Source organism: Colwellia ponticola (genome assembly GCF_005885605.1).
In the GTDB taxonomy this organism is placed as follows: domain Bacteria; phylum Pseudomonadota; class Gammaproteobacteria; order Enterobacterales; family Alteromonadaceae; genus Colwellia; species Colwellia ponticola.
Genome location: NZ_SZVP01000003.1, coordinates 1 through 57671, shown reverse-complemented (window position 1 = coordinate 57671; position 57671 = coordinate 1). Strand labels below are relative to the sequence as shown.

The 57671-nt window shown below is 39.1% G+C and carries 45 protein-coding genes (1 of these 45 running past the window's edge); 26 read left to right on the top strand and 19 right to left on the bottom strand.

Annotated elements, in window-relative coordinates; all coding sequences use genetic code 11:
* On the bottom strand, positions 1-245 hold the 5' portion of the coding sequence (locus FCS21_RS05010) for a lipocalin family protein (protein ID WP_371287214.1). Its footprint begins 217 nt before the window's first position; the window shows 245 of its 462 coding nt (coding positions 1-245); its start codon is at positions 243-245; the stop codon falls past the left edge of the window.
* 257 nt (positions 246-502) lie between these two features.
* Here FCS21_RS05010 and FCS21_RS05005 point away from each other — a divergent pair, with 257 nt between their 5' ends.
* Both FCS21_RS05005 and FCS21_RS05000 read left to right on the top strand, forming a co-directional pair.
* Positions 503-1483, top strand: coding sequence for a transposase (locus FCS21_RS05005; protein ID WP_138621056.1), 981 nt, complete (start codon positions 503-505; stop codon positions 1481-1483).
* Between the two features lie 798 nt (positions 1484-2281).
* A complete protein-coding gene (locus FCS21_RS05000) occupies positions 2282-3646 on the top strand; it encodes an L-cystine transporter (RefSeq protein ID WP_138621054.1) in 1365 nt (454 codons plus the stop codon).
* A gap of 305 nt (positions 3647-3951) precedes the next feature.
* Here FCS21_RS05000 and FCS21_RS04995 read toward each other — a convergent pair whose 3' ends face one another.
* Positions 3952-5592, bottom strand: a complete 1641-nt coding sequence (locus tag FCS21_RS04995) for a methyl-accepting chemotaxis protein (protein ID WP_171035635.1) — start codon at positions 5590-5592, stop codon at positions 3952-3954.
* A gap of 403 nt (positions 5593-5995) precedes the next feature.
* The gene (locus FCS21_RS04990; RefSeq protein WP_138621050.1) at positions 5996-7045 is read right to left on the bottom strand and encodes an acyltransferase; all 1050 of its coding nucleotides are present in this window, start codon (positions 7043-7045) and stop codon (positions 5996-5998) included.
* A gap of 429 nt (positions 7046-7474) precedes the next feature.
* Between FCS21_RS04990 and FCS21_RS04985 the strand changes: the two genes are divergently transcribed.
* The 5 genes from FCS21_RS04985 to FCS21_RS04965 all read left to right on the top strand — a co-directional run bounded on the left by FCS21_RS04985 (position 7475) and on the right by FCS21_RS04965 (position 12143).
* On the top strand, positions 7475-8884 hold the full coding sequence (locus FCS21_RS04985; RefSeq protein WP_246047026.1) for an NfeD family protein: 1410 nt from the start codon (positions 7475-7477) through the stop codon (positions 8882-8884).
* Positions 8885-8888: 4 nt separating this feature from the next.
* On the top strand, positions 8889-9671 hold the full coding sequence (locus FCS21_RS04980; RefSeq protein ID WP_138621048.1) for a slipin family protein: 783 nt from the start codon (positions 8889-8891) through the stop codon (positions 9669-9671).
* A gap of 129 nt (positions 9672-9800) precedes the next feature.
* Positions 9801-10256 carry a cytochrome C gene (locus FCS21_RS04975; RefSeq protein ID WP_138621451.1) on the top strand — a complete coding sequence of 152 codons (456 nt, stop codon included), beginning with the start codon at positions 9801-9803 and terminating at the stop codon, positions 10254-10256.
* Positions 10257-10273: 17 nt separating this feature from the next.
* Positions 10274-11662 carry an MBL fold metallo-hydrolase RNA specificity domain-containing protein gene (locus FCS21_RS04970; RefSeq protein WP_138621046.1) on the top strand — a complete coding sequence of 463 codons (1389 nt, stop codon included), beginning with the start codon at positions 10274-10276 and terminating at the stop codon, positions 11660-11662.
* A gap of 28 nt (positions 11663-11690) precedes the next feature.
* Positions 11691-12143: a universal stress protein gene (locus FCS21_RS04965; protein ID WP_171035634.1), complete on the top strand. Its 453-nt coding sequence runs from the start codon at positions 11691-11693 to the stop codon at positions 12141-12143.
* Positions 12144-12359: 216 nt separating this feature from the next.
* Here FCS21_RS04965 and FCS21_RS04960 read toward each other — a convergent pair whose 3' ends face one another.
* The gene (locus FCS21_RS04960) at positions 12360-14219 is read right to left on the bottom strand and encodes a DUF885 domain-containing protein (protein ID WP_138621042.1); all 1860 of its coding nucleotides are present in this window, start codon (positions 14217-14219) and stop codon (positions 12360-12362) included.
* Positions 14220-14453: 234 nt separating this feature from the next.
* Here FCS21_RS04960 and FCS21_RS04955 point away from each other — a divergent pair, with 234 nt between their 5' ends.
* The gene (locus FCS21_RS04955; RefSeq protein WP_138621040.1) at positions 14454-14921 is read left to right on the top strand and encodes a GNAT family N-acetyltransferase; all 468 of its coding nucleotides are present in this window, start codon (positions 14454-14456) and stop codon (positions 14919-14921) included.
* A 70-nt stretch (positions 14922-14991) separates the two neighbouring features.
* On the opposite strand, the gene FCS21_RS04950 is transcribed toward FCS21_RS04955, so the two are convergent.
* The 11 genes from FCS21_RS04950 to rsxA all read right to left on the bottom strand — a co-directional run bounded on the left by FCS21_RS04950 (position 14992) and on the right by rsxA (position 26705).
* Positions 14992-16410, bottom strand: a complete 1419-nt coding sequence (locus FCS21_RS04950; protein ID WP_138621038.1) for a M28 family peptidase — start codon at positions 16408-16410, stop codon at positions 14992-14994.
* Positions 16411-16422: 12 nt separating this feature from the next.
* On the bottom strand, positions 16423-16956 hold the full coding sequence (locus FCS21_RS04945; RefSeq protein ID WP_138621036.1) for a YaeQ family protein: 534 nt from the start codon (positions 16954-16956) through the stop codon (positions 16423-16425).
* Between the two features lie 94 nt (positions 16957-17050).
* Entirely contained in the window at positions 17051-17470 is a 420-nt protein-coding gene (locus tag FCS21_RS04940; RefSeq protein ID WP_138621034.1) for a VOC family protein, read from the bottom strand.
* A gap of 31 nt (positions 17471-17501) precedes the next feature.
* Complete coding sequence (locus tag FCS21_RS04935) at positions 17502-19616, bottom strand: methyl-accepting chemotaxis protein (protein ID WP_138621032.1); 2115 nt, start codon at positions 19614-19616, stop codon at positions 17502-17504.
* Positions 19617-19910: 294 nt separating this feature from the next.
* A complete protein-coding gene (gene nth, locus FCS21_RS04930) occupies positions 19911-20573 on the bottom strand; it encodes an endonuclease III (RefSeq protein ID WP_138621030.1) in 663 nt (220 codons plus the stop codon).
* Between the two features lie 62 nt (positions 20574-20635).
* Positions 20636-21427, bottom strand: coding sequence for an electron transport complex subunit E (locus FCS21_RS04925; protein ID WP_138621028.1), 792 nt, complete (start codon positions 21425-21427; stop codon positions 20636-20638).
* Positions 21420-22163 carry an electron transport complex subunit RsxG gene (gene rsxG, locus FCS21_RS04920; protein WP_171035633.1) on the bottom strand — a complete coding sequence of 248 codons (744 nt, stop codon included), beginning with the start codon at positions 22161-22163 and terminating at the stop codon, positions 21420-21422. The genes FCS21_RS04925 and rsxG overlap by 8 nt, the downstream gene beginning before the upstream one ends.
* Positions 22163-23224, bottom strand: a complete 1062-nt coding sequence (rsxD, locus tag FCS21_RS04915) for an electron transport complex subunit RsxD (RefSeq protein ID WP_138621026.1) — start codon at positions 23222-23224, stop codon at positions 22163-22165. Before rsxD ends, rsxG begins: the two co-directional genes overlap by 1 nt.
* A gap of 96 nt (positions 23225-23320) precedes the next feature.
* Positions 23321-25546, bottom strand: coding sequence for an electron transport complex subunit RsxC (gene rsxC, locus FCS21_RS04910; RefSeq protein ID WP_138621023.1), 2226 nt, complete (start codon positions 25544-25546; stop codon positions 23321-23323).
* A gap of 6 nt (positions 25547-25552) precedes the next feature.
* On the bottom strand, positions 25553-26122 hold the full coding sequence (rsxB, locus tag FCS21_RS04905; RefSeq protein ID WP_138621021.1) for an electron transport complex subunit RsxB: 570 nt from the start codon (positions 26120-26122) through the stop codon (positions 25553-25555).
* A gap of 1 nt (position 26123) precedes the next feature.
* Positions 26124-26705, bottom strand: a complete 582-nt coding sequence (gene rsxA, locus FCS21_RS04900) for an electron transport complex subunit RsxA (protein WP_138621019.1) — start codon at positions 26703-26705, stop codon at positions 26124-26126.
* A 969-nt stretch (positions 26706-27674) separates the two neighbouring features.
* On the opposite strand from rsxA, the gene rimP reads away from it, so the two are divergent.
* The 9 genes from rimP to FCS21_RS04855 all read left to right on the top strand — a co-directional run bounded on the left by rimP (position 27675) and on the right by FCS21_RS04855 (position 39667).
* A complete protein-coding gene (gene rimP / locus FCS21_RS04895) occupies positions 27675-28133 on the top strand; it encodes a ribosome maturation factor RimP (protein WP_138621017.1) in 459 nt (152 codons plus the stop codon).
* Positions 28134-28177: 44 nt separating this feature from the next.
* A complete protein-coding gene (gene nusA, locus FCS21_RS04890; RefSeq protein WP_138621015.1) occupies positions 28178-29671 on the top strand; it encodes a transcription termination factor NusA in 1494 nt (497 codons plus the stop codon).
* A gap of 23 nt (positions 29672-29694) precedes the next feature.
* On the top strand, positions 29695-32364 hold the full coding sequence (gene infB / locus FCS21_RS04885) for a translation initiation factor IF-2 (protein WP_138621013.1): 2670 nt from the start codon (positions 29695-29697) through the stop codon (positions 32362-32364).
* A 272-nt stretch (positions 32365-32636) separates the two neighbouring features.
* Entirely contained in the window at positions 32637-33098 is a 462-nt protein-coding gene (gene rbfA, locus FCS21_RS04880) for a 30S ribosome-binding factor RbfA (RefSeq protein WP_138621011.1), read from the top strand.
* The gene (gene truB / locus FCS21_RS04875; RefSeq protein WP_138621009.1) at positions 33099-34046 is read left to right on the top strand and encodes a tRNA pseudouridine(55) synthase TruB; all 948 of its coding nucleotides are present in this window, start codon (positions 33099-33101) and stop codon (positions 34044-34046) included.
* A 201-nt stretch (positions 34047-34247) separates the two neighbouring features.
* A complete protein-coding gene (rpsO, locus tag FCS21_RS04870; RefSeq protein WP_138621007.1) occupies positions 34248-34517 on the top strand; it encodes a 30S ribosomal protein S15 in 270 nt (89 codons plus the stop codon).
* A gap of 321 nt (positions 34518-34838) precedes the next feature.
* Positions 34839-36953, top strand: coding sequence for a polyribonucleotide nucleotidyltransferase (gene pnp, locus FCS21_RS04865; RefSeq protein WP_138621006.1), 2115 nt, complete (start codon positions 34839-34841; stop codon positions 36951-36953).
* A gap of 88 nt (positions 36954-37041) precedes the next feature.
* On the top strand, positions 37042-37953 hold the full coding sequence (gene nlpI, locus FCS21_RS04860; RefSeq protein WP_246047024.1) for a lipoprotein NlpI: 912 nt from the start codon (positions 37042-37044) through the stop codon (positions 37951-37953).
* Between the two features lie 25 nt (positions 37954-37978).
* The gene (locus tag FCS21_RS04855; protein WP_246047022.1) at positions 37979-39667 is read left to right on the top strand and encodes a tetratricopeptide repeat protein; all 1689 of its coding nucleotides are present in this window, start codon (positions 37979-37981) and stop codon (positions 39665-39667) included.
* Between the two features lie 41 nt (positions 39668-39708).
* Here FCS21_RS04855 and FCS21_RS04850 read toward each other — a convergent pair whose 3' ends face one another.
* Entirely contained in the window at positions 39709-40032 is a 324-nt protein-coding gene (locus tag FCS21_RS04850) for a hypothetical protein (RefSeq protein WP_138621002.1), read from the bottom strand.
* Between the two features lie 263 nt (positions 40033-40295).
* On the opposite strand from FCS21_RS04850, the gene FCS21_RS04845 reads away from it, so the two are divergent.
* The gene (locus FCS21_RS04845) at positions 40296-42041 is read left to right on the top strand and encodes a SufS family cysteine desulfurase (protein WP_138621000.1); all 1746 of its coding nucleotides are present in this window, start codon (positions 40296-40298) and stop codon (positions 42039-42041) included.
* A 62-nt stretch (positions 42042-42103) separates the two neighbouring features.
* Here FCS21_RS04845 and tcdA read toward each other — a convergent pair whose 3' ends face one another.
* Together tcdA and FCS21_RS04835 are read right to left on the bottom strand one after the other, a co-directional pair.
* Positions 42104-42913, bottom strand: coding sequence for a tRNA cyclic N6-threonylcarbamoyladenosine(37) synthase TcdA (gene tcdA, locus FCS21_RS04840; RefSeq protein WP_138620998.1), 810 nt, complete (start codon positions 42911-42913; stop codon positions 42104-42106).
* Positions 42914-43188: 275 nt separating this feature from the next.
* Positions 43189-44475, bottom strand: coding sequence for a citrate synthase (locus FCS21_RS04835; protein WP_138620996.1), 1287 nt, complete (start codon positions 44473-44475; stop codon positions 43189-43191).
* Between the two features lie 607 nt (positions 44476-45082).
* Between FCS21_RS04835 and sdhC the strand changes: the two genes are divergently transcribed.
* The 8 genes from sdhC to sucD all read left to right on the top strand — a co-directional run bounded on the left by sdhC (position 45083) and on the right by sucD (position 55295).
* Entirely contained in the window at positions 45083-45457 is a 375-nt protein-coding gene (gene sdhC / locus FCS21_RS04830; RefSeq protein WP_138620994.1) for a succinate dehydrogenase, cytochrome b556 subunit, read from the top strand.
* Entirely contained in the window at positions 45451-45798 is a 348-nt protein-coding gene (gene sdhD / locus FCS21_RS04825; protein WP_138620992.1) for a succinate dehydrogenase, hydrophobic membrane anchor protein, read from the top strand. Before sdhC ends, sdhD begins: the two co-directional genes overlap by 7 nt.
* Positions 45799-47568, top strand: a complete 1770-nt coding sequence (gene sdhA, locus FCS21_RS04820) for a succinate dehydrogenase flavoprotein subunit (protein WP_138620990.1) — start codon at positions 45799-45801, stop codon at positions 47566-47568. It begins immediately after the preceding gene.
* Between the two features lie 11 nt (positions 47569-47579).
* Complete coding sequence (locus FCS21_RS04815) at positions 47580-48287, top strand: succinate dehydrogenase iron-sulfur subunit (protein ID WP_138620988.1); 708 nt, start codon at positions 47580-47582, stop codon at positions 48285-48287.
* A 392-nt stretch (positions 48288-48679) separates the two neighbouring features.
* Positions 48680-51484, top strand: coding sequence for a 2-oxoglutarate dehydrogenase E1 component (locus tag FCS21_RS04810; protein WP_138620986.1), 2805 nt, complete (start codon positions 48680-48682; stop codon positions 51482-51484).
* Positions 51485-51545: 61 nt separating this feature from the next.
* Positions 51546-53039, top strand: a complete 1494-nt coding sequence (gene odhB, locus FCS21_RS04805) for a 2-oxoglutarate dehydrogenase complex dihydrolipoyllysine-residue succinyltransferase (RefSeq protein ID WP_138620984.1) — start codon at positions 51546-51548, stop codon at positions 53037-53039.
* A 217-nt stretch (positions 53040-53256) separates the two neighbouring features.
* Positions 53257-54423 (top strand): ADP-forming succinate--CoA ligase subunit beta, encoded by a 1167-nt coding sequence (gene sucC / locus FCS21_RS04800; protein ID WP_138620983.1) that lies wholly within the window; start codon positions 53257-53259, stop codon positions 54421-54423.
* Positions 54423-55295: a succinate--CoA ligase subunit alpha gene (gene sucD, locus FCS21_RS04795; RefSeq protein ID WP_138620981.1), complete on the top strand. Its 873-nt coding sequence runs from the start codon at positions 54423-54425 to the stop codon at positions 55293-55295. Before sucC ends, sucD begins: the two co-directional genes overlap by 1 nt.
* A gap of 71 nt (positions 55296-55366) precedes the next feature.
* Here sucD and FCS21_RS04790 read toward each other — a convergent pair whose 3' ends face one another.
* Positions 55367-56656 (bottom strand): DUF3644 domain-containing protein, encoded by a 1290-nt coding sequence (locus FCS21_RS04790; RefSeq protein WP_138620979.1) that lies wholly within the window; start codon positions 56654-56656, stop codon positions 55367-55369.
* Positions 56657-57671 lie beyond the last annotated feature (1015 nt).

The window sequence follows — 57671 nt, the reverse complement described above, 5'->3', positions numbered from 1 at the left end:
TTTAAATACCCTTCGGTATTTTCATTGACAAAATAAGCTTTACCCTCTGCTTCTGTCCATTTATTTTCATTATCAGAAAAGCCCCGATTTATCACTAAAACACTGCCATCATCTTTTACTGTGTATTGAGCAGTCACTCGACTCAAGCCTCTTTCAAAAGAATGGTCAAGTCGTGCAATCTCATACCATTTACCTTTATATTTATTGACGTCAAAATTAGATATTGGCTTTACAGAATTTGGCATACCTAAACAGCCCGTTAGCAGAAAAAAAACGATGATTAATGATATGATTTTCAAGAGATACCCCTAATGCTTAGACAATGACTTCTATATAAAATAGCCTGATATTATAAGATATAACAGGCTTTTAATTAACTTAGATACCAATAATGCCTTTTTATCATGCCACCTTTTTATCATGCCACCCATAACAACCTGTCTATATTTCACTCAATGCACTAGACTTACTTTACCTTTTCTCACTTAGTTTGGTGATTGTCATGGCGAAGCCTCGTTCACAACAAATTAGTTTATTGGATACGCCTTATTATCATCTTTGCAGTCGCACGGTACGTAAGGCGTTTTTATGTGGGGTAGATAAGGAGACGGGTGTCAGTTTTGAACACAGGCGTAGCTGGATTGAAAAGCGACTGTTTCAATTATCTCAAGTCTTTGCTATCGATATTTGTGCTCATGCGGTGATGCATAATCATTTACATTTAGTGTTGCATGTTGATAGTGAGCAAGTGAAGCGCTGGTCAACTGATGAGGTGTTAATGCGCTGGCATCAGTTATTTAAAGGCACATTACTCACCCAACAATATGCTAAAAAACAACCCCTTGATAAGTTTCAACTCGCCATAGTTGAAAGCACCGCGAAGGTTTACAAACATCGGTTAATTGATATCAGCTGGTTTATGCGCTCACTCAATGAGCCGATAGCACGCCAAGCGAACCGAGAAGACAACTGTACAGGGCACTTTTGGGAAGGGCGCTTTACATCCCAAGCACTGCTCGATGAAGGGGCGTTATTATCGTGTATGGCTTATGTTGATTTAAACCCAGTACGGGCAGCGATTGCGCCGACGCCTGAGCAATCTGATTTCACCAGTATTCAATTGCGTATCAAAGCCGCCATTAAAGGCGAGCAACCAGCAAGGTTATTTCCCTTTGTTGGTAATGCACATCAAACCCAAGGCAAGGGTATTTGTTTTAGTTTACAAGACTATTTAACACTGGTTGATGAAACAGGGCGAGTACTTAGCGAAGATAAACGCGGCGTAATCAATGCAGAGGTAACCGATATTCTAAGCAGACTTCACCTCAGTGATGAAAGTTGGTTAAAATTAACCAATGATTTTGAAGCTATCTTCACTGGTGCGGTAGGTACTGTCGAGCACTTATGTGAATTTAGTGCGCATGTGGGTCTGCAGCGCACTCATGGCATAGCGAATGCTAAAGCCTGCTTGAATAGCGCATAACGCTCGCATAACGCTCGCATAACTCTCTTTATTAATGTTAGCCAATTTAAGGTTACGTTATCCGTAACAATCTCTCTACGAGTAAAATTCAATAATTTAGTCAGCTTATCGGACAATTTATCGGACAAAAGGCGTTGTTGAGTCAAAACCTCACTCAATAAGCGGTAAACTTGGCAAAATAGACAACAGCAGTGTGTTATTGTGACGAGTTTTTATCATGGGTGGCATACTAAATTAGTAGGTACTGTCGAGCACTTATGTGAATTTAGTGCGCATGTGGGTCTGCAGCGCACTCATGGCATAGCGAATGCTAAAGCCTGCTTGAATAGCGCATAACGCTCGCATAACTCTCTTTATTAATGTTAGCCAATTTAAGGTTACGTTATCCGTAACAATCTCTCTACGAGTAAAATTCAATAATTTAGTCAGCTTATCGGACAATTTATCGGACAAAAGGCGTTGTTGAGTCAAAACCTCACTCAATAAGCGGTGAACTTGGCAAAATAGACAACAGCAGTGTGTTATTGTGACGAGTTTTTATCATGGGTGGCATACTAAATTGTGACGAGTTTTTATCATGGGTGGCATACTAAATTCTAAATTAGCATACTAAATTAGCATACTAAATTAGCATACTAAATTCCATATTTTAGTCTAAATTATGAGACTAAATCGGTAAAATTCTCAGAGGGAATAAGATGTATCAATTTCGTCTAAGCCATAGTGCAAGCGTGCTTTATTAAATAAGTACTATGCGTTAGAGTGCCGCGCTAAATCACAGCTTCCCAAGAAGGTACTATGTCGATCGCTGTATTATTAATGCTCGCTTTATTTGCAGGCTTACTTTTCTCTATCTATCTTTTTTCAAAAAAAAGTAAAACCTTATCACGCACTGTGCTCTTCGGCCTTATCGTCGGTAGTGTATTTGGTTTAGTCTTACAGTTTGTATTTGCTGAACAATCACAAGCTGCCCAAGAGGTTTTAAATTGGGTTTCCGTTGTTGGCAAAGGCTATGTTAGTCTTTTGAAAATGGTTATTATGCCCTTGGTACTGGTGTTTATGATTGCTGCGGTAGTCAAACTTGAAGACCAGGGTTCGTTGGGTAAGATTTCATTTGTCAGTATTTCTATTTTGTTGATCACCACCGCCATATCAGCATTGGTTGGGATCGCTGTAACCTATGGTTTTGATTTGAGTATAGATACCTTAGTGGCGGGTACGCGTGAAACAGCACAAATGTCTACTATACAAAATAAAGCAGCTACCGTTGCCGATTTGACAGTACCACAAATGCTGCTCAGTTTTATTCCAGAAAACCCATTTGCCGACTTAAGTAATCAACGTTCAACTTCAATTATTGCGGTAGTTATTTTTGGGGTTTTAGTTGGCATAGCCGCCCGTAAAGTAATGCTTGAGCGCAGTGAACTTGCAGCACCTATTCGTACGGGTGTAAATGCTTTACAAGCGACAATAATGAATTTGGTTAAAATGGTTATAGCCCTAACGCCTTATGGTGTAGCTGGACTAATGACAAATGTCGTTGCCAATTCAAGTGGTAACGATATTCTTAACTTACTCTCGTTTATTGTCGCCTCTTATGTTGCTATTTTGCTCATGTTTATTGTGCACGGCATATTATTGAGCCTAGTCGGGGTTAACCCAAAAGAATACTTTATTAAAATTTGGCCAGTGTTAACTTTTGCGTTTACTTCACGCAGTTCAGCCGCTTCAATCCCAATGAATATTGACGTACAAGTTAATCAACTTAAGGTACCACCAGCTATTGCTAATTTATCAGCATCTTTTGGCGCAACCATAGGTCAAAATGGTTGTGCTGGTATTTATCCTGCTATGCTTGCTATGATGGTTGCGCCTAGCGTTGGTATTGACCCAATCACGATAGAGTTTATATTACCCTTAGTTGGTATCGTTGTGATCAGCTCTTTTGGCATTGCAGGCGTCGGTGGCGGTGCTACTTTTGCGGCATTAGTCGTACTACCAACCATGGGGCTGCCTATAGAAATAGTCGCTTTACTTATCTCAATAGAACCATTAATTGATATGGCTCGCACTTCATTAAATGTCTCAGGAGCAATGGTCTCAGGAGTTATTACCAGTAAAGTCATGAAAGTACCACTACCTAATACATCAGCTTTAGATTAACTTACAGAACTTATGGCAACTTGAAAACTTATCGGGCCTAAAACTTATCATGCCAGCCATAATAAGGTACTCAATAAGCGGTTAAATTTGTCAAATAGACAACTTAAGTGTGACATTGTTATTTGTTATTATCATGGGTGGCATGATAAATTGTTATTATCATGGGTGGCATGATAAATTAGCATGACATTGTTATTTGTTATTATCATGGGTGGCATGATAAATTGTCATGTTATTATCATGGGTGGCATGATAAATTATAGCGATTAAGCGAGGTGATATTCGCTTAATTCTAGTCCCTCAATTTACGCGTGTTTTGCTGATAAGGTAAACTGTTGAATGTTATCCGTCATCCTCGTCGCAAGCTGAGCTAACTCTTCACTTGCTATCGCGGTTTGTTCACCACCCGTGGCCGTTTCCTCAGAGATTTGACTGATATTGTTTATATTGCGATTTACCTCTTCTGCTACCGATGATTGCTGCTCTGAAGCAACCGCTATTTGACTAGCCATGGCATCAATGTGTTCTACCGCGGTCAATATATTAGCCAAGGCTTGTTCTGCTTCATTGGTTTGTTCTTCAACTAAATCAGCCGCCTGTTTACTTTCTTTCATCGCTTTTACCGCAGATAAAGAGCCCGCTTGCAGTTCACTGATCACTTGATGAATTTCGTTAGTCGACTCATGGGTACGTGATGATAAACTGCGTACCTCATCGGCAACTACCGCAAAACCACGTCCTTGCTCACCGGCTCTAGCGGCTTCAATAGCAGCATTTAAGGCCAGTAAGTTAGTTTGCTCAGCAATCCCGCTAATAACGGTCAAAATTGAAGAAATATTAGCCGTTTGTTTTTCTAAGTTATAAATTAACGACTCTGCGGAGTTTAACTTACCTACCAAGTCTTGTACTGACTGCTTAGTTACTAACAACACTGACTTACCCGTATTGGTTGCATTTGAAGCACCATGGGTCGCTTGTGCCGCTTCACTGGTATTATTGGCTACTTCATGTACTGTGGCTGACATTTGTGTCATCGCACTGGCCACTTGTAGCGTTTCACTTTTTTGTGATTCCAAGCTCATTAACGTTTGGTTGGTTGTCGCCGATAATTCAGTTGATGAACTGGCTACTTGATGCGCCGCAGAAAGCATTTCAGCCAGGGTATTATTAAAACTATCTAACATTGAGTTTAATGCTCTGCCCATATCAGCAAGTTCATCTTTACCCTCAGCAGAGGCTCTAAGACTCAAATCCTTGGTCTCAGAAATCAAAATCAATTGGTTTTCTATAGTCTCTAACGGTTCAATAATCGAAGACGATACTTTATAAACACAGCCAATAAGCACCAGTAGTACCACGAAAGTTGACACACCTGCGGCTTTTAACTCATCTAAATATAACGCATCAATATCATCGGTATAAAGCCCAGTTGCGACGCCCCAACCCCAAGGAGCATAAAATTTACCATACGATGTTTTACTAACCGGTTCACTTTCTCCAGCTCTAGGCCAAACATAATTAACAAAGCTTTCGCCTGATTGCACAGACTCATCGATCATATTCTTAAAAAACGGCACACCATTAGCGCCGACAAGATTCTCTTGTGAGCTTTTTTCTAGTGAGGCGTCTCTAGGGTGCATAACCATATTATATTGCTGATCAAATAAGAAAAAGTATTCACCTTTACCATAAGTTAATGCCGCGATAGACTTTTTAGCATTAAGCTGAGCTTGCGCTAGTGAAATCTTGTTTTGTTTTACCAGAGCGTCTTGTTCAGTAATAATTGAATAAGCAACCTCTGTAATATTTTTCAACTCACTTCGCTTATTGTCATTCAAACTGGTCCAAAGATCATTCAAACTAACGGTTTTACTGCTAATAACCGCCAGTATCGCAACTGCAATAATTAACATCAATTTTGTTTTTATAGTTAACAGACGAAACATATTAATAAACATCCTATTCAATAAATAAGGTAGAAGCCACAGTCTACCTAGTTATACCATGACAAGATAAACATATAGATAAAATATCGTTGTTTGTTGATGTGAATCAACGAAGACTATAGTAGCGGTAAAAGCTTTGATCATATGGCGTTTATCAAGTCACCTGACAATATCTCAATTGAGTTATGAGAAAAAGGTAATAAATGACTACCGCAAGAGCCTTGTAAGAAGTATCAGAAATTATCTGGCCACCCATAATAAAGTGCTCAATGTCACACTTAAGTTTGTCAAATAGACAACTTAAGTGTGACATTGTTATTATCATGGGTGGCTTGATAAATTGTGTAGCGAACCGAAAGGTAGCTAATTGTTATGTGTCTTTGTTGATTTCTGGTATTTTTGGCTAGGGCGCTATTAGTTTTAGTACGGGGATTTTTTTTATTATAAATATGATGAAAAATGATAACGTAAATACAAAGAATGATGTTAATGGAATATACAATAACGGATCACCTGAAAATGCTGACAATTGAAACCCTAGATCTCCATTCTTGAACAAATAAAGAAATACAGGGTGAACTAAATAGATCCCAAAACTACAAGAACTTATAATCTTAATGATTTTACTAATTGAAATCATCTGAAATAACTTACTATTAATTGCGAGGTATTTTATTAAAATAAAACAGGAACCAGCGGCAAGAACTGTATTAGGGGCTAAGTAAGAGTACAAATACCCTGAAAAAACACCTTCATTTTTCATTGTCAAATAATAAGTACCTATAACAGTCACAGAAACAAGTGACAGGTACAAAATACATGAAATTATAAATACCTTTGTTGATACCTCTTTTTTACCTAATAAAAATCCTAAGACAAAATAGCCTATAAAACCCGATATAGAATTTAAATCTATTTTACTATCAATACCACTAACTTTTTCAATGAAAGGTATTATTGATACGGCTAAAAACCAAATGATACAGTAATAAATTAGGAGTTTATTATCCGCAGAGTTTGTGATTTTCCTTAAAATCGGCACAAATAAATATAGCCCAATCAGAGCATACAAAAACCAGAGATGATAATAACTAGGAATTAAGACTAAACTGTATAAATGCCAAAACGTGAGTGGGGAGTCATTTTCAATAAAACTACGCCATAATACAAAAAATAGAGACCAAAATACTATCGGGATAAACAACTTACTAAATCGTTTAGAAAAATACAAAGGTAAAGCTTCATCTTTTTGTAGTAATAAAAATCCTGAAACCATAAAAAACAAAGGCACACAGACTCTCACCAGAGAATCATAAACATTCCCGATAAACCAGTAATTCAATGGTAATTCATTGTACTTATTAAGTAACGGAGCAGCTGAATGTAGAAAAACGACCATAAAACACGCAATAGCGCGGATATAATCGACCCAAATTATTTGTGTGTTTTTCAATTTAGCTCCTAAACCTGAACAATACGGGCGCCCTAGACACAATGACTCCCCGCGAGGTGCTAGCCTCTATACATGGGGTAGTTTTACAAACCAGAGCCATACTCTATGTGTCAACAATATAATAAAGCGGCTAGCATGATAAAACATAACATAGTTTTCATTGGCTTAGATACTCATAAAACATTTACTCAAGTGGCATATATAGAAGGGCCCATTATCAGGCCACCCATAATAAGTGCTTTCACTTGACGATGAAGTTTAACCTGATGCTGCAGAAGTATAAAAAATCTCGTTTACCCAATACCTGAACACTCGAATATTATTACTTTTATTGTTCAATGATAGAAAAAGTCTATTTGACCCTATGCGCAACTAGAGTTATTGACCAACTATAACTAGACTAATAACTGAGCAACACGTGGGAGTGTTATGTGTAAATTATTAAAAGTATTATGTCTATTATTTAGCGCTGTATTCACAGCATACCCAGTAATGTCTGCAGAATCCCCCTTAATTCAGCCATTAATCGCCTCAGCACAACAAGCCACTCCCCTTAAGGCGACTTCATTAGAGGTGCCATTATTAGCGATCAAAGGCGCAATTGGGCCCGCCATCAATGATTTTGTAGTGCGAGAAATAAAGTTAGCCAATGGCCAAAGTAACATACCATTAATTATTATTACACTCGACACCCCTGGCGGTTTAAGTGCCAGCCTACGTGATATTAATAAAAGTATTGTAAACTCTCATATTCCCATTGCTTGTTTAGTTTACCCCCCCGGTGCAAGAGCAGCGAGTGCGGGCACCTATTTACTGTATGCTTGCCCGATTGCTGCTATGGCGCCTGCGACCACAATAGGTGCAGCAACACCGGTAAATATTGCCTCGCCGATGACACCCTCAGCTGACGATAAAACAGCAAAAAGCACGCCGTCGGCGATGGAAAAGAAAGTATTAAATGATGCTATTGCCTATATTCGCTCACTAGCGCAGTTACGTTCGCGTAATGAACTTTGGGCGGAAAAAGCGGTAACCGAGGCTGCGACATTAACGGCAACAGAAGCATTAGCCGAAAATGTCATCACCTTAATCGCCGAATCACCACAAGTGCTGTTACAGAAACTCGATGGTATGCGCGTATCAGTACAGCAAAAAAATATTGACTTGGTGTTACACAATGCCCGTATCATCAACAAAAATAAAGACTGGCGCAGCCGATTTATCGCTACTATTACAGACCCTAATATTGCCTATATTCTGATGCTACTCGGTATTTACGGCTTACTACTTGAATTTTACAGCCCTGGTATTGGTATCGCTGGGATTATCGGCGGTACCTCTTTGCTTATCGCCCTATATGCCCTGCAATTATTACCGCTAAATGTTGCCGGTGCGGCACTACTGTTATTAGGTATTGTGCTATTGGTGATGGAATCACTCATGCCAAGTTTTGGTGTTTTTGGTATCGGTGGTATCAGTGCCTTCACCCTAGGATCGATATTTTTATTCGACACTAACCTTGAGCAATTTAAAGTATCGCTACCAATCATTGCCAGTTTTACGTTAGTCACCGCCGGGTTTATTGTGTTTGCCTTAGGGATCATCTACCGAGCCAAAAAAAATAAAATTGTCAGTGGTCAAGAAGAAATCATTAATGCTTGGGTTAGCGTAGAGGATGATTTCATTGGGGCCGGCTATGTACTTTTTAATGGTGAACGTTGGGCTGCGAGTAGCACACAAGCATTGATAAAGCATCAACAAGTGCAGGTACAAGCCATTAATGGCTTAACGCTAGTTTTAGCACCAGCAACAACCACTTACAGCCAAGATACGGAGTAAAATAATGACACAACTTTTTGGTAGCACGGAATTATTCACGGGTTCAATCATATTGTTAGTATTGGCATTATTTTTGATTGCTTTTCGAATTTTACGAGAATATGAGCGAGGAGTGATCTTTTTACTTGGCCGATTTTATAAAGTTAAAGGGCCTGGCTTTATTATCGTTATTCCTTTTATACAACAAATGGTGAAAGTAGATTTACGCATTGTGGTGATGGATGTTCCTAGCCAAGATGTTATCAGTCGCGATAATGTCTCGGTAAAAGTCAATGCGGTTATCTATTTTCGCGTCATTGATCCGCAAAAAGCGATTATTAATGTCGAAAATTATTTACAAGCAACGTCTCAGCTTGCACAAACTACCTTGCGGTCGGTATTAGGACAACATGAGTTAGACGAAATGCTAGCCAATAGAGATATGTTAAATACTGATATTCAAAGTATTTTAGATGTTAGAACCGACAGTTGGGGCATAAAGGTATCGAATGTTGAAATTAAACACGTTGATTTAAATGAAAGTATGATCCGTGCCATTGCCAAACAAGCTGAAGCTGAGCGTACCCGAAGAGCAAAAGTTATTCATGCTACTGGTGAGATGGAGGCATCAACTCACTTAACACAGGCGGCAAAGCAACTGGCTAAAGAACCTGACGCCATCATGTTACGTTATTTACAAACCTTAACCGAAATTGCTGGTGAAAAAAATTCGACCATTATCTTCCCCTTACCAATGGAGTTGATTAGTGGTTTGGTGCAATCAGCCAAAAAAATAACCAAGGAATAGCTGTCAATTACGCTGCCCCTAAACGAGCGGGCTTGTAAAAGCCCATACCACTACACTAAACTCAACAAATGGAGAGCGCAAGCGATCCCCCCTCCAGCTAAATCAAGGGGGTATCCTCGCCAAAAAATGATGAAATACACTACACTCGCTTTACTTATCGTTATGTCATTAACACTGCTCAGCTGTAATCAGGGGGTTGACTCGCCACGCGGCTTTAGTCTACCCAAAGGTAATGCTGAACAAGGAAAAGCGGTACTGTTAACCTATCAATGTTTAGCGTGTCACACACTACAAGGTGTTGAAGATAAAAATATTGAAAAACATGCCGATATTAACATTTCTCTGGGCGGCGAGAAAACTCAAATAGTCACGTACGCCGAATTAGTCACGTCAATAATTAACCCCTCTCATAAGTTTTCCTCGCCGTATTCAGCTATGGCTAAAACGCCTGACGGCAAATCAAAAATGAACGTTTTTAATGATGTGATGACAGTAACTGAACTTATTGATTTAGTCACATTTTTACAGCCGAAATATACACTATTACCATTTAAACCAACAGTATACCAATATTACCCACGATAGTTATTACCGGAGTTAACATGAATATTAAATTTTTAGGAGCCACTCGAGAAGTCACTGGCTCTTGTTATTTAGTACAAATTAATAACAAAAACGTACTGCTTGAATGTGGCATGTTACAAGGCTCGCATGAACATGAACGACACAACCATGACCCTTTCCCATTTGATGTTGCCACTCTCGATGCGGTAATCGTTAGCCATGCACACCTAGATCACACCGGGCGATTACCTGTGCTTATAAAAGAGGGGTACCATGGCCCTATCTATACTCATAATGCTACCGTAGATTTATGCGAAATTATGCTTGTCGACTCCGGGTACATTCATGAAAAAGAAGCTCGCTGGGAAAACAAAAAACGTGAACGTAAAGGCTTAGCATTAGTAGAACCACTGTATACTACGACAGAAGCATCAACCACATTACAGTATTTTCAAGGGCTGACTTATGACGAAGAAATCGACGTTTGCCCAGGCGTTAAACTAACCCTAAGAGATGCGGGGCATATTATTGGCTCGGCTATTATTGAATTAGCCCTTAGTGAAAATGGCATCAGTAAAAAAGTAGTCTTTAGTGGCGATTTAGGTCATAAAAATGCGCCTATTTTACGTGATCCTTACCAAGTTAATTATGCCGACTTAGTCATCATGGAAAGCACTTACGGTGATAGGTTACACCGTAGTTGGGAAGATACATGGCAAGAAATGGGCACCATTATTGCCAACGCTAAAAGTAACAAGGGCAATATCTTAATTCCTGCTTTTACCGTCGGTAGAACACAAGAGCTACTTTATGAATTTAAGCAACACTTTACAGCGTGGCAACTCGCTGACTGGCAAATCTTTCTTGATAGCCCGATGGGAATAAAGGCGACAGGGGTTTATGCTAAACACCATGAAGTTTACGATAAGCAAGCCGTCGCTATTAAACAAGACCATCAGGGAATACTGGATTTACCCAACCTGCACATGTCAGAAACCACTGAATACTCGATGAAAATCAATCAGATTAACTCTGGCGCTATTATTATCGCAGGTAGTGGTATGTGTACCGGTGGTCGAATTAAACACCACTTTAAACATAATATTTGGCGTGAAAATGCACATGTGCTTATTGTTGGTTTTCAAGCTAGAGGAACATTAGGCCGATCGTTGGTTGATGGCTGTGAACAGATCAATTTATGGGGTGAAAAAATACGAGTTAAAGCACAAATTCATACCATCGGCGGCTTCTCAGCTCATGCTGATCAACAAGGTTTATTAACGTGGTATCAAGGTTTTAAAAATAAACCACCGGTAGTACTTGTGCACGGAGAAGAAGAAGCAATGGAAATACTCGCACAAAAATTAAAATATGAATACAAGGCTAAGGTTGTTAAAGCTAGTTATAAGCAAAATATTGTTATCTAAATGGTTATCTAATATGAAGGAGAGAGTGATGTATAAGCATATTTTATTTGCCACTGAACTTAATGAAAGTAAAAACTATATTGAAGATAAAGTGACACAACTACAGCAGTTCACCCAAGCGAAGCTCAGTGTTATTCATGTTGTAGAGCCGATAGCTAATGCTTATTATGGTGGTTTATATGGTGTTATGCTGGGCTCAGATCCCATAGAGAACATTAACACGACAAGAATTTTAGAAAAGCGAGCCCATGAGATATTACAACCTTTACTAAAAAGACTACATATTACTGAGCAAGACTTGCACATTCCCACCGGCCAGACCAGTAGTGAAATATTAGCCTTTGCAGAGCAAGAAAACGTCGATTTAATTATAACCGGTAGTCATGGTGTGCATGGCTTGCAATTACTGTTAGGTTCGACCTGTAATGCTGTTTTACACGGAGCAAAATGCGATGTATTAGCGGTACGCGCTCCAGAATAACAAGCGTAAAGAGGCTAGGGCAACATGTAGAACCTTTGAGTCTCCATGCTCAAATAAGTGACTATCTTCCTTTCCAGATAGGGCTAATGTAATGAACTATCCTAAGGTTCAACTAAAAAATCCGCACGTTAAAATGCGGATTTTTTTAATCAACATAGTCAATGTATTCATTTACTATTGCTGTTAGCTAGCTTTATTAAGAGATGTTAAGCCAAGTTAGGCTTTAGTTGTTGTTATATAATTATCCACTAAATCAGTTAATACGTTCAGTGGTACCGGGCCATTTTTTAAAACGACGTCATGAAATTCACGAATATCAAACTTATCTCCTAACTGCGCTTTGGCGTGTTCTCGTAACTCAATAATTTTGTTCATACCAATTTTATAAGCGGTCGCTTGTGATGGCATGACAATATGACGTTCTACCATTTTTACAGCGTCAGACAGGGCATTAGGCGTGTTGTCGGCGTAGTATGCTATGCCTTGTTGACGTGTCCATTGTTTGGTGTGAATACCTGTATCAACCACTAATCGACAAGCGCGCCATAGTTCCATAGCTAAACGTCCAAAGTCAGAATAAGGGTCTTGGTATAAACCAATTTCTTTAGGGATCATTTCTGAATATAAACCCCAGCCCTCGGTATGTGCGGTATAGCCACCAAATTTACGGAACATTGGCATGTCGATTAATTCTTGTTTAATGGCTAGTTGCATGTGATGACCGGGAATACCTTCGTGATAGGCTAAAGCGGCCATTTGATAGTTAGGCATTGCTTTCATGTCATAAAGGTTGGCGTAATAAATACCCGGACGAGATCCGTCTGGCGCAGGGCGTTCATAAAAAGCTTTACCCGCAGATTTTTCTCTAAACCCTTCTACAGCTTTTACTTTTAATGCCGCTTTGGGCTTGGTTAAAAATAAGCTATCTAATCGACCTTCCATATCATCAATTAATGCTACGGCTTCGGTTAAGTAGCGCTGTTTTCCTTCGGCCGTTTCGGGATAGTAAAACTGCGGGTCGGTTCGCATAAAGTCGAAAAACTCGTTTAGACTGCCATCAAACTTGACTTTTTTCATGATAATGCGCATTTCATTATGAATACGTGCTACTTCATTTAAGCCAAGGGTATGAATTTGCGCTGAGGTTAAGTCGGTTGTGGTGGTACGTTGTAGTGCATTATTGTAAAAGGCTTCACCGTTAGGAAACTTCCAAGCGCCATCACGGTTGTCAGCTTTTTTCTCAAGTGCGGTTAGGTAAGTTATAAGTTGCTGGTAACCGGGTTTTAAGTGCTCAATTAAGGCTGATTTTACAGCTGTTATTAAGTTAGATTTTTCAGCGTCGGTAATGTTAAGTGCATCAACTTTACGGGTGAAATCGGCAAAAATAGTACTGTTGGGTGCCTTATCAAAAGGTGCGCCTACTAAAATATTTTGTGAATCTCTGATGACATGAGGAAAAACAAATTTTGGTGCTATTATCCCTTTTGCTTCACGCAATTTTAGCTGTACAACTAATTGTGCGAGTAATTTTTCAGCCCCTTTTACACGGGCAATATAATCTTGTGCTTCTTTAACGTTACTGATGGAATGTTGGTTAATTAAAAAAGCGGGTATTTGAGAATGCGTGCCAAACATTTGATTAACAGGGTAGTTATGAAAGCGCCATTGATGATCGGCAATTTGATGTTCTAAGTCTTGGATAAATAAATTAAGGCTTATTTTAGTTTGCGCATCCAGAGGATCAGCGTCAATTGCTTGCACACGTGCAAGGTTCTTTTTAGCGATGGCGAGTTCATTAGCAGCATTTTCTTCTGAAATGTCATACCACTTATCGTAATCTGTTTTTATGCCTAAATAAGTTTGTCTTACCGGATTACGGTTCAGTGTTTCTTTAAATAGCGTGTCAAATAATGCATTAGCTTGCGCTGAGGCTATTTTACTTGCGCCTATGCTAGCGGTGTCAGTTGTTTGATGAGTGTTTTGTTTATTATGATGCTCAGTAGTAGCGTTATCTTCTGAGCAAGCGCTAAGCAAGGTTGATGCTATTGCAACGACGAGTAAGGATTTTTTAAACATTATATTGTTCTCATTTATTTAACGTAGTATAAGCGTGTCTTTAGTGTGCCTTAATCTAGTGTGTCGGTTCAATAAAAGCACGATGGGTTGTTATAAAATTACGACAAGTTGTTATAAAGTTGTCACTAGACTGATTAAAGTAAGTAAACTTATCTGATATTGATATTGATATTGATATTGATATTGATATTGATATTGATATTGACGAAATTGAACGAGTATGGAATTAAATACATGAAATCTACCATCGGCTTTAGAAAGGTTAAGCATGAAGATATTGAGTTTTTGTTATCGTTACGACGAAAAACCATGACTCAACATTTGCTAGCTGCTGGTATTCGTATGACCGATGAACAACATTTAGTACAAATAAAAGAGCACTTTTACGATAGTCATATTATTTTAGTGGATAGAAAGCCTATCGGCTTAGTAAAAATGGGGGTGGTAGCACTTAATAATACCCATAAAAGTTTGCATATTAGGCAGCTACAGATTATGCCAAAATATCAAGGGAAGGGGATTGGCAGTAGGGTATTAATGGTGGTAAAAAAGCGAGCGTTACAATTATGCTTACCGATCACCTTAAATGTTTTATTGAAAAACCCTGCTCGGGGCTTGTACTTACGCCATGGCTTTCAAGTAGAGAAGAAAAACCGTTTTGAATATCAATTACGGTGTCCTTTAGAAGTGATTGCCGCATAGTGAGTTGAACGTACTGGCGGCAATATTTTATTCGCTCTTATAAGCTTAATAATAATTTACTAATAAGTACTTAATAGATAAGACCATTACGTTTTACTTTGCTTGGGTCGATGCGCGACGGCGTAATAGAACCATCAACCAATGGTGTCGTCGCTATCGCCAGTGTCTTAATTACTTGTAACATTGATGGCAAGTTTAAGCTGCTAATATCATCACTTACTTGATGGTAATGCTTGTCTTTATCAAGTTTTGTACTACTAAAACTGTGCGCAGGTACGCCTAGCCTTGCTAATGTGGCATTGTCAGAGCGATAAAATAAATTTTGTTCAGGGTAGGGATCGGCATAAACTTTTAGGCTTTGAGGGACTAGGGCTTGGTTCAGTTGCTCACCTAGACTTGATCTATCCATCCCCGTCATCCAAACGCTACCTTCACCAAAAATGGCTGGTTTACCAATCATTTCAATGTTAATCATGGCGGTAATGGCTGCTGGTTCTACATGTGTAGAGAAATAACGTGAGCCAAAGCCGCCAAGCTCTTCTGCGCTAAAAGCTGCAAACATTAGCGTTCTTTCATTATTACCTAGCTGAGTAAAGTGGTTAGCTAAATTAATAATAGCGGAAACACCTGATGCATCATCATCAGCGCCATTAAATATTTCACTGCCTGTTGATTGTTTACTATTAGCGGCTTGGTCAACACTAGGTTTTACACCTAAATGATCGTAATGGGCAGAGTAAAGTACAATTTCATTGGCTTTACTTTTACCCGGTAAAATACCGACGACATTCGTTAATAAGGTATTAGTGACTTTGGCATGGCCGGTAGCGTTAAATTGTTTTACTTGACTAATATCCGTTAAGGCGATAACAATCACACCACCTGCTTTAGTGGTTTTGTTATCAACGAGTTTGGTTAAGCCGCGCGCAAAGTGATCTTGATAGCGTTTAAAGCTGTCTTCATGTTTAGGATGAAGTAAGACTAGGTGCTGACCACCTTGGCTATTTAATTCACTGATTGCTTTACGCATATTGTCATTTTTACCGATCATCACAATATTGACAGGATTGGTAGAGTTTGTACTACTGCTCCAGTTAAAATCAGTTATGGTTGTTGCCATTGATAAAGCATCAGTATCAATGCTTTGACCATTTAACTGCACGGTAAGTGTGTCAGGGGTTATTTTTTGTACCGTGTATTGTTGTTTAAAACTAGCCGCGCCGTTTGCTGGCGTAAGACCTACGTCGCTAAAGCGCTGCGTAATATAACTGGCAGCTTGACGTATACCAAGGCTGAAATTGTCTCGACCTTTAAGTTCATCACTGGCTAAATAGGTAACGTCTTTAGTTATTTGCGCTAAAGTAATGTTGTTATTAATAGCGTTGTACTCAGCACTATCAGCGTTAAATGTTACATTAATATTGCTACAGCTTGATAATGATAAGCTAGCTATAGTTATCATTGTTATAGGTAGTGCTACTTTTCTCATAAAAGAGATCTCTTACTTAAGTTTTATTGTTTCAATTAATAAAGTTTCTTCACCTGAGGTTAACCACAATTGACCATCTTGAATACTGCATTGAAACTCCATATTGCGGTTAAGTAAGTTCACTAACGCGTCACAAGTACTTGTATCAAATTGCTCTATCGTGAGTCGATCAAACTTGTTCATGCTTTGTTGAACTTGTGACCACCAGGTAGTTACGCTGCTACCATAACAATAAAGTTTTACGGCTTTGGCTTGGTTACAGGCTTTTTTAAGGCGTTTTTCATCGAGCTGACCTAGTTCAATCCAAAGGTCAATTTCATCGCTGTAATTAACTTGCCAGATAGCGGCTTCATTTTCGTCGCTAACGCCTTTGCCAAAATGTAGGTCTTCATGGGCATTAAGAATAAAGGCAATTAAGCGTATCATTAATCGTTGTGGTGTTTCTGATGGGTGTTGGGCAATGGTAAGTTGCAAGCGGTCGTAATAGTTACGATCCATATCGGCGAGTTCGATAGTGGCTTTGTATATAGTTGCTTTAATGGCCATATGTGCTTAGTTATAAAAAATAATGTCGCTATCATAACAGCATGGCGCTAACTTACCACAAAAGAGCGGCAATAGATTATTGCCGCTTTTTAATTTACCAGGTACCGGTATTTTCCATACTTAACCAAGGCTCTTGTGGTGCTAGCGAGCCATTTTTTTGTAATAGCTCAATGGCGATACCATCCGGCGAGTTAACAAAAGCCATATGACCACAACGAGGTGGTCTGTTAATGGTTATACCAGCATCTTGGAGTTTTTGACACGTTTGATAAATATCCTCAACTTCAAAGGCTAAATGGCCAAAACTACGACCGGTGGTGTATTCTTCTGTTGTATCCCAGTTGTAGGTTAGTTCAACTTCTGGACCACCTACTTCAGTGGCTAGGTAAACTAAAGTAAATTTACCCGCAGGTACTTCACTACGTTTTGTTTCAATTAAACCAAGTTTATTGACATAAAAATCAAGAGATTCTTCTAAATCTCGTACTCGTACCATGGTATGTAAAAACTTCATAACACTCTCTTTTCTATTTAAATGAATATAATTAGCATTTTAAACGACTTAGTTCAGCTTCAATCTGCTCAACAATTTTTTTAGAGTAAGCACTGTTCTTTTGTAATCTTTGCCCTAACTCTGCCAAGCCGGTACTACTATCAGATACCGATACTAAGCGAATATTTATATCTTCTGCAACATGGCTTTGTTCTTCAGCTGCGGTGGCAACTTGTTCAGTACTTTCACTCATGACCTTAATACTTGCCATTGTTTGAGAAAGTCGTTCAAAGCTGGTGCTTGTTTTATCAACCGTACCTGTAATTGAGTCTTTGTTTGCATCCAAGGTTTCAACGGCTTTATTAACATCTATTTGTAAGTTGGCAATGAGATCACTTATATCTTGAGTTGAAGCTTGAGTACGCGCAGCCAAACTTCTGACTTCGTCGGCAACAACAGCAAAGCCTCTGCCTTGTTCTCCTGCTCTTGCTGCTTCTATGGCAGCATTTAAGGCTAGTAAATTGGTTTGGTCAGCAATCGATCTTATCGTTTCTACAATACCCGTTATATCTGAACTATGGGCGGCTACTTGTGATATTTGTTCACTGGTTAATGCCATATTATGTGCAAGTTCTTGCACATTTTGGACACTGGCTTCTAAGATATCTTGAGTTTCTTGTAATAGGGCATTTGCGTGTTTACCTCCATTTGCCGTTTCTACCGCGAGGGTGGCCACTTCATTGGATGCTGCCGCCATTTCAGTCATTGCCGTTGCGATACTGTCTAAGTTGACTTGCTGTGCTTGAGTATCATTTTCAACGTCATGTGCAATATTTTCTAGTTCGCTAAATTTACCCACCAGTTCAATAGAAAAAGTTTTCGATGAACCAATCATCTCTGCTAATTTATTAATAAACTTATTAAAGCCAGCTGCCAAGAGTATTAATTCTTCATGACTTTTAACATTAACTTTCTGTGTTAGGTCACCTTCACGGTCCGCCAATTCTTGAATTGAAGCAGAAAGTAGTTTGATCGGTGAGGTGATAGATCGCGCTAGCCAGATAGCAAAAAATATTGCGGCAGCTAAAAACAATACGGAAAAGAATAATAAATTTGTTAGTGCTTTATTATAGGATTCATTAGCTTTTTCTGTCATTGCTAGTACCGAGGCTAAGGCTACTTTTTCAGGAACAGAGATAATAAGTGTCCAAGTGACATTAGCTTCACTAATAAATAGGGGGACTTTAACGTGCCAGTTACTATCAGAGGTAATTAATTTATCAGAATTCTTCAAAATTGCGGCAAGCTCTGCATTAACATCACTGGCTTTTTTAGATAATTGATCAGGGTAACCGCTTGAGGCGATAAGCATATCTTTTTGACTGAATAAACTAATGGATGCATTACCTTCAAATAATGATTTTGACTGTTCTGTGATCCACTGCTGTACAATAGGCAAGTTAATATCAACCCCCACTATCCCTCTAAATTGATTTGATACTATAATGGGAGCAGTTAGTGTCGTCATTAGTTCTTTACGACCAGGCTCTATTTCATATAAATAAGGGTCAAGCGCACAAGGTGTTAGGGCATCTTTACTACATAAATAAAATTCAGCGGTACGAATACCATTTTCATCTTTTGTACTGTTATATTTATCTTCTGGATTTTCTTCAGGATAAAAAATGGCTTGACCATTCTCTTTTATCCAATAAATTTCTAAGGTGCCGGTGGGTGATGAGTGTTGTCCAAAATCAACAAAAGTATTATCCAAGCCATCATAACCATTGACTTCAAAATGAGTATAGAGCGCACTAATTGTTGGTGTTGCAGCTAAGTTGAAACGACTTAAGTCTTGTACTATTTCTCGATTAAAAGGTTTGTTGGGATAGGCAGTTTTAGATAAGGTTTCTGCTAAAATGAGTGCGGGGGCAAAACTTTGCTTAAGTAGCTTACTAATACGCTCACTTGATAGTTGTCCTGCGTCATTCATTGAATTGAGCACAGATTTTTTCAGTAGTGTTTTGGTTGCTGCTATTTGTTCATTAGATAATGATGATAATGTTTTGGAGGTAAGTACTCCAAAACCGATAGCGCAGAGTAAAACAATACTCACAAATAATAGGGTCACTTTCTTTTGAATTGAATCTCGTTTACTTAACAGCATAATGCAGAGCCCTTATTTCTTTGAAAGGTATTTTTAACAAGAGTATGTTAAAAATATATCGGCAAGATATTAATAAACTTAACATCATTAACATCGTAATATAATAAATATAAAATAACTGATACTTAAAATAGTCGTGTTTAAAAATTTATCTTGAGTTAAATAATATAGCCCAACAGTTGAAACGTTGCATTAAAATTAATGATTAACTATGGCAAGTTATAATCCATTGTGGACGGGAGACATCATCTACATTTTCATTGAAAAGATTACTTTGATAGCTAAAATATTGAACTAATCACTGCTTTTATCTCTAAATTCACACAAGTCTTCGATAATACAAGAGCCACATTTAGGGCGTTTAGCTGTGCAAGTATAGCGACCATGTAAAATAAACCAATGATGAAGGTTGAACATAAACTCAGTTTTTCTGGGTGTTAATTTTACTATATTAGCTTCAACTTGCTCAACGGTTTTACCTGGGGCGTATTTAGTGCGATTCGCTAGTCTAAATATATGGGTATCTACCGCTAAAAAGTATTTACCCTCATCATCCTTTAACCAGCCAAAGGCGGTGTTTAACACTACGTTAGCGGTTTTACGGCCAACGCCAGGTAATGCTTCTAAGGCGGCTCTGTCTTCAGGGACTTCACCGCCATGCAAATCAACTAACATTTGACAGGTTTTTAAGGTGTTTACCGCTTTGGTATTAAATAAACCAATGGTTTTGATGTAGCTTTTGAGTCCATCAAGTCCAAGATCTAAAATAGCTTGCGGCGTATTAGCAATAGGGTAGAGCTTATCGGTTGCTTTGTTAACGCCAACATCAGTTGCTTGCGCGGAAAGTAGCACAGCAATAAGTAATTCAAACGGGGTAGAAAAATTTAACTCTGTGGTTGGCTCTGGGTTTTCATCACGCAGCCGAGAGAGAATTTCTATACGTTTTTCTTTATTCATTGGCGTACTCTTTTATCACTTATTGTGGCGTTAATCGTATCAGTTATTAGGAATCGCGGTTGTTAAGAGTCAAAGTTGACTCGAACTCTTTCAATCACTTGTTCAGTATGAACCACTTTTTTTGCTTTGATATGATTATCAATAGCATTTTTAAGGGCGATTAAAATGCCCATGGCAATAAAAGCACCTGGCGGTAAAATAGCTAATAAAAACTGACTATCAAGTTGCATTACTTCAATTCTTAACACGCTAGCCCAGTCACCAAATAATAAATTAGCACCGTCAAAAATGGTGCCTTGCCCTAGTACTTCTCTTATAACACCTAATAAAAGTAAGATAATAGTAAAGCCTAATCCCATCATTAAACCATCAAAGGCTGATTTTCCGACCGGATTTTTAGAAGCGTAGGCTTCAGCCCTACCAATAATCGCGCAGTTGGTGACAATTAGCGGTAAAAAAATGCCTAATGATTGATAAATACCGTAGGTAAAAGCATTCATTATTAGCTGTACGCAAGTGACAAAGGCGGCAATAATTAACACAAAAATGGGGATGCGAATTTCTTTTGGCACCCAGCGTCTAATGGCTGATACGGTAATATTTGAGCAAATAAGCACTAGCAATGTGGCTAAGCCAAGTCCTAAGGCATTAGTGACGGTTGATGTTACCGCCAGTAGCGGACATAATCCCAGTAGTTGCACTAACCCAGGGTTGTTTTTCCATAAACCTTGTATTGCTAGCTCTTTATATTCAGCTTTACGTGCAGCTGAAGCAGCTGACGCTTGTGTTAATAGCGCTTGTTCATCAGCGTTCTCAACATCATGACTCTGTTGTGGTGCTATTTCATTACTCATTAGCAGCCTCGATAATGGCTAGGGTTGATGCTGCGTTGTCTTTGGCGCATGCATTAGGGCGCGTTAATAGCGCAGCTTTATTGTCAGTGAAGTAATTTAAGGTGCTTTTTACGGCCTTTACCACGGCGCGTGGCGTAATAGTTGCCCCAGTAAACTGGTCAAACATACCGCCGTCTTTTCTTACCGCCCAGCGATTATCATCTTCTGATAGTAAACGTTTGCCAGTAAAGCTGTTAATCCAATCACTTTTTCTGATTTCTATTTTATCACCCAGTCCGGGGGTTTCTTGATGCTTTAATATGCGCACACCGCTAACGGTATTATTGGCATTGACCGCCATAATAAAATCAATATTACCACTGTAGCCTTGTGGCGCTGAAGTGGTAATAGCAACTGCGGTTATTTTTCCTGATTTTCTGGCAATATAAGCGGTGTTATCTTTAGTTGAACCCAGCTCAGGCGCGTTGATAATAATACAATCGTTAGCAATATCGTTGTCGTACCGACTTGGGTCAATAATGTTATGCAAGGTGTTAAGCAGTTGCTGTTGCTCTTGGGCTTTTATGCGATCTTGAGTAAGTTCACTAACAACACTAACCGCTAACGTACAAGCGATAGCAAATAGCGCTAGTATTTTAGTGTTTTTAGAGATAGCGGTAGTCAGTGGTGACTGTTGCGCTTTATCTGTTGTGTTACGCTCAGGCTTGTTATGTGTAGGATCAGTATTATCAGTCATTACTTATCCCCTTTAAGGTGGCCGTAGGTGCGCGGACGCGTGTATTGATCTATTAAGGGAGCCGACATATTACACAGTAATACGGCAAAGGCGACGCCATCAGGATAACCGCCGGTTGTACGAATTAGGTAAACCAATAAGCCCGCGAGTAAACCAACTATGAATCGGCCTCTGTTACTCGTAGCGCCACTGACCGGGTCGGTTAGAATAAAAAAAGCACCGAGCATAGTTGCGCCAGAAAACCAGTGGAACATAGTTGAAGCACTACTGTCAGGACTGAGACTAAACCCTATTAAAGAGCAAATAAATAAACTCAGTAAAAAGCTCACGGGTGTTTGCCATGCAATGGCTTTTTTGCTGATAAGAAATAGTCCACCAAGTAAAAATCCAGCATTAACCCATTCCCAACCTAAAGAGAAGTTATTACCAAAAACCGGGTTGCTAATGCTCTCAAGTACCGTTAAACCTAAGCTTATGTTGGTTTTTAAGGTATCAAGAGGCGTGGCCATGGTGATGCCATCAATGGTTGTGCGTACTTGCTCTACAGAGTAACCATCGATAGTAAAACCAGTGAATATGGTCGTTAAGGTATTAATAAAATTTAGATCTACCGTCACTAATGATAGTGGTGGCTGCCACTGTGTCATTTGCAAAGGAAAAGACACCAATAACATGACATAACCAACCATAGCAGGGTTAAAGGGATTATGTCCTAAGCCACCATAAAGTTGTTTAGCAATGACAATAGCAAACATGGTACCAATAACCGAAATCCACCAAGGCGCTAGCGCTGGTAAACAGATACCGAGTAATAAGGCGGTTAATAAGCCGCTACCATCAAGTAGTTCATGTGTGATGGGTTTTTTACGCAGCGACAACACGGTATATTCACAAAGAAGTGCCGTGGTCATCGCTAGACCGATATGAATTAAATTTCCCCAACCAAAAAAATACCACTGGGCTAAAACGCCGGGTAGTGTTGCATACATTACCAAACGCATTAAGTTAGGTGTTTTGGTATGGTTATGATTATGCGGTGAACTTGCTATCCAAAATGCCATTGTTTATATCAACTCGTCGGGTTGTTTCTCTGATAAATTTTTAAATCGAATAACTATTTGAGTTGCTATTCGATTGTGTTTCTTTGTCGTCATTGGTTACACGCTATTTTGATCGTTATTGTTACCCGAACTGGCTTCTTGTCGTTTCTTTTTTGCCTTAGCTTTAGCAATCGCTGCCGCTATTTTAGCTTTTTTATCATCAGTGCTTGATGTGGTAGCTATTGCAGGTGTCGACGCTGTTTCGGCTGCTGCGACGGGCACTTTATCGCTCGTTTCAGGCGCAGTGATATTGCCAGTGTCATGGTCAGCTTCGCTAGCGCCTTTATTCAATTTCTTCGCTTTTGCTTTAGCAATCGCTGCCGCTATTTTGGTTTTTTTATCATCACTACTTGATGTGGCAACTATTGCGGGTGTCGACGCTGTTTTGGCTGCTGCGACGGGCACTTTATCGGCCGTTTCAGGCGCAGTGATATTGCCAGTGTCATGGTCAGCTTCGCTAGCGCCTTTACTCAATTTTTTCGCTTTTGCTTTAGCAATAGCTGCCGCTATTTTAGCTTTTTTATCCTCAGTGTTTGATGTGTTTTCACCTACGATATCGCTATCATTATTAGCGGCTTGCTCTTTTAACTTTTTCTTTGCTTTAGCACGGGCTATAGCGGCAGATACTTGAGATTTTTCAGCAGATACACTTTCTAATGGCACATCCGTTACACCACTGTTTGTTACATTGTCTGTAGCGCTGTCTTGCTCTTGTGAGGCTTTCTTCGCTTTAACACGCGCTAGTGCTGCGGCAACTGCAGATTTAGCTCCAGCGGCTTCAGGAGTCGCTTTGTTCATGGCTGCTTTTCGGGCAGCCGCAGCTTTTTTATGTTTTTCTTGTCTAGCTATTTTTTCTTTTTCTAGGCGTAACTTTCGCGCTTCAAAACGTACTTTTGCTTTTTCTGCTTTTAAATCGAGTAATTGCTTTTCACGTATTTCAGCTTTAGCTATACGGTAGTAATGCACCAAAGGAATCTGGCTTGGGCAAACATAAGCACAAGCGCCACATTCTATGCAATCGCTTAAGTTGAGTTTGGTTAACTGTGCGTGATCTTTAGCTTTTGCGCTCCATTGCAGCTCTTGCGGCAGTAATTGACTAGGGCAAACATCACTACATTGACCACAGCGAATGCACTCTACTTCTTTACTTTCTTTTTCAAACGCACTGGGCATTTCTATTTTACTAGGTACTAATATACAGTTACTGGTTTTAACAACAGGTACCAGTTCACTATAAAGACTAAACCCCATCATGGGGCCGCCCATGATCACTGGTTGCTTTTCATTATCAATACTATTTACTTGGCATTGCTCAAGTAAAAAATTGATTGGCGTACCCAGCAATGCCCAAACATTTTGTGGTTGGGCTAAGGCTTGACCTGTTACGGTAACCACACGGCTAATCAGTGGAATGTCATATTTAATGGCGTCATTAATAGCAAAACAGGTAGCAATATTTTGCATGACAATGCCGCTATGAATAGGTAATTGGCCAGCGGTAACTTCTTTACCTGTTAAAATTTGAATAAGCTGCTTTTCACCACCGGTTGGGTATTTAGTGGGAACCACACAGACTTTTATTTTGCTATTGTTGGCTGTCGCTTGTCGCATTGCTTTGATGGCACTGGGCTTGTTATCTTCAATAGCAACTAAAATATGGCGAGGGTTTAATAACTTATCGAGTATGTTAATGCCATCAACAATAGCGACACTTTGCTCGGTCATTAACAAGTCATCAGCCGTGATATAAGGCTCACACTCTGCGCCGTTAATAATCAGAAAGTTAATATTGTGGTCAGTGCTTACTTTCACGTGAGTGGGAAACCCCGCACCGCCCATACCAGCAATACCAGCATTGGCAATTTTTGCAATAATGTCATGGTTAGATAATTGTGCTATATCAGTACAACCTTGTCTTTCGCGCCAAGTATCTTCACCATCAACGTCGAGAAATATACATAATTGACGTAGGGCAGAAGGGTGGGCAATAACCGACATTTTTATCGCGCTAATAACGCCACTAGTCGGTGCATGAATAGGCACGACCATAGCATTTTTGCTCAGTGTTAGCGGTTGGCCTTTTAACACCTTATCACCCACTGACACCAGTACATCGCCTTCAAGGCCAATATGCTGTTGCAGTGGAATAATTAACTGCTTGGGTAAACTGAGTGATTTAATGGGCTTGTTTGTGGTAAGAAATTTTTGCTCTGGCGGATGAATACCGCCATGAAAATCCCAAAAGTTGCCACGCGTGATACGCTCTATTATTGATTCCACCATATTCTCCTAATCCAGTTGCTTTACTGGAATACTGGTTAAATCCCACTGCCAATTATGAATAGTTTCTGGTAGCTCACGCATTTCGATACAATCGACAGGACAAGGTGCAACACATAAATCACATCCCGTACATTCATCGATGATGATGGTATGCATTTGTTTAGCAGCGCCAATAATGGCGTCTACAGGGCAGGCTTGAATGCACTTTGTACAGCCGATACAGTCTTCTTCAATAACAAAAGCCACTTTAGGGCGGTTACTTTTGGCAACATCACCTTGAACATGGCTTGCATCAAGGGGTTGGACTTCAACGCCCATTAAGTCAGCTATTTTTTTGATGGTATCTTCGCCGCCAGGTGCACATTTATTAATAGCTTCGCCATCAGCAACAGCTTGTGCGTAAGGTTTACAACCTGGGTAGCCACATTGGCCACATTGTGTTTGCGGCAACAAAGCGTCCAGTTGTTCAACAATAGGGTCAGCATCTACTTTAAAGCGTATCGAGGCAAAACCAAGTAGTGCACCAAAGATGGCAGCAATACTGCCCAAAACAATAATGGCGAGAAGGATATTCATATTAAATTGTTACCAAACCAGTAAAACCAAGAAATGCCAACGACATTAAACCAGCGGTAATCATCGCAATAGCAGCACCTTTAAAAGGGCTAGGTACATCGGCATTAGCTAATTTTTCGCGCATGGCAGAAAACATCACTAACACTAAGGAGAAACCTAATGAGGCACCAAAGCCATAAATAATTGATTCAAAAAAGCCATGTTCTAAACGTAAGTTAAGTAAAGCAACGCCTAAAACGGCACAATTTGTGGTAATTAACGGTAAGAAAATGCCCAATAAACGATATAGGCTAGCACTGGTTTTATGCACAACCATTTCAGTAAATTGCACGACAACAGCAATCACTAAAATAAAGCTCATGGTAGTGAGGTATTCAAGATTAAAAGGGACAAGTAAATAGGTGGTCACTAAATAGCTGAGTAGTGAGGCTAAGGTCATGACAAAAACGGTTGCAAATGACATACCGATCGCCGTTTCAGTGCGCGATGAAACGCCCATAAAGGGGCATAAACCAAGAAATTGCACTAAAACAAAATTATTTACGAGAACAGTGCCAACGAGTAGTAACAGGTAATCAGTCATTTACTTAAAGGGTCATTAGGTTATAGATAATTATAAGGTCACTATTATCCGCTTTTTTAGGGTATTTAACAACACACCTGCTGTAGGGTTATTTGTTTTTTTATTTGATCCTCTTTGTTTCGAAATAACAATATCTAAATATATATTGAGCTCTTTGTTGTTAATTTAAGGAAACCGAATAGGTATTAAACGTTCGGTTTAAGCGTAACTAGGTTAACTCACTTTAGTGAAAACCAATCGGGGGTGAGATACGTTATAGCGGTACAGGTTGATCAATATTGATATTCAACCGTTAAATTAATCTTTTCAATGAAAACGCTTTGAGCCTTAGTAAGTAAAAGGTCGAGAACGGTGGTATTATTACATTGATAGTTAATCAGTACAGTTATTACTGTTGTGTATAAATATACGCTAACAGCGATGAAAGTAACTAAGCTAAAGTAATGTTTGTTATTAAATATTTATTTTTTAAGACTAACAGTTTGTAAAATATAAATTAATTTTAGTAAATTTTCGCTTTTATTTCGAGTGATATGACATAATAAATAACGACTTTCTAGCGGATATTACTTAATGTGACTTGCGCTTAATAGCGAGCCATTATATAATTTGCCGCATAAAGCTTTAATAAGATGCCACTGAATAAGCAGATCTACGTAAATAGTTATGTGTAGAATTTAATAATTCTTATGTTATGTATTTATGCCACCTTGCTTATATTCTTATTAATATTATTAGTAGTTTGGCTATTAATAACCTGATTAAACGCTTTTTTTGTTTAATCTTGGGGGAAAACAGTGAAATAAGCCCCTAATTTGGGGTTTTTTTGTTTTTAAAGTGCAGTCAACCGCATCCTTAAAGGCAAATACAGCAAATTTTCGCTGGGCTATATGCCCTTTTTTTATATCTAAAATTTATATAATACTGCTTGTGTTTTTCACACCGTAGTAAAGTAACAGGAGAACACGCTTGGCTAAATTTGAGCAAAAACTAACTGATTTAGTAAGACCCGCAGTTGAAGAAACCGGGAAAACGTTGCGAGGCATCGAATATATCAGTGCAGGTAACAACTCAGTTTTACGTTTGTATATTGATCATGAAAATGGCATTAATGTTGATGACTGCGCTGAAGTAAGTCGTCAAGTTGGTGCATTATTAGATGTAGAAGACCCTATTAGTAGTGAATACAGTCTAGAAGTTTCATCGCCAGGTATTGATTGTCCGTTATTTGAATTGGCGCATTTTCAAGAAGTTATTGGCGAAACAATTAATGTCCGTTTATCGATCCCCCTAAATGGTCGTCGAAAATTTAAAGGACCTTTAGTCGCTATAGAAAACGATACCGTATTAATAGTACAAGTTGACAGCATCGATTATGAACTTGCTATTAGCAATGTAGATAAAGCGAATCTTGTCGCAAAAATTTAACACTCAAATATATTTAAAAGTTAACATAATAAAGGCTAACTAGCATGAGTAAGGAAATATTACTGGTTGTTGATGCAGTTTCAAATGAAAAAGCATTACCAAGAGAAAGCATCTTTCAAGCGATGGAAACCGCTTTAGAAACAGCTACCAAAAAGAAATATGATGGCGACATCGAAGTGCGTGTTGCTATTGATCGCATCACGGGCGAATTTGATACTTTTCGTCGTTGGTTAATCATTGAAGATGATAAACCAATGGAAAATCCATACGCTGAAATTGGTTTAGCAGCAGCGCAATACGATAATCCTGAATTAAAAGTAGGTGATTATTCTGAAGATCAAATTGAATCGGTAACCTTTGATCGCGTAACAACGCAAACAGCTAAACAAGTTATTGTACAAAAGATTCGTGAAGCAGAACGTGCCTTAGTGACAGAAGCTTATCAAGAACATTTAGGTGAAATTGTTACGGGCGTTGTTAAAAAAGCAAGTCGAGAAAGTGTTATTATTGATTTAGGTAATAATGCTGAAGCGGTTATTTACCGTGATGACATGTTGCCTCGCGAAACATTTCGTCCAGGTGACCGCGTACGTGGTTTACTGTATGAAATTAAACCAGAAGCACGTGGCGCACAATTATTTGTCAGTCGTACTAAACCTGAAATGCTTATTGAGCTTTTCCGTGTTGAAGTGCCTGAAATTGGCGAAGAAATGTTAGAAATCAAGGGCGCAGCACGCGATCCTGGTTCTCGCGCTAAAATTGCAGTTAAAAGCAACGACAAGCGTATTGACCCTGTTGGTGCTTGTGTAGGTATGCGTGGTTCTCGTGTTCAAGCGGTATCTAGCGAATTAGGCGGAGAGCGTGTTGATATCGTTTTATATGATGATAACGTTGCACAATATGTGATTAACGCTATGTCACCTGCTGAAGTTGCTTCAATTATTGTTGATGAAGACAAAGGCACGATGGATATTGCCGTTGAAGAATCTAACTTAGCAATGGCCATAGGCCGTAGCGGTCAAAATATACGTTTAGCAAGTCAATTAACGGGCTGGGAATTAAACGTGATGACTGTTGCTGATATGAAAGAAAAACATCAGGCAGAAAACGACAAAGTCTTAAACTTATTCATAGATAAGTTAGATCTTGACGAAGATTTTGCCGCATTACTGGCAGAAGAAGGCTTTACTTCATTAGAAGAAATAGCTTACGTGCCAGTAGCAGAAATGCTAGAAATTGACGGTCTTACTGAAGATATTATTGAAGCACTTCGTGAGCGAGCTAAAGAAGCGTTAACCACGCAAGCGCTTGCTAGTGAAGAAACACTAGAAGGTGCTGAGCCAGCACAAGACTTACTTGATCTTGAAGGTTTAGAACGTCACTTAGCATTTGTATTAGCAAGTCGAGGTATTCGTACCCTTGAAGACTTAGCTGAACAAGGTATCGATGAAATTAGCGATATCGACGAATTAGATGAAACCAAAGCGGGCGAGCTAATTATGGCTGCACGTAACATTTGTTGGTTTAACGAAGCATAAAATAACACCGGAGAAAAATATAGATGGCAGATATAACTGTAGCAGAACTTGCCAAAGAGATCGGCACACCGGTGGAGCGTTTAGTTAGTCAATTGGCTGACTCAGGCGTGAACAAATCGGCTACCGATGCTATAACGCAAGATGAAAAAGAATCCTTATTAGGACATCTTAAAAAACAACATGGTGATGAGTCTCAAGCAAAACCGAACAAACTCACTTTAAACCGTAAAACTAAATCTACGTTGACCATGGGTCATGGTAGTAAAGCTAAGTCGGTTAATGTTGAAGTACGTAAAAAGCGTACTTACGTGAAACGTAGCGACGTAGAAGAAGAAAAATTAGCAGAAGAAGCAGCAAAAGCAGAAGCAGCTATTGCAGCAGCGGCAGAAGCCAAAGCTAAAGCAGATGCAGAAGCCGCAGCTAAAGAAGCTGAAAATGCTAAAGGTGTTGCCGCAGCGAAAGCTGAACTTGAAGAAAAACGTAAAGCAGAAGCAAAACTTGAAGCCGCAGCAAAAGCAAAAAATGCTGCCATTGAAAAAGCTAAAAAAGTTGAGCAAGTGCCTGAAAAGATAGCTGAAACTGAAGAATCTAAAAAACTTCGTTTAGCACAAGAAAAAGAAACTGCAGCTAAAGTTGAAGCCGAAGCGGCAGCAGCGGCAGAAGCCGCTAAAAAACTTGCTGAAGAAAATGAAGGTCGTTGGAAAGAGCAAGAAGCTGAACGTAAAGCAAAAGAAAAAGAAGTAGTTCATGTAACCTCTTCAAAATACGCGCAAGAAGCTGAAGATAAAGTTGATGCGGCAGATGAAACTGCTGGACGTCGTCGTAAGAAAAAACCAGTAGATAGAAATGCTCGTGGCGGTCGTAATGCTAAAGGTCGTAAGCAAAGCTTATCTTCACCTGACAGCTTAAAACATGGTTTTACTAAACCTGTGGAAGCGAAATTACAAGACATCCGCATTGGCGAAACTATTTCTGTGGCTGAATTAGCAAATAAAATGGCTAAGAAAGGCGCTGAAGTTGTTAAAGCCATGTTTAAACTGGGTGCAATGGCAACCATTAACCAAGTCATTGACCAAGAAACCGCGGCATTAGTTGCCGAAGATATGGGTTTTGAAGTGGTATTGGTTAAAGAGAATGCCTTAGAAGAAGCAGTACTTGCTGATCGTAAGCATACCGGTGAAGAAGTTACTCGTGCGCCAGTAGTGACTATTATGGGTCACGTTGACCATGGTAAAACTTCATTACTTGACCATATTCGTCAAGCGAAAGTAGCTCACGGTGAAGCGGGTGGTATTACTCAGCATATTGGTGCTTATCACGTAGAAACGGGTCATGGTATGATCACGTTCTTAGATACTCCAGGTCATGCTGCCTTTACTGCTATGCGTTCTCGTGGTGCTAAAGCGACTGATATTGTGGTTATTGTTGTTGCCGCTGATGATGGTGTTATGCCACAAACAATTGAAGCAATTCAACATGCACAGGCCTCTGAATCACCGATTATCATTGCTGTTAACAAAATGGATAAAGAGTCTGCTGATCCAGATCGCGTTAAAAGTGAATTATCACAACACGGTGTACTATCAGAAGAGTGGGGCGGTGAAGTACAATTCTGTCATGTGTCAGCTAAAACAGGCTTAGGCATTGATGAGTTACTTGACTCTATATTGTTACAATCTGAAGTATTAGAGTTAACTGCTGTTATTGATAAAATGGCCAATGGTGTTGTTGTTGAATCTAAACTTGATAAAGGTCGTGGTCCAGTAGCTACAGTATTAGTACAAGAAGGTACTCTAAAACAAGGTGATATTGTACTTTGTGGTTTAGAGTATGGTCGTGTTCGTGCTATGCGTGATGAAAATGGTAAAACCATTCAATCAGCGGGTCCATCTATCCCTGTTGAAATTATTGGCTTAAGTGGTGTTCCACAAGCCGGTGATGAAGCGACAGTTGTTAAAGATGAAAAGAAAGCGCGTGAAGTAGCTTTATTCCGTCAAGGTAAATACCGTGATGTGAAATTGGCTCGTCAACAAAAAGCTAAACTTGAAAACATGTTTGCTAGTATGGCAGAAGGCGATATTTCAGAAGTTAATGTTGTTATTAAGTCAGATGTTCAAGGCTCACTTGAAGCAATTAGTGATTCATTACTTAAACTGTCAACTGATGAAGTTAAAGTGAGAATTATTGGCTCTGGTGTTGGTGCTATCACTGAAACTGATGCTATGTTAGCAGCAGCTTCTAATGCGATTGTGGTTGGCTTTAACGTTCGTGCTGATGTTTCTGCGCGTAAAGTAATAGAGTCAGAACAAATTGACTTACGTTACTACAGCGTTATTTACTCTCTTATTGAAGAAGTTAAACAAGCGATGAGCGGCATGTTAGCGCCAGAGTTTAAACAAGAAATTATTGGTTTAGCTCAAGTTCGTGATGTGTTTAAGTCACCTAAAATTGGCGCTATCGCTGGTTGTATGGTTACTGAAGGTTTAATTAAACGTAGCGCACCAATTCGTGTATTACGTGATAACGTTGTTATCTATGAAGGCGAACTTGAATCACTACGTCGCTTTAAAGATGACGTACAAGAAGTTCGTAACGGTACTGAGTGTGGTATCGGCGTTAAGAACTACAACGACGTGCGTGTTGGCGATCAGATCGAAGTATTTGAGACTGTCGAAATCAAACGCTCGCTGTAACTAGCTAGCATCTCATTACTAGCAGGCTCAATTATTGCGTTGGAAGTACTCATTGACATGCGTCAATTCCGTGCTTTCGTCTTATACTTGAACCAATTAGTAACGAGTTCATAGTTAAGAACCTAGTTAAATGACTGGGTTAATTATTTAAAAGGGGCTTATGCCCCTTTTGTGTTGATAATTTAAAGTTGATAAATTATCAACTTTAAATTATCAACTTTATAAACCAAGTAAGCTGTTATTTATTAATAACAGCTACATAGGAGAATACGATGGCTAGAGAATACGCCCGTACTGACCGTGTAGGTCAACAAATCCAAAAAGAAATCGCGACTATTTTAATGCGCGAAATTAAAGATCCTCGCTTAAGTATGACTACAGTGTCTGCGGTTGAAGTGACACGTGATTTAGCTTACGCCAAGATTTTTGTGACTTTTTTTAATGATAACCCAGAGGATATTAAAGCCTCATTAGAAGTGCTTGCTGAAGCGGAAGGTTATATCCGTTCACTACTTGGTAAACGCTTACGTGCTCGCATTATGCCGCATTTACGTTTTGTTTATGATAGCTCAATGAGTGAAGGTGTTCGTATGAGCGCTTTGGTTGATCAAGCTATTGCTAGTGATAAGCACGGTGATAGTCAGATTGGCGATGTACAAATTGATAATGCACAAGTTGACGATACACAGCTTGATAACAAAAAAAATAATGATAGTGAGCAGGGCGAGTCATAAATGGCTAAACGTAGAAAAGGCCGCGCCATTAATGGTGTGCTGTTATTAGATAAACCTCATGGTTTATCATCTAATCATGCATTACAAACGGTTAAACGTATTTATTTCGCTCAAAAAGCAGGCCATACGGGGGCATTAGATCCTCTTGCTACCGGTATGTTACCTATTTGTTTGGGTGAGGGAACTAAGTTTTCACAGTACTTACTTGATACCGATAAAACTTATCAAGTAACTGCTAAGTTAGGTGTTCGTACTACCACCAGTGACGCTGGTGGTGAAGTGGTTAGTGAAAAACCCGTGGATGTTTCTGATGAGCAACTTGCTATTGCCTTAGATAGCTTTCGCGGTACGACCAAGCAAGTACCTTCAATGTACTCAGCGCTTAAACATCAAGGTCAACCACTTTATAAGTATGCAAGAGAAGGCATTGAAGTACCACGTGAAGCACGTGATATTACCGTGTTTAATCTTGAGCTATTAAGGTTTGAGGGTGATGAGGTCGAATTAAATATTCATGTCTCTAAGGGCACTTATATTCGAACTATTATTGATGATTTAGGGGAGTTATTAGGCTGTGGAGCACACGTAGCACATCTTAGGCGCTCAGCTGTAGGTAATTACCCCATTGATAAAATGGTTACCCTTGCTGAACTTGAAGCCTTACTTGAGCAAGCGATAGCTGATGAAGTAACCCCGTCAGAAGTGCTTGACCCATTATTACTACCGATGAATAGTGCTGTTGATGGCATGCAGTGTTTATACATTGATGATATGTCAGCAAACTTTTTACGTCATGGTAATCCGGTACAAGCTTATAACGCACCTGCAGAAGGTAGCGTACAAGTTTATATTGGCGAAGATGAAAATGATGCTAATGCCGAATTTATTGGCGTTGGTTTTATCAATGATGATGGCTTATTAGCGCCTAAACGTATTGTAGTAATATAACTACATTGATTTACAGCAGAGCTTCTTAATCAGTTAATTAGCGCACTCTACTAAAGTAAACACTTGCTTTTTAGTTATTGGCTGCTAGAATACGCGCTCTTTCGTCATCAACGCTAAATTAGTGTTTGGCTTGATGCGTATTTTATCGCTCTACTTTACTTATATAGTTTAAAATAGAGTCAACACACTAAGGATTTTATAATGTCTTTAAATGCTACAGAAAAAGCTGCAATCGTTGCAGAATATGCTCAATCAGAAGGTGATACAGGTTCTCCAGAAGTTCAAGTTGCTTTGTTAACTACACAAATCAACCACTTACAAGGTCACTTCAAAGAGCACATCCATGATCACCATTCACGTCGTGGTTTATTACGCATGGTTGCACAACGTCGTAAGTTACTTGATTACTTAAAAGGTAAAAACCTTGTACGTTACACTTCATTAATTGCTAAATTAGGTTTACGTCGTTAATCCGACCTCACCCATTTTAGATAAAAGGAGCCTATGGCTCCTTTTTTGTTATTTTAGCGATGAAAAATGTTATTTAAAGTAAGAAATAGCGTTTGAAACTAGCATTCAGCTGTTTAGCTAGTATAATGACCCTGAAATTTTAGAGCGTTACAGTTATTATTCTATTTTTATTAATAATTGTATTTTCTCAATAAAATCACGAAAAACTAAACCAATCCAAACTGTATAATTTTTTGTTCAACTTATGCTGGCAGTTTATAGCTAAGTGAATAAATAATTGTACAGATTGGTGAATACATTCCATTTATTAAGGAACACTATATGTTCAATCAAGTTACTAAAAAATTCCAATTCGGTAAACATACCGTGACATTAGAAACTGGCGCTATTGCTCGCCAAGCATCAGCAGCGGTAATGGCAAGCATGGATGACACCTGTGTACTTGTTTCTGTTGTTGCTAAAAAAGAAGCAAAACCAGGACAAGATTTTTTCCCGTTAACAGTAAACTATCAAGAGCGTGCTTACGCTGCGGGTAAAATCCCTGGTAGCTTCTTTAAACGTGAAGGTCGTCCTTCAGAAGAAGAAACACTTATCGCGCGTTTAATTGACCGTCCAATCCGTCCATTATTCCCAGAAGGTTTCACTAACGAAGTCCAAGTAATTATCACGGTTGTTTCTGTTAACCCTGAAATTGCACCAGATATTATCTCTTTAATTGGTACTTCTGCAGCATTAGCTATTTCAGGCGCACCATTTAGCGGTCCTGTTGGCGCAGCACGCGTTGGTTATGTTGATGGTCAATACATCCTTAACCCGTTACAGTCTGAACTACCAGCAAGCCAATTAGATCTTGTGGTATCAGGTACTGATTCAGCGGTATTAATGGTTGAGTCTGAAGCTGACGTATTATCTGAAGAAGTTATGCTTGGCGCTGTTGTATACGGTCATGAGCAAATGCAAACTGCTATTTCAGCGATTAAAGAATTTAAAGCTGAAGTAAATACACCGTCATGGAATTGGGTTGCTCCAGTTAAAAATGCAGAATTGTCAGCTAAAATAGCTGAGTTAAGTGAAGCACAAGTAAACGAAGCTTACCAAATTACTGAGAAAGCTGTTCGTTATGAAAAAATTGCAGAAATTCGTAATGAAGTTGTTGAAGCGTTATTAGCACAAGATGCTGAACTTGACGTTCAAGAAGCAAAAGATTTATTCCACGATTTAGAAAAAACAGTTGTCCGTGGTCGTATTACTGATGGTAACCCTCGTATTGATGGTCGCGATCCTGAGTCAATTCGTGCTTTAGACGTGATGACAGGCGTTTTACCACGTACTCACGGTTCAGCAGTATTTACTCGTGGCGAAACACAGTCATTGGTAACAGCTACCTTAGGCACACAACGTGATGCTCAGCGTTTAGATACTATCTTAGGTGATAAAACTGATAACTTCATGCTTCATTACAACTTCCCTCCATATTGTGTAGGTGAAACTGGTTTTGTTGGTAGCCCTAAGCGTCGTGAAATTGGTCATGGTCGTTTAGCTAAGCGCGGCATGTTAGCTGTTATGCCAACAATTGAAGAATTCCCGTATTCAGTACGTGTTGTGTCTGAAATCACTGAATCAAATGGTTCATCTTCAATGGCTTCTGTTTGTGGTGCTTCTTTAGCATTAATGGATGCTGGTGTACCAATTAAAGCCTCTGTGGCTGGTATTGCTATGGGTCTAGTTAAAGAAGGCGACAAATTCGTTGTTCTTTCTGACATTTTAGGTGATGAAGATCACTTAGGTGACATGGACTTTAAAGTTGCCGGTACTACTGGTGGTATTACTGCATTACAAATGGATATCAAGATTGAAGGTATCACGCAAGAGATCATGCAAATTGCGTTAAACCAAGCAAAAGCGGCACGTACCCATATTTTATCTGTAATGGATGAAGCTATTGCCGGTCACAGAAATGATATCTCTCAATTTGCGCCACGCATTCATACTATGAAAGTAAGCCAAGATAAGATTCGTGACATCATCGGTAAAGGCGGCGCAACAATTCGTCAATTGACTGAAGAAACTGGCACTACCATTGAAATTGAAGATGACGGTACGGTTAAAATTGCGGCAACATCAGGCGAGCAAGCAGAAGATGCTATTAATCGCATTAAAGCGTTAACCGCTGAAATTGAAGTAGGTACACTTTACACGGGTAAAGTAGTACGTATCGTTGATTTTGGTGCATTTGTTAACGTACTGCCAGGCAAAGATGGTTTAGTACATATTTCTCAAATTTCTGAAGAGCGCGTTAATAATGTTAGCGAAGTATTAACAGAAGGCCAAGAAGTGAAAGTTAAAGTACTAGAAGTTGATCGCCAAGGTCGTGTACGTTTAAGTATCAAAGAAGCAATGGAAAAACCAGTAGCAGAAGCACCAGCAGCTGAGTAATAGTTAAGGATTGATTAAGTAAAAAAGGAGCCTTATGGCTCCTTTTTTGTTTATAATGATTTCATTATAGTATTTATAAGGTATGTTTGTGTATTCACTTATCAAGATCACTTTTGTTACTTTACTGTTAAGTAGTACGTTGTTGGTGCAAGGTTGTAGTGCAAACTACGTAGGAGGTAGCACTCATAGTAAGGCTCCGATGCTCAATAACTTTGTTATTGCAGAGCCATTATCAATAAACTATAAGAGTGAAATTGCCATCGCACGCTTATCGGAAGTGATAAACAGAGCGAAAATAACGGACGAACAAAGAGCAGAGTTATTATATGACCGTGGTGTTTTATACGACAGTGTTGGTTTACGCTCCTTAGCTAGGTTTGATTTTACCCATGCCTTGCAGTTAAAGCCTGACTTAGTTGATGCTTATAATTTTTTAGGTATTCATTACACCCAACTGCAAGAATTTTCCCAAGCCTATGAGCAATTTGATTCTGCTTTAGATTTAGCCCCTGATCATGAATATGCTTATTTAAATAGAGGTATAGCCTTGTATTATGGCTCACGTCCCAAATTGGCTAGCCTTGATATTCAAGCTTTTCATCAAAAACAGCAAGATGATCCGTATCGTTTATTATGGTTATATTTAAGTGAATATAATGTTGATCCACTAGCGGCCAAATACTCTTTAAAGCAACGAGCCTTATTAGTAGATAACCGTATGTGGGCTAAGCAGATTATTGAACTTTATCTAGGTGAACTATCACAAGGAAAGTTTCTAAAAAACTTAACCCAAAATATTCAATCTAACCAAGAGTTAACAGAGCGTTTATGTGAAGCCTATTTTTATTTAGGTAAGTACAATCAAACGTTAGGTTATTACGATAGTGCGGCTAACTTTTTTAAACTTGCCGTTAGCACTAATGTTTATGAATTTGTAGAACATAGATACGCTAAACTTGAATTAGACTTAATGCGCACTAAAACAGTGATGCAGCCTTAAGGGAGTTAACCTAAGGGGATAGTGTATGAAGGTAAAGCTTTGCATCGTCATGGTGAGCTCGTTGATATTATTATCGTCTAGCTCATTTTTTTTATCTGATTTTTTAACTCAAAAAATTGATCGTAATGATTACAGCGATGCTCAATTTGTTTTTGCACTAAAAAATAACGATATTGCTGCTTTGACCATAGAAGAAAAAAAGACCCTCGTCGGTAGTATTTACTGGTTAAGACTCAATCGAGAGTTAGCTAAAACTCAAGCTAGCGCAGCCTTAAGACTGGCCCGCTGGTATCTGAACAACAGTTATATACAGACAGGTATAGCAAGCACAGCGTTAAGCCCAATATTAGCCAATACGGTAAATAAAGACGCGCTCATATGGTTTGAGCAAGCAATTCGTTTACACTCTTCACAAGCGATTGTTGAACTCGCTCAATTGTATTTTCAACAAGATAGAGTTGATAAGGCTCAGTCGACAATCAGCAAGCTGCCAGAGCTATTACCTAATCATAATTTAGACGAGGCAGCGTTGCGTTTACGATTAACTATTGCTATTTACGTGGGCGATATTAATAAGGTTGAGCAGTTAGTAAATACTGCGCTGTTACAGCAAGCGAAGTATTATAAAGGAAAGTACGGTATAGAAAGTACCACGCTTCGCTTACTAGCGGACATGACTAAGTTCGCTATTATTAAAAAAAATTCGTTACTAGCACCTTATCTAGAGGCACACCAGCAAAGCGATAAAGTTAACCTTTACTTAAGCCCTGCAGCTAATTGCTTAGCAAGCTTACAACTTTTTGCCACGAATGTTAGGCATTTAATCCAACTTGACCAGTTAATTAAACGCTTTAACCAGCAGCAACCGCTAGCCCGCTATATCTGTTTACCGACACCGAAATATATCAGTATTAAACAACTAAAGTGTAGCGCCAAAAAACACCAGGCCATTTTGTGTGATGAATCACATTGGCAACATATTGTTAACGAGGTAGACAGTCGCTATATAGGGCTAATGCTAAAAGAAGGTGGGGCTAATGTACACTTAGGTATTTTATATTTTGATAGTGAAGATGACGTTGATGTTTTTAGCCATGAAGTCAGTCATTTATTAGGCTTTGTTGATGAGTACCCGTTAACTAAAGAACACGATAAGTGCCAAGGCATTCAAGCAATCCCTTTTTCACATAATATTGCGGTATTAAAAAAGCACTATCAAGGGGATAAGACACAGTTAAGAGCGCAGATATTAAAAAGTATGCCTTGGGCAAATAGTATTAAGGCAACGACGCCCATTTTACAGTTAGTCGATGGTAGCTCAGCCAAGCAACAAAAATGGCGTTTAGGTACGCCGTCAACTTATCAAGAAAGCGTGGGGGTTTATATCTCAGAGAGTTGTCATCATGCGACGGGGCAATTTATGAGTCCAAAGTCTAAAGACGTTGCAGGAGTTGAAAGTATTAGTTACTCCGCTTTTAAGCCTCTTAACCGTCGTACGCAGTTAAGATATTTTTCCGCGGATTTTCCCAATGAATACCTTGAATTGATAGAAGCAAAGCCAACCGCTTATTTGATGCCAAGTTTTCATTACAATATTGCCTTAGCATTGTATCAACAAGGAAAGGCGATTGATGCAAAGTATTGGCTTGATAAAGCGGCACAATGGGAAAGCGACCCCGTTAAAAAAGCCATGGTGTTAAATGGTGGTTTTTAATATAAGTTTTGATAGCTTTGCAGATAAAGTGATAACAATATTTACGGGAGCTTTTTTGTCAACGTTGGGGTACCAGTATTGTTTGATGAGTTCACTTTTCTTCTTAAGCGGCTATTATTTAAATAAATAATATCGATGTTTGCTACCGGCTTTTTAACTTCAGTGATTGGCCATGGGGTAAAGCTCTTGATATATTGTACCTCTTGAACCGCTTTTTCACACTTGAGTTTAATACCATTACTATCACTTGTATCACTGTTAATGCTTTCACTTGTTATTAACTTTTTATTATTAATAGCAGCGTATTTCTGTAAACTTGTTTTAAGCTGACCTTTTAGTAGACGTAGATAAAGTAAAAAGTGCATGTAAGTTATCCTTAGATTTTTTTATAAAATGTCCTTATGAGTTATAGTCTACATTTTAGTTTTTTATGCCATGTTATTTTCATTTTCATTTAAATGAGTTGTCATCGGGTGATGAGATGCTTTGGTGATACTTAACGTTATGGGTTAACTAAGTACTTAAATTATCGCGTTAAAATGCGTTATAATAGTGTTATACAATAATGAAAGCATTAATTAGACAAATTAATTGCTGTTAAGTCGCTTTATCATAAGCATGAGCCTCTATGAATATTTTTGAACCGCACCTCTTTCGTCAACAATTTCCATTAATAATACAACATGAAAAAGCACAAATAGATCAACACAGCCTCAACCCTGCGCTAGTTTACTTGGATAATGCCGCGACTACGCAAAAACCGGAACAAGTGATCAACAGCTATCAATATTATTATCAAAATAGTAACGCTAATGTTCATAGGGCCTCACATCAGTTAAGTAGTAAAGCAACGTCTGCTTTTGAGCAAGCTCGCAGCTCAGTGCAAAAATTTATTGGCGCTCGTAGTATTAAAGAAATCATTTGGACGAAAGGTGCAACGGAAAGCATTAATATTATTGCACAGGCTTTAGCACGTAATACCTTAAGGCTAGGTGATGAAATTGTTTTGTGTGCTAGTGAACATCACGCAAATATTGTACCTTGGCAGATTGTTGCTCAGCAGACAGGGGCGGTAATCAAAGTATTAACATTAAATAATCAAGGTTATATTGATGTTGATAGTATAGATAATGTTATTACCAGTAAGACAAAAATTGTTGCTTGTGCTCATATTTCAAATGTTTTAGGGCGAATAAACCCTATTAAATCTGTTATTGAAAGAGCAAAGCACGTTGGCGCTATCAGCGTAATAGATGGTGCTCAAGCGGTTGCTCACCTATCAGTAAATGTAGCAGCCCTTGATTGTGATTTTTATGTTTTTTCAGCACACAAAATGTATGGACCGACAGGTGTTGGTGTACTGTATGGTAAAGAAGCTTTGCTTGAAAGTATGTCACCTTATCAAGGCGGAGGAGAAATGATTAAAACGGTTAGCTTTACTCAAGCGACAACCTTTAATGCATTGCCTTTTAAGTTTGAAGCAGGGACGCCTAATATTGCCGGTGTTATCGCTTTTTCTCAATGTATTGACTTTCTAGCCCCTTTGTTAGCCGATAAAAAGCAAGGCTATAGCCTATATGAACAACAACTTTTGCAATATTGCTATCAAGGGTTAAGCCAAATCAAGCCGGTAAAATTTATAGCTGAGGGGATGCCGGATATTGGTGTTATCGCTTTTACGTTAACGGGTCATCATAATCATGATGTCGCTATGGCGCTCGATAGTTATGGTATTGCGATTCGCTCAGGCCATCATTGTGCTATGCCGTTAATGACTTATTTACAGCTTGATGGTTGCTTAAGAATTTCAATCGCTGCTTACAATACCGTGGCAGAAATTGACTATCTACTAAATTGTTTACATAGTATTTTACAGGAAGAGGGGGGAGATAACTCAGTATTAGTCAAACAAGGTAAAGCAGAGTCGCAAGTCAGTTTATCGTCTTCTCAATTAATACAGTCAGCGAAGCCAGCAGTGCAAACGATGGACGATATTATTAGACTTTTTACCAAGACCAAAGGTTGGGATAGCCGACATAGAGAGATTATGTTACTTGGTAAAAAATTGCCACGCCTTGATAAGTCGTTAAGAAACGATAATACCCTTATCGCTGGCTGCGAGAGTTTGGCTTGGTTACAGGTAGAAAAAAATATTGATGGAAGTTATATCTTTACAGCAGATAGTGATGCAAAAATTATTCGCGGTTTATTAGTGATCGTTTTAGCCGCTTTTAATGGTAGAAATGCACAAGAAATTAATCAGGTAAATATTAATGAGTACTTTAATACCTTGGGTTTATTGCAACACTTAAGCCCGTCGCGTGGTAATGGTTTATTAGCGATTGTTGATAAAATAAAATTATTGGCGCAATAATAATCTCAAAAAAAAGCACTGACTCGATAAAAATGATCAACCTGTGCTTTTAACGTCTGCAATTATTTAGTTAAAAGCTTATCAATAGCTCTACCGACGGCAAAAAAGGCGAACGTTGCTGTTACATGGGTTGTTGCACCAAAGCCACTATGACAATCTAAGCGCATAGCGCCTTGCTCAGAGGCGCTAGTATCAGGCTTTGCTAAGCAAACTTCACCTTGATTACTGTTGTCTGGGTAGCGTAATTGCTCACTAGAAAATACGGCGTCAACGGAAAACTTTCTTTTACTGGCCTTGGCAATATCGGCACGTGGAAAATTAAACTCCCGTCGTAATTGATTTTTTACTTTTGCAAGTAGTGGATCTTGGTAGGTTTTACTCAAATCAGTGATAGCTATTTTACTAGGGTCTACTTGACCGCCAGCCCCACCAATCGTAATTATCGGTAATTTATTACGTTTACAAAAGGCAATAATACGGGTCTTTATATCTACGGAGTCTATGGCATCAATAACATAGTCAAATGAAGGATTAAGCAAAGTGGCTAAATTATCGGTGGTAACGAAATCTTCAATAACCTGTACGTTACATTCAGGGTTTATTTGCTTGATCCGTGCCGACATTACTTCAACTTTACTTTGACCCACGGTATCGGTTAATGCATGAATTTGGCGGTTAATATTGGTGGTACATATATCATCGAGATCAATTAAGGTGATATTACCTATACCGTTACGGGCTAATGCTTCAGCTGCCCACGAGCCAACGCCACCAATACCAATAACACAAAAATTTGCTTGTTGTAAAATACTCGCGCCGTGTTCGCCATATAAGCGATGAATACCGCCAAAACGTAAAGAATAGTCAGACATAATTAATTTCTAGGAGTCTTTTAAGTGAGTGAGAAGATAAAAGGAGCCTAGTATAGCGACAAGTTATAGCGAGTTGAATCAATTTTTGCTTTCAATCAGCTTCATTTATTGTCATTTAAGCGGCTAAATTGCTAAAAACTTATTCTTTTACTGAATAATGACTATTATACTTGGTGATGATAAGAGGGTGGTTTTTATGGGAAATTAAACACAAAAAAGGCAGCTTTCGCTGCCTTTTTTAATCATTATTAACACACAAATGCGTGCCTAATTGATTATCTTTTATTCAAAGGAACGAACTCACGGTTAATTTCACCGGTGTAATTTTGACGAGGACGACCAATTTTTTGACCCGGTTGAGATAACATTTCATCCCAGTGAGCAATCCAACCAACGGTTCTAGACATAGCAAAAATTACCGTAAACATACTTGATGGAATACCAATAGCTTTAAGGATAATACCTGAGTAAAAGTCTACGTTCGGGTAAAGTTTTTTCTCAATAAAGTAAGGGTCTTCAAGCGCTACTTTTTCTAAAGCCATGGCAACATCAAGTAACGGGTCGCTAATACCTAACTCGTTTAATACTTCATGACACGTTTCACGCATTACCGTAGCACGAGGGTCGAAGTTTTTGTAAACACGGTGACCAAAGCCCATTAAACGGAAAGGGTCATTTTTATCTTTAGCTTTAGCGACGAATTCGTCTACTCTGTCTAAGCTACCAATTTTTTCAAGCATGGTTAAGCAAGCTTCGTTTGCACCGCCGTGAGCAGGTCCCCATAATGAAGCAACGCCAGCCGCTATACAGGCATAAGGGTTAGCGCCAGAAGAGCCGGCTAAACGCACGGTAGAGGTTGAAGCATTTTGTTCATGGTCAGCATGTAACGTAAAAATTCTATCCATTGCGTTAGCAATAGTAGGGCTTACGATATATTCTTGAGCAGGTACAGAGAACATCATATGCAGGAAGTTTTCTGCAAAAGAAAGTTCATTTCGTGGATAAACAAAGGGTTGTCCAACGCTATATTTGTAGGCCATTGCTGCGATAGTAGGCATCTTAGCGATAAGTCTATGAGCACTACGTTTACGCTGGGCTGCGTCAGTAATATCTAGATCACTATGGTAGAAAGATGACATAGCGCCAACCACACCACAAAGCATCGCCATAGGATGTGCATCAGGTAAGAAACCGTGGAAAAAATGGACTAATTTCTCGTGCAACATAGTGTGCGTAGTGATGACGTTTTTAAACTCTTCATATTCAGGCTTTGTTGGTGCATTACCATTCAATAAAATGTAACAAACTTCAAGGTAATCAGCTTCTTTAGCTAGGCTATCAATAGCATAGCCGCGGTGCTGCAAAATACCTTTGTCACCGTCAATAAAAGTAATAGATGATTCACACGACGCCGTTGCTAAAAAGCCTGGGTCATAGGTGAAATAGCCGTGGCTACCTAACGTTCTAATATCAATTACGTCATTACCGGCGCTTCCTTTTAGAATTGGAAATTCGCCAATTTCTTTGCCATCAATACTCAGAGAGGCTTTTGACTCAGCCATAATGTTTTTTCCCCTATCAAATTATAATTTATATACATGTACTGACCTTGCACTAAATGACCCCTCTTATTATTTAACGTTACTGTTGAGTGTTATCTCTAAGTAATTACCGTTAAGCAATAATCAAACGTCGTGAAATAAGTGGCCAGTTCTTGTGATCTTTCTTGGGTGTTTTAAACTGCCAACATTCTACCCTGAAATGAATTTAAAATGTAAGAGCAATTATACTAAAGTTTAATACGATGCAAGTTTTTGTTTAAAAAATAAACACCATAACTCGAGCTAGCGCTCGGGGGGAAATTGTAATTATTTATTATCAATTATATAATCATTACGTTCTGTAGTTTTTTGATAATGCTTTTAGATTTTTTTATCTTGAGTCTAATTACAAAGTCTAACTAGAATCGTTTTGTGAAGTTAGATAGACTGATTTGCGAATAGGTAGATATAAGTAAGCACTTATGAAAAATTACCGTTCACTTCGGGAATTGCTTTTTTATATTGATTTTTTAAAGTTTCAATTAAGTTAAAAGTCAAGCTATACAAAGGCAGTTCATGAGTAACAATAATAAAAGTTGAAGGCTTTCGAGCTCTTTAGGCAATCATTGTGAAAAAACAACGTCCTGTAAACCTAGATTTAACTACAATAAAAATGCATCCTGCGGCTAAGGCTTCTATTTTACATCGAGTCTCTGGTGTTATTATGGTGTTCGCCATAGGTATTTTATTGTTTACCCTTTCAACCTCTCTTTCTTCTGCTCAAGGATTTGCTCAAATTCAAGGTTATCTTGATGGGTTTTTCTTTAGCTTTATTATCTTTGGCTGTCTTTCAGCATTGACCTTTCATATTCTAGCGGGTGTACGCCACTTGTTAATGGATTTAGGTCATTTTGAAGAACTTGCTTCAGGTAATGCCACTGCCAAATTAATTATAGTGATTTGGTTAGCAGTATCAGCAGTTATAGGAGTTTGGTTATGGTAAACGTCGTCACATCAGCAGGCCGAAATGGTGTGCATGATTTTATTCTTTTAAGAGCTAGTGCAATTATCCTTGTGCTATACACTCTACTCATTGCTGGTTTCTTTATGGTAACACCTAGTGTTACTTTTGAAGTATGGCAAGCGTTTTTTGCTGGTATGAGTGTAAAAGTAGCTACAGTAATGGCGTTGTTAGCATTACTTGTTCACGCCAAAATTGGTGTATGGCAAGTGCTATCTGACTACGTAAAACCTGCGTTTTTACGTGGTGCATTACAGTTTATTTTTTCTGTTACTTTATTAGCTTACTTAGTGTTTGGCTTTTTAACTGTGTGGGGTGTATAAGTGAGCGTTCCAATTCGTGAATTTGACGCCATTGTTATTGGCGCAGGCGGCGCAGGTATGCGCGCTGCATTAGCAATTTCAGAGTCAGGCAAATCTTGTGCCTTAATCTCTAAAGTATTTCCAACACGTTCTCATACTGTATCTGCTCAAGGTGGTATTACCGTCGCATTAGGTAATGCTCATGAAGATCATTGGGAACAACATATGTACGATACCGTTAAAGGTAGCGACTATATTGGTGACCAAGACGCCATCGAATACATGTGTAAAACTGGCCCTGAATCTATTATTGAATTAGAGAAAATGGGGTTACCTTTTTCTCGCACTGAAGAAGGTAAAATTTACCAACGTCCTTTCGGTGGTCAATCTAAAAACTTTGGTGGTGAACAAGCAGCACGTACTGCTGCTGCCGCTGACCGTACAGGTCATGCATTATTGCATTGTTTGTATCAGCAGAATGTTAAAAACAAAACCAATGTTTATTCTGAGTGGTATGCCCTCGATTTAGTTAAAAATAGTGATGGTGCTGTTGTCGGCGCAACGGCTATTTGTATTGAAACGGGCGAAATTGTTTATTTCAAAGCACGTGCTACTGTACTTGCTACAGGTGGCGCGGGTCGTATCTTTGCATCAACCACTAATGCGCACATTAATACCGGTGACGGTGTTGGTATGTCGCTTCGTGCTGGCATTCAAATGCAAGACATGGAAATGTGGCAGTTCCATCCAACAGGTATAGCCGGTGCGGGTACTTTAGTAACCGAAGGTTGTCGTGGTGAAGGTGGTTACCTGCTTAATAAAGACGGCGAACGTTTTATGGAGCGTTACGCACCTAATGCTAAAGATTTAGCCGGTCGTGATGTTGTTGCGCGTTCAATGATGACTGAAATTCGTGAAGGTCGAGGTTGTGACGGTCCATGGGGTCCACATATTAAATTGAAACTGGATCATTTAGGTCGTGAAACGCTAGAAAAACGTTTACCAGGTGTTTGTGATTTATCTAAAACATTTGCTCACGTTGACCCAGCAGAAGAGCCTATTCCTGTTATACCTACCTGTCATTATCAAATGGGTGGTGTACCTTGTAACGTTAATGGTCAAGCGATTAACATTAACCCAGAAACGGGCAAAGAAACGATTGTTGAAGGTTTATTTGCTGTGGGTGAAATCGCTTGTGTCTCTGTACATGGCGCAAATCGCTTAGGCGGTAACTCATTACTTGATTTAGTGGTTTTTGGTCGTGCGGCAGGTAACTTCTTAGGAACTTACCTTAACGAAACGCAAAATGGTAAAGAAGCGAGCGATTCAGATTTAGACGCTGCTCTAGCACGTACTCAACGTTGGGAAGCTTCAACGACGGGTGAAGATCCAGTACAAATTCGTAAAGACCTACAAAAGTGTATGCAATTTAACTTCTCGGTATTTCGTGATGGTGAAGCAATGGCTGAAGGGATGAAAGAATTAACTGAAATTCGTGAACGCTTACATAATGCTAAACTAGATGACAAATCTTCAGAATTTAATACGCAACGCATTGAGTGTTTAGAACTAGATAACCTAATGGAAACCGCTTTTTGTACTGCAAAAGCAGCTAACTTCCGTACTGAATCTCGTGGTGCTCATGCGCGTAATGATTTCCAAGACCGTGATGATGAAAATTGGTTATGTCACTCTATATACTCACCTGAGAATGAAGAGATGACTAAACGTAGTGTTAACATGAAGCCAGTTCACCGTGAAGCTTTCCCACCGAAAGCTCGCGTATACTAAGGAGCATTGTAATGAAACAGGTATTTTCGATTTACCGTTATAACTCAGACGTTGATAATGCGCCTTACATGAAAGAGTATGAGCTAGAAGTGCCAGAAGGCTCTGATCTTATGGTGCTTGATGCGCTTATACTGTTAAAAGAGCAGGATCCAACGTTATCGTTTCGTCGCTCATGTCGTGAGGGTGTTTGTGGCTCTGACGGTGTAAATATGAATGGCAAAAATGGTTTAGCGTGTATTACGCCGTTGTCAGAATTAAAAGCGAGCACTATTGTTTTACGTCCATTACCAGGTTTACCTGTAGTACGTGATCTCATTATAGATATGACACAATTTTATCAGCAATATGAAAAAATTAAGCCATATCTTATTAATGATGGACAACCTGCTGCCCGTGAAAACATTCAAACAATTGAAGAGCGTGAAAAGTTAGACGGTCTTTATGAGTGTATTTTATGTGCTTGTTGTTCAACATCATGTCCGTCTTTTTGGTGGAATCCTGATAAGTTTATTGGACCGGCAGGCTTGTTACACGCCTATCGTTTCTTAATTGATAGTCGTGATACAGCTACCGAAGAGCGTTTAGACGGTCTACAAGATGCTTACAGCGTATTTCGTTGTCACGGTATCATGAACTGTGTTGATGTTTGTCCAAAAGGACTAAACCCAACGAGAGCGATTGGTCATATTAAATCAATGTTATTAAACCGAGCGGTTTAATAAACGATTTAGTAAGCTTTTTAGTAAGTAAAGCCTAGTTAAAGTGATTTTATATACTGCTTTAGTCTAGGTTTACTTTACTTGTTTTTATGACAGAATAAACAGAATATTATCTTTGTAAGTACTTTAAATAAATCACTTAATAAGTTATTTAACAGGTACGTAAGTAAGCGATGAAATCGTTACTTTATATGGAGTAATATTCTGTATTTTTATACTTTTACTATGTGAATTTTTAAACCGTGTAATAATTTTTTATCAGCTATTTGTTTACTTTCGTGCAAAAGTATTGATTTTACTCTATAAATAGATACTCCAGCGAAAAGCTTAACAAAACGCAAAAAATAGTTATTACGTATTTTTTTTGCTACAACAAGCAAAGGAACAAGGCAATGCCAGAAGGTGTAATGAAGGCTTGGCTAGAGTCTTCCCACTTAAACGGTGGTAACATCGTTTATATTGAAGAATTGTACGAATCATACTTAGATAATTCCGCCTCTGTATCTGCAGAGTGGCAAGAAATCTTTAGTCAACTCCCCAAAGTCGAAGGCAGTGAGGTTGAATACCGTCACTCTGCTATCCGCGACGAATTTAGAACGTTAGCAAAACAACCTAATAAACAAGTTATTGTTTCTAGTAGCAGTGATACTAAACAAGTTAAAGTATTACAGCTTATTAACGCGTTCAGATTTCGTGGTCATCAAAATGCTAATTTAGATCCCCTAGGTTTATGGCAACGCGACCAAGTACGTGATCTACAACTTTCGCATCACGACTTATCTGAAAACGACTTTGATAAAGAATATAACGTTGGTTCTTTTGCTAGTGGTCAAGAAACCATGAAGTTAGGTGACTTATATAAAGCACTGAGAAACACGTATTGTGGTTCTATCGGTGCTGAATATATGCACATAACCTCAACCAGTGAAAAACGTTGGTTACAACAACGTCTTGAATCTGTTCAGTCTAAAGCAACACTTTCTGTTGAAGAAAAAACTGACATACTCAATGGTTTAATCGCTGCTGATGGTTTAGAAAAATATCTTGGTGCTAAATTCCCAGGAGCAAAACGTTTTTCTCTTGAAGGTGGTGATGCCCTTATCCCTATGCTTAAAGAGTTAATTACGCGAGCGGGTAGTGCAGGGACTAAAGAAGTCGTTATGGGTATGGCTCATCGCGGTCGTCTTAACGTACTGGTTAACGTTATGGGTAAAAACCCGTCAAAACTATTTGATGAATTTGCCGGTAAGCATGATGACGTGCATAGCTCAGGTGATGTTAAATACCATCAAGGTTATTCTTCAGACTTTGTCACCCCTGGTGGTAATGTTCACTTAGCGTTGGCATTTAACCCGTCACATTTAGAAATAGTTAACCCTGTAGTTATTGGCTCTGTACGTGCTCGTCTTGATAGACGCAATTGTGACCGAGGTGATTTAGTATTACCTATTACTATTCACGGAGACTCGGCTATAGCAGGTCAGGGTGTTGTGCAAGAAACCTTTAATATGTCTCAAGTGAAGGCATTTAAAGTGGGTGGTACTATTCGCGTAGTAGTCAATAACCAAGTTGGTTTTACGACATCTAAGCAAGAAGATACCCGCTCTGGTGAGTATTGTACTGAAATTGCCAAAATGGTTCAGGCACCTATTCTTCATGTTAACGGTGATGACCCTGAAGCGGTAATATTAGCAACGCAAATTGCGCTTGATTATCGTAATGAATTTAAACGTGATGTTGTTATCGACTTAGTTTGTTATCGACGCCACGGACATAATGAAGCTGATGAGCCAAGTGCCACTCAGCCACTTATGTATAAAATTGTGAAAAAACACCCTACGCCACGTCAATTATACGCGGACAAGTTAGCCACTGAGGGTAGCTTAGCAAAAGATAAAATTGCTGATTTAACGGCTTATTACCGTAAATTACTTGATGAAGGTCAATGTACGGTTAAACAATGGCGTCCAATGACCGCACACTCTGTAGATTGGACTCCTTATTTAGGTCATGAATGGAATGATGATTATGACAAAGCAATTTCTCTAGAAAAGCTAGAGGAATTAGCGGTTAAATTGTCTACCTACCCTGAAAGTCATACCGTGCATTCACGAGTGAAAAAGATCTATGATGATCGCATGAAAATGGCCACAGGTGAAAAATTACTTGATTGGGGCATGGCTGAAAATTTAGCTTACGCATCGATTGTTGACCGAGGTGAGCGCGTTCGTATTACTGGACAAGACTCAGGCCGTGGTACTTTCTTCCATCGCCATGCTGTTCTACATAATCAAAAAGATGGTAGTACTTATTTACCCTTGCAACACATCAGAGAAGGTCAAGGTCCATTTGCTGTAAATGATTCGGTGTTATCTGAAGTGTCTGTCTTAGCATTTGAATACGGCTACACCACAGCAGAGCCTGCCGGTCTAACTATTTGGGAAGCACAATTTGGCGATTTTGCTAACTGTGCACAAGTCGTATTTGACCAGTTTATTAGCTCAGGCGAACAAAAGTGGGGCCGTTTGTGTGGTTTAACTATGTTGTTACCACACGGTTATGAAGGTCAAGGTCCTGAACATTCATCAGCGCGTTTAGAGCGTTTCTTACAACTGTGTGCCGATCACAATATGCAAGTATGTGTGCCATCAACGCCAGCACAAGTATTTAATATGCTTCGTCGTCAAGTGGTTCGTCCTATGCGTCGTCCTCTGGTTGTTATGTCACCTAAGTCATTATTACGTCACCCCCTAGCGGTTTCTTCATTAGAAGAGATGTCTACAGGTGAGTTTTACAGTGTTATTGGTGAAGTTGATGAGCTTGATTCAAAAGCAGTTGAACGAGTTGTTTTCTGTAGCGGTAAAGTGTATTACGAGTTACTTGAACAGCGTCGTAAAAATGAGCTAAATAACGTTGCTATTGTACGTATAGAACAACTTTATCCTTTCCCTGAGCAAGAGCTAGCAGCAGTATTAGAACAATACCAGCATGTTAAGCAATTTGTTTGGTGTCAGGAAGAGCCACAAAACCAAGGTGCTTGGTATTGTTCTCAGCACAACTTTAGAGCAGCTATTCCTAAAGGTACTTATTTGACCTATGCCGGCCGTAATGCTTCAGCAGCACCCGCTGTAGGTTATATGTCAGTTCATGTTAAAGAACAGCAAGCGCTTGTCACTCAAGCATTAACATTAGATTAACTCTTTGGTGCGTTTACTTAATGAAAAGTGAGCGCAAAGAAAGTTTGTAAGGATTAAAAAAATGACAACCGAAATCAAAGTTCCGGTATTACCTGAATCAGTTGCTGATGCAACAGTGGCAACTTGGCATGTACAAGTTGGTGAAAAATTTACCCGTGACCAAGTACTTGTTGATATTGAAACAGACAAAGTAGTGTTAGAAGTTCCGGCAACGTGTGATGGTGTGATGACTGATATTAGTCAAGCTGAAGGTGCTACTGTTTTAGGTGACCAAGTTATTGGTACCTTTTCAGAAAGCGGTGAAGTTGAAGCACCAAAAGAGGACGCTACAGCAGCCGAGCCTAAACAAGCAGCGGCGGCAAGTTCAGCAGTACCTTCAGCTAAAGTTATTGATATTGTCGTACCTGTTTTACCTGAGTCAGTTGCTGATGCAACAGTGGCAACATGGCATGTTGCAGAAGGCGATACCGTTTCAGTTGATCAAAACTTAGTTGATATTGAAACCGATAAAGTAGTACTTGAAGTGGTTGCACAAGATAACGGCGTCATTGGTAAAATCATCCACGTTGAAGGTGATACGGTTTTAGGCGCGCAAAAAATTGGTGAGCTTAATGCTGGTGCTAGCGTTGCAGCCCCTGCTGCTTCTAAATATGAAGCAATTAGCGCAGACGAACTAGCCAGTCCGTCAGTTCGTCGTTTAATGACAGAAAAAGGCTTAGCAGCGACTGATGTTGTCGGTACTGGTAAAGGTGGTCGTATTTCTAAAGAAGATGTTGAAACCGCCGCAAACAAACCAAAAACATCGCCTGTTGCCGCAGCGCCTGTTACTGCCCCAGCAGAGCAAGAATTAGGTGAGCGCACACAAAAACGTGTACCCATGACGCGTCTGCGTAAAACGATTGCAACGCGTTTGCTTGAAGCAAAAAATTCAACGGCTATGCTAACAACATTTAACGAAGTTAACATGAAGCCAATTATGGATTTACGTAAACAATACAAGGATGTGTTTGAAAAAACGCATGATACCCGTCTTGGTTTTATGTCTTTCTATGTTAAAGCTGTGACAGAAGCGCTTAAACGCTTCCCAGCGGTAAACGCTTCAATTGATGGTGATGACATTGTTTACCATAACTTCTTTGATATCTCTATTGCGGTATCTACACCACGTGGCTTAGTTACGCCAGTATTACGTGATGCAGACCAGTTAAGTATGGCGGGTATTGAAAATGGCATTCGTGATCTAGCCATTAAAGGTCGTGACGGTAAATTATCAATGGCTGATATGACCGGTGGTAATTTCACCATTACTAACGGTGGCGTTTTTGGCTCATTACTTTCAACACCTATTCTTAACTTACCTCAAGCAGCGATTTTAGGTATGCACAAAATACAAGACCGCCCAATGGCAGTTGACGGTAAAGTAGAAATTTTACCGATGATGTATTTAGCCTTATCTTACGATCATCGTTTAATTGATGGTAAAGAGTCGGTAGGTTTCTTAGTAACGATTAAAGAGTTGCTAGAAGATCCAACACGTTTATTACTTGATGTATAAGTTTACTGATTTTATTAAATCAATACATTGTATAAAACAAAAATAGTATATAAATCAATCGATAAACCCTTAGTTACTCGACTAATGTCTAAGCACTTATGGCTCGCGTCACAAGTGCTTAGATAATACAATCGAGGTACTTTTCACCGGCAGTCTTTCAGTATTTCTTAGAAATGTAATTGGCTGTCATTATTTACAGATAAATGGATAAAACACCATGAATTTGCATGAATATCAAGCGAAACAATTATTCGCTGAATATGGTTTACCAGTTTCTGAAGGTTTCGCTTGCGATACTCCTCAAGAAGCTGCCGAAGCGGCTGATAAGATTGGCGGCAATATGTGGGTTGTTAAAACTCAAGTACACGCGGGTGGCCGTGGTAAAGCTGGCGGTGTTAAGCTAGTTAAAACCAAGCAAGAAATTAAAGACTTTGCACAAAACTGGTTAGGTAAGAACTTAGTCACTTACCAAACTGACGAAAATGGTCAGCCAGTTGCTAAAATTTTAGTAGAAAGCTGTACAGATATTGCTAACGAATTATACCTTGGCGCTGTTGTAGACCGAGCAAGTCGTAAAGTGGTATTCATGGCATCTACTGAAGGTGGTGTTGACATTGAAAAAATCGCTGAAGAAACACCAGAACTAATTCACCAAGCTGAAATTGATCCACTCGTTGGTGCTCAGCCATACCAAGCACGTGAATTAGGCTTCAAATTAGGGTTAAACCCGACACAAATGAAACAGTTTGTTAAGATCTTTTTAGGTCTTGCCAAAATGTTTGAAGACTTTGATTTTGCGTTATTAGAAATCAACCCGTTAGTGATTACTGATGAAGGTAACCTTCATTGTTTAGACGGAAAAATTGGTATTGATGGTAATGCGTTATACCGTCAACCTAAAATGCGCGCATTCCATGATCCATCTCAAGAAGATGAACGTGAAGCACATGCAGCAAGATTTGAATTAAACTATGTTGCCTTAGATGGCAATGTAGGTTGTATGGTTAACGGTGCAGGCCTAGCAATGGGTACTATGGATATTGTTAACTTACATGGCGGCAAGCCAGCTAACTTCCTTGATGTGGGCGGCGGTGCAACCAAAGAGCGTGTTTCTGAAGCGTTCAAAATTATTCTTTCTGACGATAACGTTAAAGCGGTTTTAGTTAACATTTTTGGTGGCATTGTTCGTTGTGACATGATTGCTGAAGGTATTATTGGCGCTGTGAAAGAAGTCGGCGTTAAAGTACCTGTTGTGGTACGTTTAGAAGGTACTAATGCTGAATTAGGCCGTGAAGTACTTAAAAACTCTGGTTTAGATATCATTGCCGCTGAATCATTAACTGATGCAGCGACAAAAGTTGTAGCCGCTGCGGAGGGCAAATAATGTCTGTATTAATTAATAAAGATACTAAAGTTATCTGTCAAGGTTTCACGGGTGGTCAAGGTACATTCCACTCAGAGCAAGCTATTGAATACGGTACACAAATGGTTGGTGGCGTAAGCCCAGGTAAAGGCGGTCAAACGCACTTAGGTTTACCAGTATTTAACACGGTACGTGACGCGGTAGAAGCAACTGGCGCAACTGCAACCGTTATTTATGTCCCAGCACCATTTTGTAAAGATGCTATTTTAGAAGCGATTGATGCAGGAATTAAACTTATCGTTACCATTACTGAAGGTATTCCAACCTTAGATATGGTTGATGTGAAAGTTAAACTTGATCAATCTGGCGTTCGTATGATTGGGCCTAACTGTCCGGGTGTTATCACACCAGGGGAAAGTAAAATTGGTATCATGCCTGGTCATATTCACAAACCAGGTAAAGTAGGTATTGTTTCTCGCTCTGGTACTTTAACGTACGAAGCCGTTAAACAAACGACTGATGCTGGTTTTGGTCAATCTACTTGTGTAGGTATTGGCGGCGACCCTATCCCAGGGACTAACTTCATCGACGTATTGGAAATGTTCCAAAACGATCCAAAAACTGAAGCAATCGTCATGATTGGTGAAATTGGTGGTACTGCTGAAGAAGAAGCAGCAGAGTACATCAAAGCCCATGTGACTAAACCTGTCGTATCTTACATTGCGGGTGTTACTGCTCCAGCTGGTAAGCGTATGGGTCATGCTGGCGCGATTATCGCTGGTGGTAAAGGTACTGCGGATGAAAAATTTGCAGCATTAGAAGCGGCGGGTGTTAAAACTGTTCGTTCTTTAGCTGAAATTGGTAATGCACTGAAAGAGAAAACAGGCTGGTAATCAGCTTTTGATTGCAAACTGATTTTCTTAATAAAAACCCGCATTTTCTATTAGAAAATGCGGGTTTTTTGTTATCTGTTGCTATAACTTTGTTTAGCTTCTGCCAGATATGTTTTACTTGAAGTGATTTTTTCAATTATGACGTTAATTGCTACTTCGGAATAACCATGGTAATTTGCATTTTTAAAATAGTGATGATGTTTGTTGTCAGATTGTTTCCATTTGAGTTTATGTATCAATGATTGTAAGCAATTGCTATTAAGATGGTATTTTCCATTCTTTTGCTTTTTTAATCGATTTTTTAAAAAACTGTCATCATATTTAGAGCTTAATCTTCGGTTAATTTCATCTATTGCTTGGTTTTGTTTAAATTTGTAAATCTTTTCAGCATCTACGCTTTTTTCAATAACTAGTGCTTCTTTTAATCCACTCATTCCGTTTTCAGCTTTAGTTAAAATTATTTGGGTGCCTTGAGAATCTTTTTTAGCAAATTGTAAAGTCACGTCTAAAGGAATCGCAAAAGATAGATCATTTGCACTTTCAACTGATGCCGTTAACTTTTCAGCCAATGATATTATGTCATCAGCCGCTTTGCCATAGATGCTCCTCATCATAGATAGAGGTGGAGTGTTAAAATCGCCAACTAAACTAATCATGCCAGTGTTATCTGTATTTATGAATGGAATTTCACAAACTTCTTCAAATTTGGACGAGTAATTAAAAATACCCGATTGAAATATTCTAGAGGCAATACCTTGGATTTCTGGCATCAATAAATGGACGGCTTGATCTCGTAAATCAGTTATTTCAAGAATGTTTCTCTTTGTCCCATCATTGTTAACAAACACTAGTTCTAGACAAGTCCTTAGTGGAATTGTTTCTTTTTTCCCATTTCCACTTTGTCTATATATTGATTCTTCTCCTTTAATATTTATGATTATAGCTTTCAACAACTGTTCCCAAGAGGTACAAAAGAGCATTACAAATCCATCTATTTTATTTTCTAGAGAAGGCCTATTATATAACTCTATCGCTAATAACATATTATCTTTAGATTTTCGTAATAATGCTTTTGCCAACTTAGACTTAAAGTTATGTCCTAATGCTTGTACATGCTTACTTTGAGATAATTTTTTTTCAAACTCTTTAAATGTAATACTAAGAGAGTTCGATGCTTGAAATTTATTATTATCTATCTCGCTTATAAATTCTGAAAGTTGCCCTTTAGATAGATAAGATTTGAAAGTAGATTTTTTCCAACCTGTAGTTGTGATTATTTCGTCGATTGAAAATGATGTGTTCTTATTTTCTTTTACTTGTAGAAAGGTAAAGAATTTAAGTTGCTTTTCATTTGTAGCCATTATTTACTTCCATGTTCTGAATATATATTGATGATATTTTATTTCACAGTATTATCAAATAATTAAATTAAATAACTGTGGCCATATTAATAAATAAACGATGTCAGATCAAAGTTATACCAAATTGTCGCGGTGGCGACGACACCCAAAGGGGGCTAAACGCCGAGCCCCCTTTGGAATCCCTCGGCGCTGCTAATCAAGTGTAATCCTGCATTTAAGGCAATATCTTCGACGTAACAGCGCTGATGGCACATCCATGTGCCGACACCGCTTTGTTCATCATCCATGATGAACCTACGTGGATATGGCCTTTCATTACGGCACTTGATCCAAGCAGACTTGGTGCTGGCTGATAGGGTAGGAGATTACGGCTTTATTTTACTTCGCTTCTAGTTTAATCCATCATTCCCAAGGTGTCTTGTCGAAAATAAATGGGGTCATAAATAAATGGGGTCAGGTACACATTAAGTTTTTATAGGCTTTAATTTATAATTGTCGCGGTGGCGACTACACCCAAAGGGGGCTAACGCCGACCTCCCTCTGGACTCCTCGGTGCTACTAATCAAGAAAAAATAAATGGGGTCAGGTACACATTAAGTTTTTATAGGCTTTAATTTATAATTGTCGCGGTGGCGACGACACCCAAAGGGGGCTAAACGCCGAGCCCCCTTTGGAATCCCTCGGCGCTGCTAATCAAGTGTAATCCTGCATTTAAGGCAATATCTTCGACGTAACAGCGCTGATGGCACATCCATGTGCCGACACCGCTTTGTTCATCATCCATGATGAACCTACGTGGATATGGCCTTTCATTACGGCACTTGATCCAAGCAGACTTGGTGCTGGCTGATAGGGTAGGAGATTACGGCTTTATTTTACTTCGCTTCTAGTTTAATCCATCATTCCCAAGGTGTCTTGTCGAAAATAAATGGGGTCATAAATAAATGGGGTCAGGTACACATTAAGTTTTTATAGGCTTTAATTTATAATTGTCGCGGTGGCGACTACACCCAAA

What these genes read in the sequence shown, in the direction of transcription:
- FCS21_RS05005 (WP_138621056.1), top strand. Translation starts at nt 503, where the DNA reads ATGGCGAAGCCTCGTTCACAACAAATTAGTTTATTGGATACGCCTTAT.
- FCS21_RS05000 (WP_138621054.1), top strand. Translation starts at nt 2,282, where the DNA reads ATGTCGATCGCTGTATTATTAATGCTCGCTTTATTTGCAGGCTTACTT.
- FCS21_RS04995 (WP_171035635.1), bottom strand. Translation starts at nt 5,592, where the DNA reads ATGTTTCGTCTGTTAACTATAAAAACAAAATTGATGTTAATTATTGCA.
- FCS21_RS04985 (WP_246047026.1), top strand. Translation starts at nt 7,475, where the DNA reads ATGTGTAAATTATTAAAAGTATTATGTCTATTATTTAGCGCTGTATTC.
- FCS21_RS04980 (WP_138621048.1), top strand. Translation starts at nt 8,889, where the DNA reads ATGACACAACTTTTTGGTAGCACGGAATTATTCACGGGTTCAATCATA.
- FCS21_RS04975 (WP_138621451.1), top strand. Translation starts at nt 9,801, where the DNA reads ATGAAATACACTACACTCGCTTTACTTATCGTTATGTCATTAACACTG.
- FCS21_RS04970 (WP_138621046.1), top strand. Translation starts at nt 10,274, where the DNA reads ATGAATATTAAATTTTTAGGAGCCACTCGAGAAGTCACTGGCTCTTGT.
- FCS21_RS04965 (WP_171035634.1), top strand. Translation starts at nt 11,691, where the DNA reads ATGTATAAGCATATTTTATTTGCCACTGAACTTAATGAAAGTAAAAAC.
- FCS21_RS04960 (WP_138621042.1), bottom strand. Translation starts at nt 14,219, where the DNA reads ATGTTTAAAAAATCCTTACTCGTCGTTGCAATAGCATCAACCTTGCTT.
- FCS21_RS04955 (WP_138621040.1), top strand. Translation starts at nt 14,454, where the DNA reads ATGAAATCTACCATCGGCTTTAGAAAGGTTAAGCATGAAGATATTGAG.
- FCS21_RS04950 (WP_138621038.1), bottom strand. Translation starts at nt 16,410, where the DNA reads ATGAGAAAAGTAGCACTACCTATAACAATGATAACTATAGCTAGCTTA.
- FCS21_RS04945 (WP_138621036.1), bottom strand. Translation starts at nt 16,956, where the DNA reads ATGGCCATTAAAGCAACTATATACAAAGCCACTATCGAACTCGCCGAT.
- FCS21_RS04940 (WP_138621034.1), bottom strand. Translation starts at nt 17,470, where the DNA reads ATGAAGTTTTTACATACCATGGTACGAGTACGAGATTTAGAAGAATCT.
- FCS21_RS04935 (WP_138621032.1), bottom strand. Translation starts at nt 19,616, where the DNA reads ATGCTGTTAAGTAAACGAGATTCAATTCAAAAGAAAGTGACCCTATTA.
- nth (WP_138621030.1), bottom strand. Translation starts at nt 20,573, where the DNA reads ATGAATAAAGAAAAACGTATAGAAATTCTCTCTCGGCTGCGTGATGAA.
- FCS21_RS04925 (WP_138621028.1), bottom strand. Translation starts at nt 21,427, where the DNA reads ATGAGTAATGAAATAGCACCACAACAGAGTCATGATGTTGAGAACGCT.
- rsxG (WP_171035633.1), bottom strand. Translation starts at nt 22,163, where the DNA reads ATGACTGATAATACTGATCCTACACATAACAAGCCTGAGCGTAACACA.
- rsxD (WP_138621026.1), bottom strand. Translation starts at nt 23,224, where the DNA reads ATGGCATTTTGGATAGCAAGTTCACCGCATAATCATAACCATACCAAA.
- rsxC (WP_138621023.1), bottom strand. Translation starts at nt 25,546, where the DNA reads ATGGTGGAATCAATAATAGAGCGTATCACGCGTGGCAACTTTTGGGAT.
- rsxB (WP_138621021.1), bottom strand. Translation starts at nt 26,122, where the DNA reads ATGAATATCCTTCTCGCCATTATTGTTTTGGGCAGTATTGCTGCCATC.
- rsxA (WP_138621019.1), bottom strand. Translation starts at nt 26,705, where the DNA reads ATGACTGATTACCTGTTACTACTCGTTGGCACTGTTCTCGTAAATAAT.
- nusA (WP_138621015.1), top strand. Translation starts at nt 28,178, where the DNA reads ATGAGTAAGGAAATATTACTGGTTGTTGATGCAGTTTCAAATGAAAAA.
- infB (WP_138621013.1), top strand. Translation starts at nt 29,695, where the DNA reads ATGGCAGATATAACTGTAGCAGAACTTGCCAAAGAGATCGGCACACCG.
- rbfA (WP_138621011.1), top strand. Translation starts at nt 32,637, where the DNA reads ATGGCTAGAGAATACGCCCGTACTGACCGTGTAGGTCAACAAATCCAA.
- truB (WP_138621009.1), top strand. Translation starts at nt 33,099, where the DNA reads ATGGCTAAACGTAGAAAAGGCCGCGCCATTAATGGTGTGCTGTTATTA.
- rpsO (WP_138621007.1), top strand. Translation starts at nt 34,248, where the DNA reads ATGTCTTTAAATGCTACAGAAAAAGCTGCAATCGTTGCAGAATATGCT.
- pnp (WP_138621006.1), top strand. Translation starts at nt 34,839, where the DNA reads ATGTTCAATCAAGTTACTAAAAAATTCCAATTCGGTAAACATACCGTG.
- FCS21_RS04855 (WP_246047022.1), top strand. Translation starts at nt 37,979, where the DNA reads ATGAAGGTAAAGCTTTGCATCGTCATGGTGAGCTCGTTGATATTATTA.
- FCS21_RS04850 (WP_138621002.1), bottom strand. Translation starts at nt 40,032, where the DNA reads ATGCACTTTTTACTTTATCTACGTCTACTAAAAGGTCAGCTTAAAACA.
- FCS21_RS04845 (WP_138621000.1), top strand. Translation starts at nt 40,296, where the DNA reads ATGAATATTTTTGAACCGCACCTCTTTCGTCAACAATTTCCATTAATA.
- tcdA (WP_138620998.1), bottom strand. Translation starts at nt 42,913, where the DNA reads ATGTCTGACTATTCTTTACGTTTTGGCGGTATTCATCGCTTATATGGC.
- FCS21_RS04835 (WP_138620996.1), bottom strand. Translation starts at nt 44,475, where the DNA reads ATGGCTGAGTCAAAAGCCTCTCTGAGTATTGATGGCAAAGAAATTGGC.
- sdhD (WP_138620992.1), top strand. Translation starts at nt 45,451, where the DNA reads ATGGTAAACGTCGTCACATCAGCAGGCCGAAATGGTGTGCATGATTTT.
- FCS21_RS04815 (WP_138620988.1), top strand. Translation starts at nt 47,580, where the DNA reads ATGAAACAGGTATTTTCGATTTACCGTTATAACTCAGACGTTGATAAT.
- FCS21_RS04810 (WP_138620986.1), top strand. Translation starts at nt 48,680, where the DNA reads ATGCCAGAAGGTGTAATGAAGGCTTGGCTAGAGTCTTCCCACTTAAAC.
- odhB (WP_138620984.1), top strand. Translation starts at nt 51,546, where the DNA reads ATGACAACCGAAATCAAAGTTCCGGTATTACCTGAATCAGTTGCTGAT.
- sucC (WP_138620983.1), top strand. Translation starts at nt 53,257, where the DNA reads ATGAATTTGCATGAATATCAAGCGAAACAATTATTCGCTGAATATGGT.
- sucD (WP_138620981.1), top strand. Translation starts at nt 54,423, where the DNA reads ATGTCTGTATTAATTAATAAAGATACTAAAGTTATCTGTCAAGGTTTC.
- FCS21_RS04790 (WP_138620979.1), bottom strand. Translation starts at nt 56,656, where the DNA reads ATGGCTACAAATGAAAAGCAACTTAAATTCTTTACCTTTCTACAAGTA.